Annotated in this window: 47 protein-coding genes (1 of these 47 running past the window's edge); 19 read left to right on the top strand and 28 right to left on the bottom strand. The window is 56.0% G+C overall.

All coding sequences use genetic code 11. The features are described from left to right. The 4 genes in view from AB1724_15000 to AB1724_14985 are tightly spaced (at most 49 nt apart) and all read right to left on the bottom strand, a layout consistent with a single transcriptional unit that may run on beyond the window. On the bottom strand, positions 1–569 hold the 5' portion of the coding sequence (locus AB1724_15000; protein ID MEW6079117.1) for an ABC transporter ATP-binding protein. 544 nt of this gene lie to the left of the window's left edge; 569 of the gene's 1113 nt are visible here — the first part of the coding sequence; its start codon is at positions 567–569; its stop codon lies beyond the left edge, outside the window. A 6-nt stretch (positions 570–575) separates the two neighbouring features. Next, the gene (locus AB1724_14995; GenBank protein ID MEW6079116.1) at positions 576–1337 is read right to left on the bottom strand and encodes an ABC transporter permease; all 762 of its coding nucleotides are present in this window, start codon (positions 1335–1337) and stop codon (positions 576–578) included. Beyond that, a complete protein-coding gene (locus AB1724_14990) occupies positions 1321–2367 on the bottom strand; it encodes an ABC transporter substrate-binding protein (protein MEW6079115.1) in 1047 nt (348 codons plus the stop codon). The genes AB1724_14995 and AB1724_14990 overlap by 17 nt, the downstream gene beginning before the upstream one ends. A gap of 49 nt (positions 2368–2416) precedes the next feature. Further along, positions 2417–3715, bottom strand: a complete 1299-nt coding sequence (locus AB1724_14985; protein MEW6079114.1) for an alginate export family protein — start codon at positions 3713–3715, stop codon at positions 2417–2419. A 383-nt stretch (positions 3716–4098) separates the two neighbouring features. Between AB1724_14985 and AB1724_14980 the strand changes: the two genes are divergently transcribed. The 4 genes from AB1724_14980 (at position 4099) to AB1724_14965 (ending at position 8318) form a co-directional block, all read left to right on the top strand. Next, positions 4099–5481 carry an MFS transporter gene (locus tag AB1724_14980; GenBank protein ID MEW6079113.1) on the top strand — a complete coding sequence of 461 codons (1383 nt, stop codon included), beginning with the start codon at positions 4099–4101 and terminating at the stop codon, positions 5479–5481. Positions 5482–5483: 2 nt separating this feature from the next. After that, positions 5484–6791 carry a glycosyltransferase family 87 protein gene (locus AB1724_14975; protein MEW6079112.1) on the top strand — a complete coding sequence of 436 codons (1308 nt, stop codon included), beginning with the start codon at positions 5484–5486 and terminating at the stop codon, positions 6789–6791. Positions 6792–6972: 181 nt separating this feature from the next. Next, a complete protein-coding gene (locus AB1724_14970) occupies positions 6973–7392 on the top strand; it encodes a universal stress protein (GenBank protein MEW6079111.1) in 420 nt (139 codons plus the stop codon). Between the two features lie 38 nt (positions 7393–7430). Further along, a complete protein-coding gene (locus AB1724_14965) occupies positions 7431–8318 on the top strand; it encodes an amidohydrolase family protein (protein MEW6079110.1) in 888 nt (295 codons plus the stop codon). Here AB1724_14965 and AB1724_14960 read toward each other — a convergent pair. From AB1724_14960 to AB1724_14945, 4 genes are all read right to left on the bottom strand, one after another. After that, entirely contained in the window at positions 8308–9552 is a 1245-nt protein-coding gene (locus AB1724_14960; GenBank protein ID MEW6079109.1) for a hypothetical protein, read from the bottom strand. The two genes, AB1724_14965 and AB1724_14960, sit on opposite strands and share 11 nt — an antisense overlap. A gap of 18 nt (positions 9553–9570) precedes the next feature. Continuing rightward, positions 9571–10191, bottom strand: coding sequence for a penicillin-binding protein activator LpoB (locus AB1724_14955; protein ID MEW6079108.1), 621 nt, complete (start codon positions 10189–10191; stop codon positions 9571–9573). Positions 10192–10233: 42 nt separating this feature from the next. After that, on the bottom strand, positions 10234–10737 hold the full coding sequence (locus tag AB1724_14950; protein MEW6079107.1) for a hypothetical protein: 504 nt from the start codon (positions 10735–10737) through the stop codon (positions 10234–10236). 110 nt (positions 10738–10847) lie between these two features. Then, positions 10848–12323: a class I adenylate-forming enzyme family protein gene (locus AB1724_14945; GenBank protein MEW6079106.1), complete on the bottom strand. Its 1476-nt coding sequence runs from the start codon at positions 12321–12323 to the stop codon at positions 10848–10850. Positions 12324–12618: 295 nt separating this feature from the next. Between AB1724_14945 and AB1724_14940 the strand changes: the two genes are divergently transcribed. The 3 genes from AB1724_14940 (at position 12619) to AB1724_14930 (ending at position 16106) form a co-directional block, all read left to right on the top strand. Beyond that, entirely contained in the window at positions 12619–13215 is a 597-nt protein-coding gene (locus AB1724_14940) for a TetR/AcrR family transcriptional regulator (protein MEW6079105.1), read from the top strand. After that, positions 13212–14528 (top strand): FAD-binding oxidoreductase, encoded by a 1317-nt coding sequence (locus AB1724_14935; protein MEW6079104.1) that lies wholly within the window; start codon positions 13212–13214, stop codon positions 14526–14528. Before AB1724_14940 ends, AB1724_14935 begins: the two co-directional genes overlap by 4 nt. Before the next feature lie 249 nt (positions 14529–14777). Next, the gene (locus AB1724_14930) at positions 14778–16106 is read left to right on the top strand and encodes a DUF362 domain-containing protein (GenBank protein MEW6079103.1); all 1329 of its coding nucleotides are present in this window, start codon (positions 14778–14780) and stop codon (positions 16104–16106) included. A 15-nt stretch (positions 16107–16121) separates the two neighbouring features. On the opposite strand, the gene AB1724_14925 is transcribed toward AB1724_14930, so the two are convergent. Next, the gene (locus AB1724_14925) at positions 16122–17210 is read right to left on the bottom strand and encodes a Coenzyme F420 hydrogenase/dehydrogenase, beta subunit C-terminal domain (GenBank protein ID MEW6079102.1); all 1089 of its coding nucleotides are present in this window, start codon (positions 17208–17210) and stop codon (positions 16122–16124) included. 463 nt (positions 17211–17673) lie between these two features. Between AB1724_14925 and AB1724_14920 the strand changes: the two genes are divergently transcribed. The 3 genes from AB1724_14920 to AB1724_14910 all read left to right on the top strand — a co-directional run bounded on the left by AB1724_14920 (position 17674) and on the right by AB1724_14910 (position 21609). After that, the gene (locus AB1724_14920; GenBank protein ID MEW6079101.1) at positions 17674–20202 is read left to right on the top strand and encodes a mechanosensitive ion channel domain-containing protein; all 2529 of its coding nucleotides are present in this window, start codon (positions 17674–17676) and stop codon (positions 20200–20202) included. Between the two features lie 25 nt (positions 20203–20227). Continuing rightward, the gene (gene corA / locus AB1724_14915; protein ID MEW6079100.1) at positions 20228–21289 is read left to right on the top strand and encodes a magnesium/cobalt transporter CorA; all 1062 of its coding nucleotides are present in this window, start codon (positions 20228–20230) and stop codon (positions 21287–21289) included. Between the two features lie 134 nt (positions 21290–21423). After that, positions 21424–21609, top strand: coding sequence for a hypothetical protein (locus AB1724_14910; GenBank protein ID MEW6079099.1), 186 nt, complete (start codon positions 21424–21426; stop codon positions 21607–21609). Positions 21610–21691: 82 nt separating this feature from the next. Here the strand turns inward: AB1724_14910 and AB1724_14905 are convergent, their stop codons facing one another. Beyond that, positions 21692–23425, bottom strand: coding sequence for a helix-turn-helix domain-containing protein (locus AB1724_14905; protein ID MEW6079098.1), 1734 nt, complete (start codon positions 23423–23425; stop codon positions 21692–21694). A gap of 409 nt (positions 23426–23834) precedes the next feature. On the opposite strand from AB1724_14905, the gene AB1724_14900 reads away from it, so the two are divergent. Both AB1724_14900 and AB1724_14895 read left to right on the top strand, forming a co-directional pair. Further along, positions 23835–24977 carry an acetyltransferase gene (locus tag AB1724_14900; GenBank protein MEW6079097.1) on the top strand — a complete coding sequence of 381 codons (1143 nt, stop codon included), beginning with the start codon at positions 23835–23837 and terminating at the stop codon, positions 24975–24977. A 193-nt stretch (positions 24978–25170) separates the two neighbouring features. After that, the gene (locus AB1724_14895) at positions 25171–26124 is read left to right on the top strand and encodes a hypothetical protein (GenBank protein ID MEW6079096.1); all 954 of its coding nucleotides are present in this window, start codon (positions 25171–25173) and stop codon (positions 26122–26124) included. Positions 26125–26196: 72 nt separating this feature from the next. On the opposite strand, the gene AB1724_14890 is transcribed toward AB1724_14895, so the two are convergent. The 3 genes from AB1724_14890 to AB1724_14880 form a co-directional block, all read right to left on the bottom strand. Continuing rightward, positions 26197–26397: a YgiT-type zinc finger protein gene (locus tag AB1724_14890; protein ID MEW6079095.1), complete on the bottom strand. Its 201-nt coding sequence runs from the start codon at positions 26395–26397 to the stop codon at positions 26197–26199. A 5-nt stretch (positions 26398–26402) separates the two neighbouring features. Next, positions 26403–26717, bottom strand: a complete 315-nt coding sequence (locus AB1724_14885) for a DUF4258 domain-containing protein (GenBank protein ID MEW6079094.1) — start codon at positions 26715–26717, stop codon at positions 26403–26405. A gap of 403 nt (positions 26718–27120) precedes the next feature. After that, positions 27121–27603 carry a hypothetical protein gene (locus AB1724_14880; protein ID MEW6079093.1) on the bottom strand — a complete coding sequence of 161 codons (483 nt, stop codon included), beginning with the start codon at positions 27601–27603 and terminating at the stop codon, positions 27121–27123. Between the two features lie 480 nt (positions 27604–28083). Between AB1724_14880 and AB1724_14875 the strand changes: the two genes are divergently transcribed. Both AB1724_14875 and pbpC read left to right on the top strand, forming a co-directional pair. Then, entirely contained in the window at positions 28084–33837 is a 5754-nt protein-coding gene (locus AB1724_14875; GenBank protein ID MEW6079092.1) for an alpha-2-macroglobulin family protein, read from the top strand. 220 nt (positions 33838–34057) lie between these two features. Then, on the top strand, positions 34058–36175 hold the full coding sequence (gene pbpC, locus AB1724_14870; protein MEW6079091.1) for a penicillin-binding protein 1C: 2118 nt from the start codon (positions 34058–34060) through the stop codon (positions 36173–36175). A gap of 30 nt (positions 36176–36205) precedes the next feature. Here the strand turns inward: pbpC and AB1724_14865 are convergent, their stop codons facing one another. The 4 genes from AB1724_14865 to AB1724_14850 form a co-directional block, all read right to left on the bottom strand. Then, complete coding sequence (locus AB1724_14865; protein MEW6079090.1) at positions 36206–37003, bottom strand: transposase; 798 nt, start codon at positions 37001–37003, stop codon at positions 36206–36208. A 123-nt stretch (positions 37004–37126) separates the two neighbouring features. Further along, a complete protein-coding gene (locus AB1724_14860) occupies positions 37127–38212 on the bottom strand; it encodes a 4Fe-4S binding protein (GenBank protein MEW6079089.1) in 1086 nt (361 codons plus the stop codon). An 18-nt stretch (positions 38213–38230) separates the two neighbouring features. Continuing rightward, positions 38231–38752: a DUF6125 family protein gene (locus AB1724_14855; GenBank protein MEW6079088.1), complete on the bottom strand. Its 522-nt coding sequence runs from the start codon at positions 38750–38752 to the stop codon at positions 38231–38233. A 17-nt stretch (positions 38753–38769) separates the two neighbouring features. Next, complete coding sequence (locus tag AB1724_14850; protein ID MEW6079087.1) at positions 38770–39378, bottom strand: TetR/AcrR family transcriptional regulator; 609 nt, start codon at positions 39376–39378, stop codon at positions 38770–38772. Between the two features lie 176 nt (positions 39379–39554). Between AB1724_14850 and AB1724_14845 the strand changes: the two genes are divergently transcribed. Beyond that, positions 39555–40550, top strand: a complete 996-nt coding sequence (locus tag AB1724_14845) for a DUF6569 family protein (GenBank protein MEW6079086.1) — start codon at positions 39555–39557, stop codon at positions 40548–40550. A gap of 68 nt (positions 40551–40618) precedes the next feature. Here the strand turns inward: AB1724_14845 and AB1724_14840 are convergent, their stop codons facing one another. The 9 genes from AB1724_14840 to lepB all read right to left on the bottom strand — a co-directional run bounded on the left by AB1724_14840 (position 40619) and on the right by lepB (position 48254). Continuing rightward, the gene (locus tag AB1724_14840) at positions 40619–41440 is read right to left on the bottom strand and encodes a class I SAM-dependent methyltransferase (protein MEW6079085.1); all 822 of its coding nucleotides are present in this window, start codon (positions 41438–41440) and stop codon (positions 40619–40621) included. Further along, positions 41437–42402, bottom strand: coding sequence for an adenosylcobinamide-phosphate synthase CbiB (cbiB, locus tag AB1724_14835; GenBank protein ID MEW6079084.1), 966 nt, complete (start codon positions 42400–42402; stop codon positions 41437–41439). Before cbiB ends, AB1724_14840 begins: the two co-directional genes overlap by 4 nt. After that, positions 42402–43055: a lactate utilization protein gene (locus AB1724_14830; protein ID MEW6079083.1), complete on the bottom strand. Its 654-nt coding sequence runs from the start codon at positions 43053–43055 to the stop codon at positions 42402–42404. The genes cbiB and AB1724_14830 overlap by 1 nt, the downstream gene beginning before the upstream one ends. A gap of 10 nt (positions 43056–43065) precedes the next feature. After that, the gene (locus tag AB1724_14825; protein ID MEW6079082.1) at positions 43066–44154 is read right to left on the bottom strand and encodes a threonine-phosphate decarboxylase; all 1089 of its coding nucleotides are present in this window, start codon (positions 44152–44154) and stop codon (positions 43066–43068) included. Further along, positions 44151–44882: an adenosylcobinamide-GDP ribazoletransferase gene (cobS, locus tag AB1724_14820; protein ID MEW6079081.1), complete on the bottom strand. Its 732-nt coding sequence runs from the start codon at positions 44880–44882 to the stop codon at positions 44151–44153. The genes AB1724_14825 and cobS overlap by 4 nt, the downstream gene beginning before the upstream one ends. A gap of 16 nt (positions 44883–44898) precedes the next feature. Next, positions 44899–45426, bottom strand: coding sequence for a bifunctional adenosylcobinamide kinase/adenosylcobinamide-phosphate guanylyltransferase (gene cobU / locus AB1724_14815; GenBank protein MEW6079080.1), 528 nt, complete (start codon positions 45424–45426; stop codon positions 44899–44901). Further along, positions 45423–46472 carry an NAD-dependent epimerase/dehydratase family protein gene (locus AB1724_14810; protein ID MEW6079079.1) on the bottom strand — a complete coding sequence of 350 codons (1050 nt, stop codon included), beginning with the start codon at positions 46470–46472 and terminating at the stop codon, positions 45423–45425. The genes cobU and AB1724_14810 overlap by 4 nt, the downstream gene beginning before the upstream one ends. 787 nt (positions 46473–47259) lie before the next feature. Further along, positions 47260–47760 carry a hypothetical protein gene (locus AB1724_14805; GenBank protein MEW6079078.1) on the bottom strand — a complete coding sequence of 167 codons (501 nt, stop codon included), beginning with the start codon at positions 47758–47760 and terminating at the stop codon, positions 47260–47262. Then, positions 47754–48254 (bottom strand): signal peptidase I, encoded by a 501-nt coding sequence (gene lepB / locus AB1724_14800; protein ID MEW6079077.1) that lies wholly within the window; start codon positions 48252–48254, stop codon positions 47754–47756. Before lepB ends, AB1724_14805 begins: the two co-directional genes overlap by 7 nt. Positions 48255–48349: 95 nt before the next feature. Here lepB and AB1724_14795 point away from each other — a divergent pair, with 95 nt between their 5' ends. Continuing rightward, entirely contained in the window at positions 48350–49846 is a 1497-nt protein-coding gene (locus AB1724_14795) for a SagB/ThcOx family dehydrogenase (protein MEW6079076.1), read from the top strand. Between the two features lie 37 nt (positions 49847–49883). On the opposite strand, the gene purN is transcribed toward AB1724_14795, so the two are convergent. Then, on the bottom strand, positions 49884–50666 hold the full coding sequence (purN, locus tag AB1724_14790; GenBank protein ID MEW6079075.1) for a phosphoribosylglycinamide formyltransferase: 783 nt from the start codon (positions 50664–50666) through the stop codon (positions 49884–49886). Between the two features lie 130 nt (positions 50667–50796). Between purN and AB1724_14785 the strand changes: the two genes are divergently transcribed. Continuing rightward, on the top strand, positions 50797–51948 hold the full coding sequence (locus AB1724_14785) for an NAD(P)/FAD-dependent oxidoreductase (protein MEW6079074.1): 1152 nt from the start codon (positions 50797–50799) through the stop codon (positions 51946–51948). Positions 51949–51965: 17 nt separating this feature from the next. Further along, entirely contained in the window at positions 51966–54455 is a 2490-nt protein-coding gene (locus AB1724_14780) for a glycogen/starch/alpha-glucan phosphorylase (GenBank protein ID MEW6079073.1), read from the top strand. A 153-nt stretch (positions 54456–54608) separates the two neighbouring features. Here AB1724_14780 and AB1724_14775 read toward each other — a convergent pair whose 3' ends face one another. Further along, on the bottom strand, positions 54609–55778 hold the full coding sequence (locus AB1724_14775; protein MEW6079072.1) for an IS4 family transposase: 1170 nt from the start codon (positions 55776–55778) through the stop codon (positions 54609–54611). A gap of 193 nt (positions 55779–55971) precedes the next feature. Between AB1724_14775 and AB1724_14770 the strand changes: the two genes are divergently transcribed. Beyond that, complete coding sequence (locus tag AB1724_14770; GenBank protein MEW6079071.1) at positions 55972–57597, top strand: right-handed parallel beta-helix repeat-containing protein; 1626 nt, start codon at positions 55972–55974, stop codon at positions 57595–57597. Positions 57598–57671: the final 74 nt, after the last annotated feature.

The following is a 57671-nucleotide window of genomic DNA, read 5'->3' as shown; positions in this document are numbered from 1 at the left end:
TGAAAAGCGGTCATTCCGATTTCATTAATGATCTTTTTTAACTCCACCCACAAATCCCGACGGGACCCCTCGTCAATGGAGGAAAACGGTTCATCCAGAAAGACCAGGTCGGGTTGTATGGCCAGCGCCCGGGCCAGGGCGACTTTCTGCTTCTCTCCACCGGACAGATGGCGGATGCCTCTGCCGCGGAGATGACCGATATGAAACGTATCGCACAACCGGTCGACAATAACGTTGGCCGTTCCGGGATCCTGTTTTCTGGAAAACAATCCGAAACGGATGTTCTCTTCCACGGTCAAATGAGGAAAAAGAGAATAGTGCTGAGGCACATAGCCCATGCGCCGATCTTCGGGCCGACAGCGGCTGATATCCCGGCCGTTCAGGAAAACAGCGCCGCGATAAATACGAAATAATCCGAGCATGCACTTAATCAAGGTGGATTTACCGCTGCCGGTAGGCCCCAGAAGAACGTGATACTCGCCTTTCCCGCATGAAAGCTGAATGTTCCGCAGGGAAAAATTGCCCACGGAAAGGGTCAGCGATTCAACCTGAAGAAAGGCACGCGTCATATTAACCTATCGCCATCCGGACGTCAGACGTCGTTCCACCAGAGCGAAAAAATTTTCAAAGGCCAGACACATAACAGCCAAAATGGTCAGACAGACGATAATTATATCAATCCGCATCAGGCTTTCCGCTTTCATCATCAGGGCGCCAATACCGGTGGGGATAGCCACCATTTCAGCGGCGATGACCGTACGCCAGGCCATACCGGCCTCCAGCCGGAGCCCGGTAAAAATATTGGGCAGGGCCAGGGGAAAAATAACGGTAAACAGAATGCGTCTTTCCGAGGCGCCCAGGGTCCGGGCCACCCGAATATAATCCCGGTCTACGCTCTTGATCCCGGTGATGGTGTTGTAAAGGACCGGGAAAAAGGAACAAATAAAAATAAGTGCAATGGGCAGCATCTCATTGATCCCGATCCAGAGCATCAGCAGCGGTATCCATCCCAGGGCGGGAATGGGATAAAACAGGCTGATGATGGGATTCAGGGATTTGTCGATGACCGTTCTCCAGCCCATCAAGGCGCCCAGCATTATCCCGGCGACCGAGCCGGCCAGGAATCCCGCCAGCACACGAATCAGGCTGCTGAAAAAGTTTTTCCCCAGCACGCCGTTGATCGTCAGCACATAAAACTGGTACAGCACCTCAGAAAACGGGGGGAGAATCAGATGGCCGGGCAGGATTTCCATTCGGGCCGAAAACTCCCATATTCCCAGAAACAGGGCAATGGGCAACAATCCCCATCCGCTATTCCACTTACGGCGTGTGTTCATGCTGAATAAATCTTAAATCAAGGATATCTTCGGCTGGAACCTTCTTCTTTAAATAGCCCAGCCTGGCCATATAGTCTATGGTATTCTGTACCTCTTCCGGTGAGATATCTGCGGTGAATTCCATTCGTTTCATGGACCTCTCCAGGATTTCCGGCGAAACAGCGGTTTGATCACTTCCGATGATCTTCTCATCCTGAGACATCCCGTCTTTCGATAACCGCATCTGCCTGGCAACGATTTCCGCCGCCTGCCCGGGTTCGTTCCGAATAAGCGTGTTGCCCCGGGCTAACAAATCGAACAGAATTTTTACCGTCTCCGGATGATCACGGATCAACTCATCCTTCACCGCCAGAACGCTGCCCTGCATTTGAGGCCAGACATCCTGGGCGGTCACCAGAACCTCATAGCCGGATGACTCGGCCATGGTCAGCCACTGTTCCGGCAGCATGACGGCGTCAAGCTGACCGGTCTTAATGGCCAGCAACTGTTTTGCCGGCGGCATGCGTTTTACGTTTTTAAGCACCCTGTCCGGGTCTAGTCGGTGGATATCGATGATTTTCCGCATCAGGACATCAACGGCGCCGCCCTCCTGCACGCATCCGATACGAACACCTGATTTTTCCATGTCTTTGACGGTCTTGATCCGGCGGCGGTCAACCGCCAGCCCGTATCCATATTGATGAGTTCCAGCCACGATTTTCATCGACACCCCGGCGTTGACACAGGCATTAATGGCCGGCACCAGACACAGATAGGCCACCTGGACATCATCCCTGGCAAGCGCCGCCGCCAAAGCCATGCCGCTCTCAAAGCTCTCAAACGTCTTTATGTTCAGGCCGGCGGCCGTGAACCAGTCCTGATCCCGGGCGATGAAAGCAACGGCGGCATGATCCATGAACTCCACCGCCATGTTGATGGAAATGTTCAATGATTCAGGGGGGGAAATACCTTCCGCGCTTGCCTCCATCCAGCTGCTGGATACAATAAATATACCGGCCATCACCACATAAATCATTTGCCGCGAATCCATGCCACTCTCCTCCGCTTTTCTACAAATAATGGATACGTACTTTATGCGATTATAATATTGCCCGGGAAAACTTATACGACCACTGACAGAAGAACCAGTTGCTTTCCTTGTCCGAAGCTACTTTCCCGGCAAATTCATCCGGCCGGAAATGTCCGAAACCAACCTGAAACTGCTGCTTCTTGGACAGGTCAAAGGTCGTCACGATATCCAACTCTCTTCCCACTTCATCTCCGGATCGGCCGCTTTTATCCCGATAGGCCTGGGCGTTGAGATACCAGGCGTCTTCCCTTTCCGCCAGGCGGAATTTATGGAACTCGGTTTTAATAAAAAGTTTTTCATGCGGCCGGACCTCCAGGTTGACCTGGGCGTCTTTTATATTCTGCCAGTGGAAAAAATTCATCCGGCCGTACATCATGTCCCGGGCGCCGAAGGCCCCGTCAAATGTTTCCTTCTTCCCGTCAACCGGATTGGAATCGCCGGAGGCGAAACTGTATTCCATGCTGAGACCGGGCTTCATGCCGATCTCCGAAAAGGTATAACCCGCCAGCAGATGATAACCGTAAGCTTCGATATCATCATGAGCGAACGCGCCTGCCTGTGAGATATAGGTGAGATCATAGTCAAATTCCTTTTTGTCTGCTTCACCGGCCCGGATACCCCCATACCAGGAATCGAAATCGCCGGTCCGCTGATCCTCTCCTCTGTAACGGTCATGATCATCCTGTTTTGTCATCAAAAAAGGCTCCAGCGCCACCGGAAACCGTTTCACGGGCAGATCGAAATGACCATAAAAACCGCCGCTTTCAAACCCGTGGCGATGATTGAGGCTGAACTCATTGGGTTCGTGGAGTTGCGTCTTTCCATAGTATATATCCGCGAACCCGCCCTCAAAGCCATAGGACCATTTTACCGCATCCCATACCCAGCGGCCGCTGTTGCCCCATTCACCGGGACCGAAAACGCGGTTATCCCCATAACATATCCGTTGTCGGCCGCCTTTAACGGAAACCGGCAGATTAAACACTTTTTTGATTTCAAGATAAGTATCCCACATTTCCCAGCGATCTTTGTTGGGGTTATCCTCCATGCCGAACCGGCTGCTGTAAAAATCACTATCTGTAAGGGCGCTGTCCCAGACTTCGGCATTCTGCATCCAGAGGGAAAGATGGATGTCCGGGTCCGGGTTATAATCAAGCCCCGTTCTCAACCGACCGAGAACAAACCCGTCTCTGGCGTTCCCTTTAGCCGGGTCGTCTCCGTAATATAATTGATTAAAATTATCCTGATACTCATACCGGAACCGGATATTGGCGCCGAAGGTGAGTTTCCCCTGAACACCTTGAGCCATTGTGACTGGACTAAATATTCCGCATAACGAAAAAATACATGGGATCGCCAGCAACATGATTTTTTTTCCATTTGGAGTCATTCTCATTTCACGCCCTGTTAATGGATTGGCGCTCTCCGCTGTTTTCCAGCAGGCGCAGAGGTCCGCGGCCGATGGCCTGGTAAGCCCTGATCGTTGCGGATGGATATCTTCAGTTGATTTGCATAGCCGTTATATATGTATATAAAGAACGGCAAAGTCAAGAATATTTTCAGGCTCCCGTTCTATTTTTTAATCCAATGACCGTATGGGTATTTCGTTAGCAGTCGTCTTTGACTTCAGCGGGATCTTTCTATAATGTTTTTCTGCACAATGGAATTGGACATGGCAAGAACGGATTTGTAATGGAACAGCCGATCAGAACATCCAAGTCGGCGCTGCTGCTGGTGGTTACGGTGACCACATTCATGGGACCGTTCATGGTTTCCGGGGTCAACATTATTCTGCCGGCCATCAGCCGGGAGTTTGCCGCCGGGGCCGTGCTCATGAGCTGGGTAGCCAACGCCTATCTGCTGGCCACCGCGGTCATGCTGGTGCCCATGGCCAAAATCGCGGACATGAATGGACGAAAGAAAATATTTGTGGCGGGCATCACCCTGTTCTCCCTGGCCACCATTCTCATCGCCCTGGCCCCGACCCTGTGGCTGCTCATCGGTCTGCGAGCCCTGCAGGGCGTGGGCGCCGCCATGATATCCGTCACCGGCATCGCCATCATCGCCGCGGTTTTCCCGCCGGCCCAGCGCGGCCGGGCCATCGGTATTACCGTCGCGGCCGTATATACCGGACTTTCTTCCGGTCCTTTTGCCGCCGGATATCTTTCGGCGGTCTGGGGCTGGCGGAGTGTCTTCACCGTCACCTTTCCGGTGGGGCTTCTGTCGATTTACCTGGCGATGGCCATGATCAAAGATGAGTGGACCCCCGCCCGGGGGCAGCCGCTGGACGTGGCCGGAATCTGCCTGTACGGTCTTTCGCTGATCCTGTTCATGCCCGGTCTTTCGAACATGCCGTCACCTAACGGCTTTCTTCTGCTATTTGCCAGTCTGGCGGTATTCTGTCTCTTTATCCGGCAGGAGATGAAATTTGATTGTCCGGTAGTGGAGATCAGCCTTTTCCGCAACAATCGCGGATTTTCCTTCTCCAGTCTGGCGGCGCTGATTAATTATGCCGCCACTTTTGCCGTCGCTTTTTACTTGAGCCTGTATCTTCAGTTCATTAAAGGCATGACCCCTCAAACCGCCGGTCTGGTCCTGATATGTCAACCGGTCATGATGGCTATTTTTTCCCCGCTGGCCGGACGGCTCTCCGACCGCTTTGAACCGGCCCTGATCGCTTCTGCGGGCATGGCCCTGTGCGCCACCGGGCTGTTCCTGCTGGGCCGGATCACAGCCGCCACGGCCATTGGCGATATTGTCGGGACCCTGCTGCTGCTCGGCCTGGGTTTTGCCCTCTTTTCCTCGCCCAACATGAACGCCATCATGAGCAGCGTCCAACCGGCCCATTACGGCCTGGCCTCCGGCACCGTGGCCACAATGAGACTTATCGGCCAGATGCTCAGCATGGCCGTGGCCACCATGTTCCTGGCCATCCTGATCGGACCGGAGCAGATCACACCGGCCAATCACCACTGTTTCATGTTATCCCTCCACCTGGGGTTCGCCACCTTCTGCTCTCTCTGCCTGATCGGCATCTGGTTCTCTTCCGCCCGGGGCAATATCCAGCGGTCTTAACCATGGAAAAAAATAAAACTATTAAAAAATGGCTCTACCTGCTGCTGACCATCGGCTGGCTGGCGCTGTTCATCAAGCCCGCCCTTCTGCTGGACCGCTATTTCTTCCCGCCGCATATTTATTTAAAAGATTTTATGCAGGAATGGCTGATGGCCCGGGCGGTAACAGAAGGGATGAATCCGTATGCTCCCCTGGCGGAACTGGCCGGATACTTTTTCTCACCGACGCCGGAACGGACCGGCCTGGTCCTCCCCTCTCCCCATCCGCCACCGGCCATTCTGCTGGCGCTGCCCTTCGGACTGGTCGCTTATTCCAAAGCAGTCGTGCTCTGGTTTTTAATGGAACTGGCCTGTATATTCACATCCGTTTATCTGGTCGCCCAATGGTGGCAGGACAGGCGTCCCGGCCTCCGCCATATCGTGTTTCCATCATTGATGCTGCTGGTCCTTGCCCCTTTCTGGCAGGGACTTCTATACGGCCAGCTCTCCTCGCTGCTCCTGATGCTGCTTCTCCTGACATGGCGTGTAAAGCGGCAGATTCCAGCCGGTCTTTTTCTCGGAATGGCCCTGTCCGTCAAATTCATGGGCTGGCCGATCCTCCTGTTTTTTTTAATTCGAAAAAAATGGCGGGCCGCGGGGATTGCTGTCGTGATCCCGGTACTGGCCAACATCATGGCCGCCCTGGTTATAGGGGGGGGGCCCGTCTCACACTATTACCGGTTTGTGGCGGTATTTATGGCTTCGGTTTACCGCTGCATGGAATGGAATTTTTCCCTGTGGACCCTGGGGTGGCGGCTCTTTTCAGGCATGTGCCGCCCCTTTGAGCAGAGCATCGGCATTCTCCCGCTTGTCGCCTGCGATGCCATGGCGCCCTATGCCTCTATCTTTATTCTGCTGGCCGTCCTTGCGACGGGACTGGCCATGGCCTCGCGTTCTTCCGACCGGGACGTATCATATGCCGTGCTGTTCTGTGTCAGCGCCATGGTCACGCCCCTGGCCTGGATTCACACACTGGTATTACTGCTGCTTCCGCTGGCCGTGGCCTTGCGGCGGCTTCAACAATCCGGCTGCCCATCTTTCCCGACCGCCCTGTGGGGATTGCTGACGGCCCTCCTGCTGATTCCCGACTTCACCCTTATAAACTTTCTCTCCAGGTTCAATATCAGCCCGAACTTCTCCGGGCCGACAGTTGTTTCCTTCTGGCCGGGCCTGATCACCCTGCTCCCCCTGGCCGTGACCCTTTGCCTGATGGTCCTGGTATACCGGTCCGCCAGTTCCGGCCGGGACGCCTCGTCTGTCGCCAATGCCTGATATTCCTGCCCTGGAACCATGGCGGGGCTCAAACGTGATATCCGACACCCCTCTTAAAACCGGAAAAATATTGACACCCGGGCCGTAACAGGTATAGATAAACGTTTATAATTCCTGTTATTAATCGTCTCCGGCCGGTCGCGAGAAGAGCCGGCCTTATGACCGTGTGGAGGTAACCGGCATGTTTAAGCATATTCTTGTCCCGACCGATCTTTCCATGAAAAGCAACCGGGCGCTGGAAATCGCCATAGATATGGCAACCGCCGCCAACGGAAGGATCACCCTCATTCATGTTATCGAAAAGATCGAAGATTCCGACGGCGATGAATTTCAGTCTTTCTATGACAAACTGGCGTCAAACGCCCGCCTGAAGATGGAGAAAATGACGCGGCCACATAAGTCCAGCGAAGCCAGGATAGAGACGGAAATCATTATCGGCAGCCGGGTAAAGGAAATTATTGAATTTTCCATTACCCATGATGTGGACCTGATCATTTTAAGCTCCCACAAACTCACGAATGTTGATGCCGTCGAAGGATGGGCGACCATCAGCTACAAGGTCGGCATCCTGGCCCCCTGCCCGGTCATGATGGTGAAGTAGCGGTCTTTCCCCGCTAGGCCGCCATGCTAAAACCGTGCATGACATATATCGATGACCCGGAAGGCGCCATGGTCCCGGCCGGTCTGCCGCCGGTCATTGACGCCCACGTCCACATTTTTCCGGATACTGTTTTTGCGGCCATCCGGAAATGGTTTGACGCCCATGCTTGGCATATCCGGTACCAGATGACATCACCCCTGGCAATCGATTTTCTCCTGTCCCGGGGCGTCCGCCACATCATCGCCCTCCAATACGCCCACAAGCCCGGAATCGCCGGTCAGCTGAATCAATACATGGCGGAAACCTGCCGGAGGTTCGAAGGCCGCGTGACCGGCATGGCCACCGTGTTCCCCGGGGAGGATCATGACGAGGAAATCCTGCAGGAAGCCTTTGACGCCGGCCTGGACGGATTGAAGCTGCACGCCCACGTCCAGTGTTTCGACATAAACGGCAACGCCATGAACCGTCTGTACGACTGCTGCCGGCGCAACAAAAAACCGATTGTCATGCATGCCGGCCGGGAGCCCAAGAGCGATGCCTACCCCTGCGACCCCTATCAGGTCTGCGCCGTTGAAAGAATCGAACTGGTCCTGAAGGATTTCCCGGACCTGAAAATCTGCGTGCCGCACCTGGGGTTTGATGAAACAGCGGCCTACGCGGAACTGATCGAGAAGTATGACAACCTGTGGCTGGACACGACCATGGTCCTGGCCGATTATTTCCCCATGGACAAACAGGTCCGGCTCGACCGCTACCGGCCGGACCGGATCATGTACGGATCCGATTTTCCGAATATCCCCTACGCCTGGGACCGGGAACTGAAAGCGTTACAGGCGGCGGGCCTTTCGCCGGATACAATGGGAAATATATCCTCGCGCAACGCCGCCGGGTTTTTCGGAATCGATCAGGCCGGTCTCAATTTCTGATGGAATAATACCGGTAAAACGGGTGATGGTTCGAAGGGGCCGCGGCATCGGGCGGAGGGGGGGGGTGGATCCCCGTGCCTGAAAACTGAACGGGGCTGTCGCCGGGATAAAGCGGCACCCGGACCATGATCAGGGACCCGGGCAGGGTTTCCCAGCAGCGGGTGTCGGGCGCCTCCATGAGCAGAAAAGCGATGCGCACGATGGCTTCCACATCAGAGTCACCGATGCTGTTGGCGATGGCCTGCTTGGCGATAACCCGGGCGGTTTCCTTGGCCATGATCTGAAGCAGGCGCTGATTCAAAGACGCTCGCAGCACCGAGCCGACATCCGTCACTATCCATTCCGCCCCCCGCATACCGTACAGGGTGCCGATGTCCGGGCCCGGGAAAGATCCGCCACGATCCTCGTAGGCGAAAAAAGAGAACCGGATTGCTTCCGGCAAAATGATATCCTGAGGAATTTTTACCGGCGCCCGGCCCTGACTGACGAAAAACAACATCTCTCCGACCGGATTGCCTTTTACGCCGGTATCGGGTTGGGAGAGGTATTTCCGAAAATGTTCCACTTCATCAAAAAAACCCAGCCGTGCTCCCAGGTCGCAGAGCCTGCCGGCCACCGGTCCGGGGTCACCCATCAGCTCGGCCAGTTTTTTATATTCGATATAGGCACCGTTAATTTCACCTACCGATTCAAAGCAGTGGGCAACAAGCGCCCGGGTAAAATAATCACCGTTGCAGGCCTCGGGATAGGCGTCATACACTTTCAGGGCCTGCTTGGCTTCCACCAGGGCGCTGTCATTTCTTCCCAGAATAAGAAAATTCATCATCTGGAAAGTATGAACCAGAAGCCGCTCGGCATATTCTCCCTTGTAATCCATCAGCCATTCGGATGTCACCAGGGAAACGGTCTGCTGGCTGGCGCTGATGATTTCCTGCTCCTCGATCAACGAAGAAGCCTTGAGCAGAAGGTTGACGCTCTCCTCATAATTGCCGCTGTAATGGAGGATCGCCCCCTTTTCCATGTAATAGAGAAGCAGGTCGCGGGAACTGATCTTGTCCGCATCAATCAGGGCCTGGGAAGCCCCGGCGATGTCACCCCGGTAAAAGGCGTCCCGGGCCAGGTTCAGGTTGCCGTAAGCGCAGCCGGAAAGCATGAGGCCCGCCGCCAGAAGCGCGAAGCGGGCCCATCTGCCGTATGTCCGGACCAGGCCGGGCCATCGCGTCAATTCAGACATGGATCATCCCGGCCGGGATTACCAGCCGATAAACGGTTTTGAGGATTCCCGGACGATTTCCGCCTGGTCCGTCCATTCGATCAGACCGCTCTGCAGATCGGTCAGCTCCAGGGTCAGGCTGTAATACATCAGGGTCTTCTTTTTCAGCCGCACCTGTTTGGGTTGTTTTTTCTCGATGGAGCGCAGGGTGCCGCTGACGATGTATTCGGCACCCACCTGCCGGGCCCGCTGCAGGCGGGTTTCGGGGCTGACGCTGCCGCCGTACTGGTAGTCGGTTTCTGCGGCGACGTTGTCCCGCTGGGTCAGGTTGACGAACCGGGCCTTTCCGGACTGAAGGATTTCCTGGCGGATATCATCGGTAATGCCGCTGGTTTCGATGTGTTCCGAGGTGCGGTTGGCCACGCCGTAAACGATCAGCACCGGACGGTCGCTCCGGGCCGCCAGGGGTGACTTGGTCACCAGGGAGGTGACCAGGTAATCGACGATGGCGTTCTTATCCGAAAAGTCATACCCCTCATCATAATGAACAACATCATCCGGAGAGACATCCCGGGTAGTTGCCCGGCATCCGGCAAACAGGGTCAAAACGACGGCCGCCGACATCAGCAAAACGGTTTTCGCAATACGGTTCCGGTACATATTCCGCCTCCTGAGGTAAAAAGAAGAACAAATAATGAAGCGCTATTGACTGGCTTCGATTTCGTTGAGCTTGATCCGGGCCGCCTCATTGTCCGGGTTCTGCCGGAGTTCGGTGACCAGTTCATCAATGGCTTTCTGTTTCATCCCCTTGCGGTAATATTCCATGGCCTGGTAATAATGGGGACTTACCTGGGACTGCTGTGCCCGACGGGCGGCGATATACTTCTCATGAGCCGCCTTATTGGCCGGATCGATTTTAATGGCGATCTGGTAAAAGAAAATCGCGTCGTCCATTTCACCATTGCCGTAATAAGTATCTCCCACGCTTAGCGCCTCGGTGGAATCTTCGATGTTCCACTGCTTCATGCGGTCCCGCTCCCGCTGCTGCAGTTCAAAGTCAAAATCTTTCATGGCATTGACTTCATCGGCGGTGCCTTCCACGGTATGCTTGATGATCACATTGGTGTCTTCGCCGAATCCCGCCGCGGGAACCAGGCAGACGGCCAGCAATGCTAAAAACAATCTGATTAATGGTATTTTTTTCATAGGACCTCCTGAAAAAAGAAATGCTTCCATGATGGGTTTGAAGGGCTTACATCAGCGGAGGTATAAATCCTACCTCATAGTTAATATAATAAACCATAGTGTCTTGACTGTCAATTTAACCAGGATACCTGGCTCCCGCGGGCGTATAGTGTCGCACTGAAATCTTCGCTCAATTTCGCGCGCAATACCTTGCCCATGGGATTGCGCGGAATCTGATCGACCTTGACAAAAAAATCCGGCGTTCTCGCCTTCCCATGCTTTTTAAGCATCTCGCCCTGAAGGGCTTTGATTTCGAAATCCTTGGCCACTACAATTGCCGCGGCGATATCCTGTACCCCGTCTGAATTTTCAAAGCTGAACGTAGCGGCGTCCTGAACGCCATGATAATCGTTCAAAAACAGGTCCAGGGAATCAAGATTGATCTTGATTCCGCCACGATTAATCAGTTCATCGCCCCTCCCGGAAAGCGCCAGAAAACCGTTTTTCGTCAGCCGCCCCGTGTCCCCCGGGTAAAACCAGCCATCCCTGAAGAAGCTGCTCGTGGCCACGGGGTCTTTGTAATATTCATGGACCATTCCAGGGGTTCTAACCCTGATTGTTCCCTCCTGCCCCTGGGGCAGGATCTCGTGAGACTGATTAACGATCTGGATCCGGACATTCGGAAGAGGGAATCCGGCAATGGATGCCGCCGCGTGATCATTGCTTTCAGATATCGCGCCGATGGGTCCTGCTTCAGTGCTGCCGTAAACATTCATGACTTTTTCACACAAGTTTTCTTTTATGTTTTTTAACAGAAGCGGAGCAATGGCTCCGCCGGCACTTCGCAGAATTCGGACTGACCCTTCGTATGGTTTGCCATTTTGTATGTCCTGCACCATCGATCTTATTTGCATGGGTGATCCGATCAGACTGTTGATCTTGAAAAAATTTACGGCGTCCAAGACAGACCGGTTCCTCGGAACGGCAAAAAAAACGTTTCCGGCCGCCAGGATATTCAAGGCAGTCGCAAAGCCACCGGTCGTTCCGATCGGCATCATATTCATCTCCCTGCCCGGAGTCGCCCAGTAAAACCAGCTTAAGGAAAGCCGGATTTCCAGGGTCCTGACGGTAAGAGCAACGGCTTTGCTTGCTCCGGTTGTACCGCTGGTCAAAATCAATCGGCAGACACTATCCTCGTCGGGGTAATCCAAAGGATCGGTTAATGGTTCGCCGGAGAGCGCTTTCTGAACCCAGGCGGAATCGATAAACAAATGCCTTCCCGCCGGACCACCGTCGAACTCGGCACGATCCGAGAGTACCCAGTCTATTCCGAGGTTTTCATTGGTGAGGGTGTATTTTGAACTGGAGCATGGTACGGCTGCTTCATGAAACAGCGCCAGGGTCAAAATCCAATGCCAACTGGGGTCCGCTATCATCAGCGCCACGATTTGACCGGGTTTTACTCCGGAACGTCTGAATGTGGCCGCGAACTTTTGGATGATAATCAGTAATTGACCGTAAGTCAGATTCAGATTGAAGCTCTGGATGGCGAAGGCATCCGGCTTCATCCGGGCATGAAAATAAAGATATTTAACAGGATTCAGCATGAACTGGCGATTTCCTTTAATCCACTGGAACTGTATTGCTTTTAAAAACCGTCGGCTTTTTTCCCGTCAAGTCATCAACGGCGTTCGGGCTTACGGTCACTGGTGTTTTTACAGCACCATCCCTATAACAAGGCACAAAACATGTGTCAATGATCTATTCCGACGGTGACACCTGTCGGTAAAGCAATTATTGCCGGTGAAAGAAATCTTTTTTATAAAAAATACAAATTGACAGGTATTGCTGAAGCGTATATTGTTAGGTTGGTTGACCAAACAAAAATCCGGATAAAACGCCATGGGTCGCAAATCAAACGCTACACAGAGACGGGAAGAGATCGTCTGGTCCCTGTTTGAGTGTCTGGCGACCAGCGGTCACGAAAAAATAACCATTAAGGAAATCGCCTCCCGGGCCGGTCTCCCCCCCGGCGTCATCCATTATTATTTTAAAAAAAAAGATGACATCGTCGCCGCGCTGGTGGCATCTCTGACCGGAACTTATCAGTCGCTGCTGGATGAAGCGCTGAAATCCGTGACGGTTCCGACGAAGCGACTTGACCGGATGCTCGATTATCTGGTGGAGGCGTTCGTGTTCGACCGTGAACTTAACCGGGCCTTCTACAACCTGGTGCAATTAGGCTTTGAACGTGAGGAAGTAAGCACCCCCCTGCGCCGGATGCTCGCGGTTTATCGCGGAACCATGGAAAAAATATTTAGAGAGGCCGGCGCGGGGGGGAAAAGCGCCTCACTCTCCTGCCTGCTGGTGGCCTTGATCGAGGGACTGGCCCTGCAGTGGATGATCGATCCGGATGCCCTGGAAAAAGGCCGCGTCCGGCAAACCGTCAAACAGACCATAAAAAACAGCTTGACCGACAAAAAGGGAGAAACGGAATGAAATTGTTTGAGGAAAAAAGCTTCTGGATGACTACCCGGGACTATATTCCCGGCCCCGGGTTGCAGGAAGATCTGAACGTCGACGTGGCCATCGTGGGCGGCGGGTTTACCGGCCTTTCCACGGCCTATCATCTCAAGAAAGATTCCCCGGGCGCGCGGGTGGCCCTGCTGGAGGCCCAGATCATCGGGTACGGCGCCAGCGGCCGGAACGGCGGGTTCAACATGACCCTGTTCGGCCTGACCATGGACATCACCCGGCTCCGGTTCGGACGGGCCGGTGCCCGGGAAGCCCACCATTATATGGAAAGAGCCGTGGATACCACCCGGGACCTGATCGACGAATTGAAGATCGATTGCGACTATGAACACAACGGCTTTCTGAGGGTAGCCACCTCCCCCCGCTATAGAAAACGGATCATGCATGAGGTCGAACTGGCCCATTCCCTGGGCCTGACCGGCATCGAGTGGCTGGAACAGGACGCTACCCGGCAGGAGGTGAACAGCCCCACTTACCTGGGTGCCTGGTGGGAACCCCGCTGCGGCATCCTCAACCCGGCCAAGCTGTCCTGGGGATGGAAAACGGTCATCACCGGCCAGGGCGTGTCGGTATATGAAAATACCCCGGTCGAGTCCATGAGTCGCCAGGGCGATAAAATAATCCTGAAAACTCCTGGCGGCACCATCACCGCGGACAAGGTGGTTCTGGCCGCCAATGCCTGGTCTCATTTTATTCCCGCCATCCGCCGCAAACAGGTGCCGCTCTGGACTTACATTGTTCTGACGGAGCCCCTGTCAAACCGCCTGATGGAACAGGTCGGCTGGAAAAACCGGCAGGGTATCGAAGATGCCAGGAACCTGGTTCATTATTACCGGCTGACCGCCGACAACCGTCTGCTCATGGGCGGCCGGGACGCCGGCCTGGCCTGGGGAAACGATATGGACAAGGACCAGAGCCCGACTGTATTCGCCGGCCTGGAGCAGGATGTCAGGGATATCTTTCCCCCGCTTAAAGAGGTTAAGTTCACCCACCGCTGGGGCGGGCCGGTTTCCATTACCCTGGATCTGGCCCCGGCCATGGGGTATGTGGGCGATAAAAACGTGGTCTACAGTGTCGGCTGCATGGGCCATGGCGTCAGCCTGACCCATTTGAACGGCCGGACCCTGGCGGACCTGGTGCTGGGAAAAAAGACCGACCTGACCGATGTGTTCTTCGTCAACCGGACCACCCTGCCCTGGCCGCCGGAGCCCATCCGCACGTTAAGTTCCAAGGCGATCCTGGCTGCCATGAACTTCCAGGACCGGTTCACGGATTGAACCCGCTGATGTTGGAAAGCAAGCTTTCAGTTTCCGTCATCAGTATGCGGCACCGGCTTCTGCCCTGGCAGGCCGGGCAATCTTAATCTATCCATAAACATATTGACATTCAAGCTGCTATTCAGGGATTAATAGTTCGTTTAATGTATATGGTTTTTGAGGGAAGGGATAAACATCTCAAGGAACAATAGGGTAAAAGCATTACCGGTTCGAATCATTTAACATAGAATAACAATATGGGAGCGTTTCATGACTAAACATACCGTCTCCATCGTCAGATATGAGGAACCGGGCGTTTCCGTACGCCGGGCCGTGGAACTGGCCGGCGGACTGGATCACCTGCCGGCTGACGCCAGGGTGTTCATCAAGCCCAACATCGTTTTCTGGACCAAGGCCGTCCAGTTTCCCAAGTGGGGGGTCATCACCACGTCACGGGTGATCGAAGACGTGGTCCTGCTGCTCAAGGAGCGCGGTGTCAAAAGCATTACCATCGGCGAAGGCATCGTCGTCTCGGATCCCCGGGACACGGAAACACCGGTCCACGCCTTCAAAACCCTGGGCTATGAAATTTTAAAGAAAAAATACGGGGTAGAATCCGTCAATGTGCTGGAGCGGCCGTTCAAGGCTGTCGACCTGGGAGAAGGCATCGAGCTGAATTTCAACGCCGACGCCCTGGAGAGCGATTTTCTGGTGGATATCCCGGCCATGAAAACCCATAACCAGACGGTGGTCAGCCTGGGCATCAAGAACCTGAAGGGCCTGATCGATTTTAACTCCCGGAAAAAATGCCATAACGCCGATCCCGTCAAGGACCTGCATTTCATGGTCGCCCGGCTGGCGGACGTCATGCCGCCCATGCTGACCGTGCTGGACGGAATCTATACCGTCGAACGCGGGCCGGGCTTTGATGGGAAAATGCGGCGCAGCAACCTGCTGGTGGCCTCCCGGGACATCCTTTCCGCCGACCTGGCGGGCGCCCGGCTCCTGGGCCATGACCCGGCACACGTTCCGTATCTTGTCCACGCCGCGGCCAACCGGAATCGGCCGACCGACCTGTCCGACATCGACGTTGTCGGCGAAAGCATCGACAGCGTGTCTTCATTTCACGAATTCGATTTCCAGTACCAGGACAACGCCGATACCTGCATCCCGGCCCCCATGGCCAAAGGCGGGCTCAAGGGCATCTACTACCGGAAATTCGATACCACCATGTGCACCTACTGTTCCGGCGTCAACGGCCTCATTCTCCAGGCCATCCGCTACGCCTGGAAAGGCCAGCCCTGGGATCATATCGAAGTGCTGACGGGAAAGAAGATGGCGCCTGCCCCGGGCATGAAGAAGACCATACTGGTGGGCAAATGCATGTACGAGGCGCACCGGAACAACCCGGACATCCAGGAAATGATCGCCATCAAGGGCTGCCCTCCCAAGCCGGACAATATTTACAAGGCCCTGTGCCAGGCCGGATTTGACGTCAATCCCGACCTGTTCGCCAATATCGAACAATTGCCGGGATTCTTTATGAGCCGGTATGCCGGCAACCCGGAATTTGACGAATCCTTTTTCCAGGTGACATAGCCAAAAACGGATTCGTCAGGGTCGACCCATTGTTTGAGCCGACTGCTTTTTCATTTCCGACCATTTGACGGCCTTGGCCAGAACATCCGTGGCCAGAAGCGGATTGCGCTTGTGGCTGTAAATTTCAATGGATCGTCCCAGGGCCTCGGACACCAGGTCCCGCCCCAGGGGTGACCGGGTGATCACCGTCGTCCAGCCATCCGGCGCCCCCAGTCCACCGAAAGAAATATCGGCGAACTCGGCCGCGTAATCGTTGCAGTATCGACAGGCATAGCGCTTCATGAAGTCGATATCGGCCAGGGGGATGTGCCGGACTTCCTTGTTGCGCAGGTGAATCATGAGGTCTTCCTTGACATTGATCTTGCTGACTTCCGACCATCTGAAGCGGCCGATCTCTTCCAGCCGGCGCTGCTGCTCGGGGCCGAAGATAAAATTTCCCGTGCAGAACAGACCGAGCAGAATGGTAAACGATCCGGCGGGCTCGATGCCCAGAGACTGAAGCCGGCGAATGGCGTTGACCTGGCAGGGAGACCCCACAAAGGCGACCCGGTCCATCCGTTTGGCGCCCATGAAACCGACTTTAAAGACATTGGGCGAATAGGTGGAATAAAGTTCGGAAAACAGCTTCAAACCGTGCGACGCGTCAAAGTGAAATCCGGCCGACGCGATGATTTCCTCGCGGCTGGTAGCAAACCACGGTTCCCTCTGGAATAACCCTGACGGCTTGGTGACAATAGCGCCGTCAATATGGCCTTTTTCAAGTAAATGAAGCAGAAGCGCCGTTACTGCCCCGCCGTCGGTAGCCCGGGCCTGAATATCCGGATTGATCGCCTGGGCCACGGAGGAGTCGAGAACCCGACCAATAGGCAGTTCCCACCCCACCAGTTTTTTTATGTCTTCATCCAGCTCCCGGGTCACCGGGCATATGGAGTAACACAGTCCTCCCTCCATGCAATTTTCCAGAGTCTTGAGCCGGGGGCGTCCTTCTTCATCCTGTTCCAAAGCGCCATAATGAACGGAGGTGCAGAAAGCAACGCAGGCGCCACAACGATGACAGAGTCCCGGTTTCTGAACTTCCTCGACCAGATCGGCAAATGTTTTCATGGCCTGTCCTCAATTTATATTGAATGTGGAAAACTTTTAATCTCTGGTTGTCGTCCTGGGAAACCACGGGAATTAGCCGCTTTTCCCCAGAATCTCTCCCCTTTATGTAAAATTATTTTATCAAATATTTTTTGTCGTAGCAAATGTAATGCCACCATTTCCGGGAAAACCCATATGCCAGAGAGAACTCGCGCACAATACTCAATTCGATGAGATTAGAAACCGTTACGGTACACCATAATATGCCCGGTCTTTCGGGTGCCGGTAATCAGTGTCGGAAATTTTAAAATAAGCCATGCCGGACATCCCCACAGCCGCACTTCATGTTGAAATTTTTTACAAAATGATTTTTCTGGTGTCAGTTAAAACCGCACGCTGACAGCCGGGACTTGTTGAACTTAAAAGTTTCTGTTACAAATTACAGAATAATTATGCAAGGGGACAAGGATCAGGAGCAGCGGACATGACTGGCTTTACGACCCGCTTCAAACCGGGAAAAACAACGATTACGGCCTGGATACTGGCGATTACCGTCCTGCTGTGTGCCGGATGGTCCGGCGCCACGGAGACGGAGCAGGAAATCGATGATCAGTCAGCGTTTTTAAAACAATCGATTGAGGAATCCCTGCGACTTGAAAAAGATCTTCTGGCGGGCCTGGAACAGGAGAGAGAAAAACTTCGTGAACTTGAGCCTGGCCTGTTGGTCGAGCTGGAAGATTACCGGACCCTGCACACGACCCATACCAATATGCTGGCCCAGCCCATGCCGGATCCCGGCGCCCTGGAACAGGCCGATGCGCATATCAAGGCGGCACTGATCCGGATCCAGGGACGACTGGACGCCTTTAATAAGCAATTCAATGCCATCCGGCCGTTACGGACCGGACTGAATGAACAGCTGGCCATCAATAACGCCTATCTGAAGGAAATCCGGAAATCACGCAAAAAGGCCCCTCAGGACGCGGAGTTTATCCAGAATCTGGAAACCCTGGTCGACACGATCAAGAAGAAACAGCAGCTTCTCGATAAGCTCGCTGACTTCTATCAGTCTTACATCGACAAGCTAAACGATTTTCAGAGTACGCTTCAAGCCCTCTCACCCAAACTAACTGCCCGTCTCAGCGAGAGCAGAACCAGTTCCCTCTTGATCCGACGGGTGACCCTGTTTGCCGCCGGTAGCCGCGACACCCTGGTCAAAGAAGCGGACAGCCTGTTCCAGCAACTCAAGCATCTGGTATCCGCCGCGTTTATCGGGGAAGAATTCGGCCTGATGTGGAAATCCGCCAGCTCGTTTCTGGCCGTACCCATGCTGCTGTTTCTCCTGACCCTGATGATCGCCTTCCGGATGCGCAGCGTTCATCTGAAAATATGGGAAAAATCTGAGCTCCAAAACTGTCCGGCTTTCCGGCTGGCCTGGCGGGCCCTGAACCGTTCAATTTTTCTTCTGGTCATCACCGTATTTCTGTTTGCATATACGCATAGCGGGAAGACTTACGTTCCCGCCCATATGGTGATCCTGCTCTCTCTGTGCCAGCTTTTCCTGTACATCAAATGGGGAATGGACATTTTGTCCGGAGCCGGCCAGTCAGGGCTGATTAACATTCAACCGGCTTTCCTCAAACGATTGCGCGTCCTGTCCTCCCTGATCCTTTTCTATATGGCGGCCTACATTTTCATCAGCCATGGGGCCCAGCCCGGCAATATCCTGCTGACCTGGGCCCGGCTGGGCTTTGAAATCCTGTTCATCGCCTGGTGCCTGGAGTTCTGGAAAACAGACCGGCGCCTGCAACCACCGGCGATGTTTGCGCGGAAAGGATTCATCAAGAAGGAAGCGGTTAGGATTCTGACATACAGCATCAGTTTCGGCGGCCTGGCCTTTGAAATCGCCGGTTACGGCGGCATATCGTTGTTCTGGTACGCTTCCTGGGGGCAGACCCTGGTGATCGGCATGTGGGCAGGACTGTGTTACAACGCGCTCCAGGAATTATCCGGTATTTTTCAGGCGGATCCGGATAAAATCAAGGACGGATACCAGTCCTCGGGCGCGCCGGTCACCTGGCTTTTCTTAAAACTCGGGCAGCCGGTGGTGCTGGTTATCTTTCTGATGGCCGTCATCCTCTCCTGGGGGGGAAAACGGACCTTTCTGATCACCCTGATCGCAACCATCCGCAAAACTTACCATATCGGAAGCATTGAATTCAGCATTCTGGGATTCATATACGCACTGGCCGCGCTGCTGATCACCCATATCATCGCCCAGAGCTGGCGGCATTTCTTTCAGCAGAAGCTGCTGGCCCGCAGCGGTATGGTGATAGGCCTGCAGGAGTCCCTGACCACCATCAGCGTCTATCTGTTGTGGGTGCTGGGCGTGCTGGTCTCCCTGAGCTTTCTCGGCCTCAACACCACCAGCCTGGCGGTAGCCTTCGGTGCCCTGGGCATCGGGGTGGGGTTCGGGCTGCAGAATATCGTCAACAATTTCATCAGCGGCATCATCCTCCTGCTGGAACGTCCCATCCAGGTAGGTGACGATATTCAGGTCAATGACATGTGGGCCACGGTCAAAAAAATCAACATCCGTTCCACCATCGTGCAGACCTATGATAACGCTTCCGTCATCATTCCCAACTCCGACCTGATCAGCAACCAGGTGATCAACTGGAGCTTCAACGATAACCGGCTCCGCCGGAGCATCGTCGTCGGCGTCGCCTATGGATCGGACATCGAACTGGTCCGGCAGACCCTGCTGGAAGCCGCCGCCAGTGTTCCCCGTGTCTTCAGACAGCCCCGGCCCGACGTGATCTTCCGGGACTTCGGGGACAGCGCCCTGATCTTCCACCTGCGCATCTGGACCCATGTGACGTATTATCTGTCCGTGGAAACCGACGTGCGATTCGCCATCGACCGGCTGTTCCGGGAAAGGGACATCAGCATTCCCTTCCCTCAACGGGATATCCATATTATCAACCAGAATCCGCCGGCGGTGACGGAGTAAGCGGAGATAAGGACGGAAAAACGCCATGCGCTTTATTTCGCGAACATCCAAAAAAGCCGGCATATCGCCGGGGACCCTGGTCCATATCGGCGAAAAGCGGACCGATGAAGTCCGCATCACCCTCATTGAATACAATCAGGTCGACCTGTCGGAGAAAACGATTAAGGACGTTTCAGAGCTCTCACCGGACCTGAAAAACGACCAGACCGTCACCTGGCTCAACATCGACGGTCTTCATGACGTGTCGTTGATGGAAGCCGTCGGCAGAACGTTCGGCATTCACCCGCTGGTGCTGGAAGATATCATGAACACCAGCCAGCGGCCCAAGGTGGATGATTTTGAAGGATACGTCTTCATTACCCTGAAAATGTTCTATCTCAATGAAGACAATACCGTGGAAACCGAGCAGGCCAGCATCATCCTCGGCCGGAACTATGTCCTCTCCTTCTCCGAAAACATCCGGGATTCCCTTACCATCATCAAGGAACGCCTCCGCAGCGGCAAGGGCAAGATCCGCAGCGGCGGCGCGGACTACCTTGCCTACGCCCTGCTGGACACCATCGTGGATCATTATTTTATCGTCCTTGATTATTACAATGAAACCATAGAATCCCTGGAAGAGGAAACCATCGAAAGACCCCGGCCGGATACCCTGCAGGCCATTCACACCGCCAAGCGGGAAATGATTTTCTTCCATCGCCATATCTGGCCTCTGCGGGAGATCCTGGGCCAGATGAAACGGGGCGACCTGCCGAACATCCAGTCCGCTACCCAGATCTATCTGGCGGATGTCTACGATCACCTGACCCAGGTCATCGAAACCACTGAAGCCTTCCGGGATATCCTGAGCGGACTGCAGGAGCTTTACCTCTCCGCGATCAGCCACAAGATGAATGAAATCATGAAGGTGCTGACCATCATCGCCACCATCTTCATCCCGCTGACATTCATCGCCGGGGTATACGGTATGAACTTCGACTACATGCCCGAGTTGCGCTGGCGGTGGGGATATGCCGCGGTCTGGGGAATAATGATCACCGTGGCCGGAGGGTTGCTGATCTATTTTAAAAGGAAAAGATGGATGTAGACCATGGTCGCGAATTGCGGCTGTGCCTCCGCCGGATGAACGGTGTTGACAGCAAAAGTCCGGCTGATTATATATTAAAGAAACGGATTCGTAATCTTCAGGTGGCTTTCGATCATCAGCAAAAAGGAGGAGCTATGAGTACCCCCAAACACTGCCCGGGCTTTGAACAGTTCAAGAATCTGAAGTCGTTTGTCTGTAAATGTCCTAAATGCGGCGCCGGCAACGAGATTTTCTCCGATGAATTCAACCGGCCACACAAGTGCGATAAATGCGGCAAGGAAATCGACTTTACCCAGTGCACCCTGGACGCCGGCAACTGACCCCGGCCCATTTTCCGGAATGTGGGAAGAGCCCTGCCCTTGCCGGCCGATGACAGTCGTGGACAGGCGGGGACAGGGCTTTTTATGTGCCGTCTTTTACCGCCGCCGGCAAGTCTCCTCTGCGGTGTTCCTGGCGGTACTGCGCCGGCGTGACCTTCATGAATTTGGGGAATATCCGGTTGAACGTCCGCAGGCTCTCGAACCCCACGTCAAAGGCGATGTGAATCACCTTGTCGTCGGTATCCCGGAGCCGGCGGGCCGCCTCCCTTATCCTCAGTTCATAAATATAATCGCCCAGCTTCCTGCCCGTGTACTGTTTGAACTGCTTGCCCAGGCTGTCGGGGTTCAGGCCCACGCTTCTGGCCAGTTCGGACCGGGACAGCTCCGTCTGGTAGTTCTCCCTGATGATCTCAACGGCCGCCAGCATCTTTTCTTCGGCCTTCGTGGAAATCCGGGCCTGGGCTTTGGGCGGCCGGTTCTGATCCAGTGCACGGCTCTGTTCCAGGGTGCGGGTCAGCAATGAATTTTCAATGATAAAGTTTTCCAGGTTTACGTTCAGGTCGTCGATCTCATCGACCATGTCATTGTACTTGGACTCGAGCACAATAAACGTCCCCATGTACAGAAAGATGGCGCCGATCTGAATGGTCATGGTCGTGGGGCTCCAGCCGAACAGCATGGCATCAGAATCAACGTACTTGTTGAAATAGGCCCAGCCGTCGTTCATGGCGGCCAGGATGGCGACCAGGCCGAACAAGCTGAAGACGCCGGCATGATCCCGCCTTCTGGCCAGGGCTTCGAAGTGGCAGGACATGTTGTAAAATCCAATGCACCAGGTGGCGGCGATCAGGAGCGTGGCCATGAAGCGGATGTTGTCGGCGTCGGTAAAAAAGACCGCCCCCAGCAGGCAGACCGCCAGATACGTCCACAGAATTCTCTCCGGCCACTTCCTTTCCAACCGGTAAAACCGGTGCAGGAAGGCGGGATGGAACACGTTGATGGCCACCCAGGCCAGACCCAGCACTTTCAGGCGGGTGACATGATCCGGATAGACTTCCCAGGTCAGGCAGAGATCCAGAACAATGGGCAGGCCGGCAAAAAACTGGAGAAAGTAGAGATAATTTTCATTGAAGGTCAACCGCCGGAACCGGGAGAAAAGAAAGGCCAGGGTCAGGACAAAGCCGATGCTGATGGTGGCGTACCCGATGGTGACATAGATAAACCGCGAAAACGGCGCGTACCGTTTGATGTAATCGGCGTCGGCGATCATCAGTTTGCCGATGACTTCGCCGATGACGTTGTAGGAAACCCTGACGGCAATGGTATTTTCCTCTCCCCGGCGCAGGTGCCGATCGGGCAGCAGATAGGTCCGGGGGTGATTCCACATGGAGAATTCATGGGGCGGGAACTGGCCGGTCTCACCGATTTTTTCTCCATTCAGATAAGTTTGGTCGGCATTGGCGATGCGACCGAGGCTAACCCCGTATTCACCGCCGGCCTCATCCAGATAAAATTTTTTCCGAAGCCAGCACACACCCCGGATCCGGCCGCTTTTCTCTTTGGAATAAGGAACGATTTTACCCGGCAGCGCAATGGTGTCCCAGGAGGCGTCATCATAGCCTGGAAGAGAAAACGCATTGGAATCATTTAACGAAATCTTCCATTCACCGGCAAGAGGGATCATCCGTTCCGGTAAACCGATTTTAAACAACGGGAAAAACATGAAGATGGAAATCAGTGACAAAAAGAAAAAAACAGAAGCGGAAACAAGATAGTTGTTTTGAATGTTGCTGAAAAATCGAATCCGTTCAGTCATATAGCCTGCCTGGGCGGAAATTGCCGCCGATCGGAAACTTTCAAAACAATCACTGGATTGAGCATTTTCTTCTCATTTCCCGCTGATTTTGTAAACAGAAAATCAAAAAAAAGATGGCCAGAAGCAGTCAGTTCCCGGATTGGCTATCGCAAACTACCGGCAGGGACTTCTTCCTTTCCCGCAAGCAGCAGACAATTCTTTGTCATTATTAAAAATTTACTGTTATCTCGCAATGTCTGCTCCCCTGCGTGCCGGATAAAATATTGCCTGATGAAACGGCGGTCATGCCCAGACATCCCGCCAAATGGCCAGACAGGCCATAAGCCCATGGCGTATACCCTGTCATGAAACGGGAATTTCCTGTTTCAAGTACCACCAACCATTAATTTAAGGGGAAAGGAGTAGGGGTATGGCAAAGAGAGCATTCGTTATTTTTCTGATGTGTTGTGCCGTGATGGCGATTCCGGCGGGCGGATTCGCGGCCGCGGCCAAAACGACCTACCCGGTAGTCTTTGCCCACGGCATGCTGGGCTTTGACGAACTGGTGGGCATTGACTATTTCGGCAATGATTACGGCGTATTCGTCGGCGATCCCTGCGACGGTTTTCTGGAGACGTCCTGCAACAGCGAAATCGATAAGCGGCAGCAGGCTTTCGCGGCCTCGGTCAATCCCTTTCAGTCATCCGAAAAACGCGGCCTGGAACTGACTGACGAGATCGAAAGCTACATGGCCACCGTGGGCGCCACCAGCGTGAACATCATCGGCCATTCCCAGGGCGGCATGGACGCTCGCAAGGCGGCCAAACTGCTTTATAACCGTAAAGGCCGGCAGGTGGTCAAGGTCCTGGTGTCGGTTTCCTCGCCCCATCGCGGATCACCGGTGGGCAAAGGGGTTCTGGACCGGGGACCGGACGGCATCAACGCCTTCTTAAACTTTGTCGTCGACTATTTTGTCGGGCCCTTGCTGGTGCTGGATGTGAGCGATTTTGAAGCCAGCATGAAATCATTTGTGTATGATGATTACGATCCGGCCGACGGCGAAGTCACCGGCGCCAAAGCCTTCAACAATGCCTACGGCATCAACAACACCTACGTCAAGCATTACGCCTCGGTTATCACCGCCGACCAGGATGACATCAATCCCATCCTCGGCGCCCTGGGCCTGGTCGCGCCAACGGACATCGACGGCGACGGCTGGTGCGCTAACTTTGAGGACTGCGACAATGACGGCGCCGCCGGGGCCGGTGACGGCAACTTCGATGACGGCGACGATGACGGCCTGGTGGGCATCAATTCCCAGCAGATGGGCTATCGTTTGAAATACAACAATAACTGGCTGCTGGGCACCTACTTCACCCGGGACACCACCACCGGTTATGTGAGCGACATCAACCGGCCCAGCCAGATTCAGGCCACTTCTTACAGCAGCGTTATCGATGAAGACCACCTGGACGTTCTCGGACTGGGCGTGATTCCTTACATGATTCCGGACGCGTTTGACGAGGAAGAGTTTTACGGGAATTTGATCGACTATATCGCCGGCATCGACTAGTTCTTTTAACACCGGGGAAGGCCGAGGGGCCTTCCCCTCTCTCCTTTATGGTTCGTACCACATGGGGATTAAAAAAATGACACGCTATTTTAAAACAGGCTCGGTTCTCTGCGCGGCAGTTGTCGGACTCGTTTCAGCCGTCTGGATTTTTTCGGGAACAGAGGCTGATCCGTCTCCGTCGGCGGTTATCAACATGAAACCGGACGGCGCCGCTATAAACAGCCAGACGGTAGACGACTCCCTTTCTGCACCGGCCAGCGTCTTCGAAGAAACCGGGGTCGACAACGAAGCCTTTGATCCGGAACTGAACCGGCAGATGGTCGTGGCCCGGTTGAGAGAAATGTTCGATGGAAAGCTGGACCACCCCCGGATCCAGCTTCAGGTTATCGAAAAGCTGATCCGGTACCTGAAAGAGGTTTATCCGGAGGCCTGGCAGAACCACCTCATGGAGTACCTGACAGCCGCTTTTCCCGATCAGGCCAAAGCACTGTACGACCAGTACCTGAAATATTCCCAATTTACCGAATGGGTCAGCGCAAACTATTCGACGCTGATCAGCCTGAACGCGGAAGAACGGAAACAGTTGCTCTGGGCCAAGCGGCGCCAGTATTTCAGCGACCAGGCCGATGTCGTCTGGGAAATGGAACTCAAAGCCGAGCAGATGGCCCTGTCGCTCCAGGAGATCGAGCGGCGGCAGGAAGCGCCTTTTCAAGACAAGGTCAATTTTTATCTGGCGGAAATAAACGGTATCTATGACGTTCAGGCCGACACCTATCGGCGATCTTACCAGCAGAAAGTCATGGACCAGTTTCTGGAAGTGGAGAGCGTTCAGGCCGATCTGCGCCGGATGACCCCCGAGGCGCGCCGGGAAAACCTGACCCGCTTCCGCGCGGCCGTCGGGCTGGATGATGAGGCCATCACCCGCTGGTCGCAACTGGACAGCCTCAGGGACGAACGCTGGGAAAAGGGCCGGGATTACATGCGGGCCAGGCAGGAGCTCGCCTCCGTTTCCGCGGATCCGGACGCCGATTCCCGGCTCGATGATCTGCGGCAGAGTTATTTCGGGGCCGAAGCCGAAATCATCAAAAACGAGGAGCACTCCGGCCTGTTCCGCTTCAGCCAGAAGCGGGTTTATGGGAAGAATTAAGGACCGGGGAGAAAATAAAGTATCGACACAGAAAAGGGATAACGCAATAACGGAGCAGGAACGAATAGAAAATTAAGCGGCAAAAAGCTTATTAGTACCAGTTTCCAGTTTTTGGATGATGCCCTGAATAGAATCGATTTCATGCTCCCCAAAATGGACTTCCCCGCATTGCCGGCAAATCCAGGCCGGTACCCTGTCTAATGTCAGATGATATCCTTTCCGGTCAATATGGAAAGGAGCCGTCCCCTTTTCCATTTCTCCCTGGCAAAGCATGCATTTCATGGCTTATTCCTCTTTTGATAATTGTCATCCCATTCATTATCATCAGGGATGTAGGCGGTGATAACCGCCAAATAATCTTCTTTTGGCGAACAAACAACATGAATCGGACGATCACCCGTATAGCAGAGAAGACAGCTATGACCGCGCGGGTCTTCCGGATACTCTTCGATTACCTTGCCGTTATCGATAACATTCCGGATATCTTTTGTGCTGATCATTCGTTCAGCATTGGTCATCTGTCGCACGGCATGCGGCAGGAACAACACATTCTTTGCCGCACTCTCCCTGATACGCGTAACAATATCCGCCATGATATTAGTCAATATCCGTATTTTTCCGTGCGTTTATATCATTTTTATTATCAGCAATAATGGTGGATATGTCAAATTGTTCTTCGAACCCTGGCAAACCCGCATGGCGTGGCTAGGGCCATCTTGCGGTTTAAGGTTCCTGGCAAAAGTGTTGGGTTCGCGCCCTGACCCTTTTGGGGCCGGTTGGCGTCATTCGCGTCAATTTCTCGAACTCGGGCTTCGCCCTCAGACAACGAGAAATTCTTAACGCGGATGACGCCAACCGGCTTTTTCCCAAAAGGCTCAATAGTCGCTCACCCGAACACTTTTCCCAGGGGCCTTTTCAAAACGGGTCGTTCAGATTATGACTTGTTGCACGTTGTTTGCAGTAGCTGATATAAGATTTTTCCTGCGATGAATCAATTCAACAATAGCATGCAAGCATCCACCCTCTCTCTCCAATCCAAGCATTGAGTGACAGCCAGAAAATGAATACTTGAACAATGTTAGGCATATCTATTTTGAAATCAACAAGATATTTTAGGGAGGCTGTATCGCGAACAAGTGTTCCTATCAACTCATTATCTTTATACAATTCATAATGCATATATAATCGATCATAAAAAAGTTCACCTGGCTTAAGGTCATATTTATGTTGTTTAAACTCAACTATATATTTCAACCCTGCCCCATTGGGCTTGTGAGCGCTAGCCAAGAATGAATATGCCTGTGATGAAAGAAAATATTTTCCTTCAAAATGTTTTTCACGAAAAAAGCCAAAATCCCCCTCCCTTCCGGAAAAGCTGGCTGACGGCTTAAACAAAGATACTTTTAGACTTCCGAGATATTTGTTTTCAGTAAAGAATTTATAGGTTTGTAAAAAAGGTTTTTTCTTAACGCTTATCATTTTTTACTTTCATAATATTGGTTTTAATTATGGTTCATAGTACATCACACTCTGTTTCGGGAAAGACTATCGTAAAAACGACAAAACTACCCGACTACCGCTCTCATTATTCAAAATGAGTTTTGGGGAAAGTCTTTTGTGAGCGACTGGTGGTGATTTCGGAAAAAGAGCGCGAAGCAGTCCCGGCGTAAAGAATTTCTCGCTGTTTGAGGGCGCCAGCCCGAGTTCGAGAAATTCAGCCGGGACGCGACGCGCTCCCGAAATCATCACGGAGCGAACAAAGACTTTTCTCAAAAACTTCCTTCAAAAGGTTTTCTGCTTCCGCACCCCACCGATATAGTCAAAATATATCAGCAGGCCTGATAATTCCACGGAAAAATTGACTCCAGGGACCGGGCTTGTTATAGATAGGGCCATCCATTTTATTTAAGAATGCACAAAACCGTTTTCAACCTGTCTTTTGCCACTCCGGGAGGCCCTATGCGCAAATCGCTTCTTTTAGCCGTCGTTATTGCCGCTGTTCTTATTCTGCTGCCCCTGCTGACGTTTGCCGCCGAACCCCGGGTCGAGCAGTTCGCTCCCCAGGGTGAGGTCAAACAAGTCCGCCAGGCCCAGGCCCGTTTTTCCGCGGCCATGGTATCGTTCGGTGATCCCGGCCTGGCCGATCCGTTCGAGGTCAAATGTTCAGTCCCGGGCAAGGGTCGCTGGGTGGACAGCCGCAACTGGGTCTATGATTTTGACCGGGACCTGCCCGGCGGAGTGGCGGGCACGTTCATTCTCAGGCCGGACCTTAAAACCCTGGCCGGAGAAGCCCTGGCCGGCCAGCGCGAATTTGCCTTCACCACCGGCGGGCCGGCCATCATGGAATCCGAACCCTACGAGGGCGAATACTCCCGGATCAGCGAAGACGCGATGTTCTTTCTTACCCTGGATGCCGCGCCCCGGCCGGAATCCGTTCTGGAGCGGGTCTTTTTTTCCGTGGAAGGCATCCAGGAACGGATCAACGTCATTATCCCCGGCGAAGAGGAGCGACCGGAACTGCTGGCGTATTTCCGCAAGGCCTACCGTTACCTGTATGACGAAATTCCGGACAGCGGCGCCCTGCCCGACGGCCGGCACCTGTTCTTTGTCAGGGCGGCCCGGGCTTTCCCCAACAAGGCCGTGGTCAAGCTGGTCTGGGGAAAGGGCGTACAGTCGGCGGACGGCGTGGCCACCACCCAGGACCAGGTGTTGACCTTCAAGGTCCGGCCGGAATTTCTCGTCACCTTCTCCTGCCCCCGGGAAAACACCGGCGGCGACTGCATTCCCTGCCTGGACATGGCCGTGGAATTTTCCGCGCCGGTGAAGGTCGAATTCGCCTCCCAGATCCGCCTGAAGGGAACCGACCGCGTCTATGAACCCAAGATCAGCGACCGTTCCGACTCGGTTCAGCAGATTAAATTCATCGGGCCGTTTCCGGAGAATGAACGCTTCACCCTTGACCTTCCCCCGGGCCTGACGGACGACGCCGGCCGGGTGCCGGCTAACCGGGAGAAGTATCCCCTGGCCGTGGCCACCGGGTATTATCCGCCCCTGGCCAAGTTTTCATCCCGCTTCGGTATTCTGGAAAAAGCCGATCCGGTGCTGCCCGTCACCCTGCGCCATCTGGAACCGGAGATCAAGGCCCGGCTGGCAACGGTCCATCCACAGGCAACCGAACCCCAGGCAAAGGGGTTGATCAAGCGGTTTGATGACGAACGGGAGATCATCGACCGGCTCCGCCGGGTGCGGTCCGTCGGCCGGAGCCGTTCCCTGCTGGCCGGCGACAAAAGCGCCCGTTCCCTGGAAATTCCCAGAAGCCTGGGCAAAGAGGCCTTCGAGGTCGCGGGCATCCCCTTAGGTAAACCCGGCCTCTACCTGGTTGAGCTGGAAAGCCCGGTCCTGGGCGCTGCCCTGCTGGGCACGCCGCGGACCCTGTTCGTGCCCACGGCCGCCCTGGTCACCAATCTTTCAGTTCACCTGAAAAAAGGCCGCCAGTCTTCCCTGGTCTGGGTCACCACCCTGGATAAGGCTGAGCCGGTGCCGGAAGCGGCTGTATCCATCCGTAACGCCAAAGGGGAAATCCTCTGGCAGGGCCGGACCGACGCCAACGGCCTGGCCGTGGTCAACCTGAACCTGGACGCCAAAGCCGGCAATCCTTATCTTGAAGCTGACCGCGCCGGTTCCGGCCATGGCCCGGCCATCGGCAAACATGAAATCCAGGATGACGCCTGGATGGATTACCCTCAGTTAAACGCTCTTGATTCCATCGATTACGGGCTGTTCGTTTTCGCCCGCACGGCCGATGATCTCAGCTTCGTGCACTCCTCCTGGGACAAGGGGATTGAGAACTGGCGTTTCGGCCTCGGCTACGGCGGGAATGACAATCCCCTGCTGGCACACACCGTGTTCGACCGGCCCCTGTTCCGGGCGGGTGAAACGGTTTCCATGAAACATTATATCCGGCGGCATGACATGAACGGTTTCCTGCTGCCGGATAAGGGACAGCTCCCGGCCCACGCGATTATCCGGCATCAAGGCGGCACTGTTTCGGAAGAAGGTGATGAAGGCTATGACGCCAAAATCCCTCTGGAGTGGGATAAAGCCGCCGGCGTGGCCGAAAGCGTCTGGACCATTCCCGGGGACGCCCGGCTGGGCACCTACACCGTCACCTTCGAACACAAGGATATTTATTATAATGAAGGGGGCTCATTCCGCGTCGAGGAGTTCCGCATCCCTCTGTTGAAGGGATCGATCCAGCCCGTTCTTCCGGAACTGGCAGCAGTGTCAGCGGCTGATCTGGACCTGCAAGTCTCCTACCTGTCCGGCGGCGGCGCCTCCGGTCTTCCGATAAAGCTGCGGGCCATGGTTGAACCCCGCCACGTAAGCTTTGACGACTTTGAGGGCTACTCGTTCGGTACCGGCGGGGTGAAGGAAGGACGCGAAGGCCGGGCGGACGAGTCCGATGAAAGCGCCCGGTCTTTGAAAAAGACCCTGCCGGCCAGAGACCTCACCCTCGGAGCGGGCGGCGCCCTGCGGACGACCATCGACGGCATCCCGTCATCCCCGATGCCACGGACCCTGCTGGCCGAGGTTGAATTCAGGGACCCCAACGGCGAGATCCAGACCATCTCCCGTTCCCTGTCCCTGTGGCCCGCCGGGCTGGTGCTGGGCCTGAAGCCCGACAACTGGACATCGGTAAAGGACAGCCTGACCTTTTCCGTGGCCGCGGTCGACCCCTCGGGCCGGCCCCTGCCCAACGTGAAAATTGACGTGAACGGGTTCCAGCGCAAGCGCTATTCCCACCGCCGCCGCCATATCGGCGGGTTCTATTCCTATGAACATGACAGCGAGGTCATCCGGGTGGGCCGCCTGGCGACGGGCACCACTGACGAAAAAGGCATCCTGCACTGTCATGTAGAAGCACCGGTTTCCGGCGAACTGATCCTTCAGGCCGAAGCGGTCGACGCCGGGGGCAGGCAGGCCGTGACCCAGCAGGCCGTGTGGGTGGCCGGCGGGGATGATTGGTGGTTTGAAGCCGAAGACAGCGACCGTATCGACCTGCTGCCGGAAAAAAAGAGTTACGAACCCGGCGAGACCGCCGTCTTCCAGGCGCGCATGCCCTTCCGTGAAGCCACGGCCCTGGTCACCGTGGAACGTGAGGGCGTGATTGACGCTTATGTTCAAAAAGTGTCCGGAACGGACGCCGTCGTCCGGGTTCCGGTCAAGGGCACCTATGCCCCTAACGTGTTTGTTTCCGCCCTGTGCGTGCGCGGCCGGGCAACGGAATTCGCGCCCACGGCCTTGGTGGACCTGGGCCGGCCGGCCTTCAAGATGGGTCTGGCCGAAATCCGGGTGGACTGGCAACGCCATGCTTTGAACGTCGACGTCGCTTCTTCCCACAACACCTATGCCGTCCGCGATAAGGCGCCGGTAACCATCAGGGTTCGGACGGCCGACGGCACGCCCCTGACCGGACGGTCGGAAGCGGCCGTAGCCGTGGTGGACGAGGGTCTGCTGGAACTCATGCCCAACGACAGCTGGGACCTGCTGACGGCCATGATGGGCCGGCGTTCCAATGAAGTGGAGACCGCCACGGCCCAGGGCCAGGTCATCGGCCGGCGCCATTACGGGTTGAAAGCCCTGCCCCAGGGCGGCGGCGGCGGCGCCATGGCCACCCGCGAAATGTTTGATACCCTGGTGCTGTGGCAAGGCCGGGTTCCCCTGGACGCCGACGGCCGGGCCTCGCTGGAAGTGCCCTTAAACGACAGCCTTACCTCCTTCCGCATCGTGGCCGTGGCCGATAACGGCGTCGACCGCTTCGGGACGGGATATACCACCGTCCGCACGACCAAGGACCTGATGGTGTTCTCCGGTCTGCCGCCGGTGGTGCGCGAAGGCGACCGTTTCCGGGCCGGTTTCACCGTGAGAAACGCTTCCGACCGGAAAATGAAAATCGGCCTTACGGCCCGCCTGCGTTCCGGCGATTCTATGCGCGAGCTGGAAGAGATCACCTGCCGCATCAAACCGGGCGAAGCCGACGACATCGGCTGGACCGTTGAAACGCCTGCCGGGGCGGATGGCCTGGAATGGGAGGTGACCGCCCGGGAAAAAGACGCGGAAGCCGGCGACGCCATCCGCGTGCGTCAGAAAGTGGTGCCCGCCGTTCCCGTGCGTGTGGTCCAGGCCACCCTGGAACGCCTGGACAAACCCCTGGCCCTGAATGTGGCCCGGCCGGCCGAAGCCCTGCCGGGCAAAGGCGGAATGGCCGTGCGGCTGTCGCCGACCCTGGCCGGCGCCATGCCCGGCGTGGAGCGCTATATGCGGGAATATCCCTTCGGCTGCATGGAGCAGCGGGTGTCCCGGGCTATCGCCTTAAATGACGAGACGCTGTGGAAGGGCATCCTGGCTGACCTGCCCCGGTATCTGGATGACGACGGCCTGGTGAAATATTTTCCCGTCTGCGCTAAGGGCAGCGATGTTCTCACCGCCTATCTGGTGGCCATCGCCGATGAAGCCGGCCGCGAGATTCCCGCTGACCTGAAAAAGCGCCTGGAAAAGGCCCTGGCCGGATTCGTGGAGGGCCGGGTCATACGGCATTCGGCTCTGCCCACGGCCGATGTTTCCATTCGCAAGCTGGCGGCCCTGGAGGCCCTGTCCCGAAGCGGTCAGACCGAGCCCGACATGCTCGGCTCCATCACCATCGAGCCGGACCTCTGGCCCACTTCGGCCGTACTCGACTGGATCAGCCTCCTTGCCCGCGTGCCGCAAATCACCGACAGCGTCCGGCTCCGGGAGGAAGCCATGCAGACCCTGCGGACGCGGCTGAACCTGCGGGGCACGTCCCTGGGTTTTTCCACCGAAGCCGGCGACAACCTATGGTGGCTCATGGTCTCCGGTGACGTGAACGCCGTCCGGACCATCCTGGTGCTGTTTGATCTTCCGGAATGGCAGGCCGACCTGCCCCGGCTGGTCCGGGGAGCCATGGCCCGACAGCGGCAGGGCCGGTGGAACACCACCACGGCCAACGCCTGGGGCGTGCTGGCCATGGCCAGATTCTCCCGGGCGTTTGAAAAAGACCCGGTGGCCGGCTTGACCACGGCCCTGCTGGACGGAAAAGAAGCAATCTGCAACTGGACCGCCCCCGCGCCGGCGATCGATCTGATGCTGGACTGGCCGGATACGGCAAGCGACATGACCGTCCGCCATGACGGCGGCGGCGCGCCCTGGGCAACCATCCGCGGCCTGGCGGCTATCCCCATCACCCAGCCCCTGTCGTCCGGCTACCGGATCGTCAAGAGCATTACACCGGTTGAACAAAAGGAGAAAGGCCGCTGGCTGACCGGCGATGTGATCCGGGTGCGCCTGGAAGTGGAAGCCCAGGCGGACATGACCTGGGTGGCGGTGGCCGATCCGATTCCGGCCGGGGCCGTCATCCTGGGAACCGGCCTGGGGCGGGATTCGCGGGTGATGACCGGAGACGAAAAGTTCTCCGGCGGTCCGGCCTGGCCGACGTTTGAGGAGCGTTCCTTTGAAGCCTTCCGGGCCTATTATGAATGGATGCCCAAGGGCAATTATTCCATCGAGTATACCCTGCGTCTGAATCAGGCCGGGGAGTTCCAGATGCCGCCGACCCGGGCCGAAGCCCTGTACGCGCCGGAGATGTTCGGCGAAATACCCAACGTGCCGTTTACGGTGGCGGGAGATGAAGAGTAATTTTGACATCCTCGTAAAAATTTATTTTGTTCGCTCCGCGATCCTTTTGGGCGGTCTCAAGTCCCTTGGCTGAATTTCTCGAACTCGGGCTAACGCCCTCAGACAACGAGAAATTCTTTACGCCAAGGGGCTTGAGGCCTTTATTCCCAAAAGGATCGCACGTCGCTCACAGAATAACTTTTTACGATTGTATCAGATTGGGAGAAACACCAAAAATACGGTGAAAAAAACACGCCTGATCCATTTTCTGCCGGGGGTTCTGATCGCCTTTGCCCTGGTCCTGCTCAACCTCCATGGCGGTTCGGCCCCGCCCGGGTTCGACCATGTCCGGGAAACGTTTGCCGGCTCCTATGCCGTGCTGCTCGACCGCCATGGTCAGCCCGTCCATGAACTGAGGACTGATCTATCCCGCCGGGCACTGGACTGGACCGGCCTGGCCGACATCTCCCCGGCCCTTGTCAAGGCGGTGGTGGCTTGCGAGGATCGCCGTTTCTTCGGTCACCGCGGGGTCGACTGGCGGTCACTGGGGGGGTCGATTGTTCGGGGCCTGACCGGACGGGGTTTCCGTGGGGCCAGCACCATTACCATGCAGCTGGCCGGTCAACTCTATCCGGAGCTGGCAGTAAAGAAAGGCCGCCGCTCCCCGGGCCAGAAGATCCGGCAGCTCCGCGCGGCCCTGGCCATAGAAAAAAGCTGGACCAAGGATCAGATCCTGGAGACTTACCTGAATCTGATCTTCTTCCGCGGCGAACTCCAGGGCATCGCGGCCGCGGCCTGGGGCCTGTTCCGCAAATCCCCCGGCGGCCTGAACCAGGCCGAAGCCCTCTTACTGGCCTGCCTGATCCGGTCGCCCAACGCCCCGGCCGGACAGGTCGTCGGCCGGGCCTCCCGCCTGGCCATGACCGCTTCCCTGCCGGTGAATGAGGACGAGTTGAACGCTGCCGGACGGAACCTGTCTCCCCCTTACGGCCGGCGACCATCGGTCCAGCTCGCCCCCCACCTGGCCCAAAAACGGTTAAAGGCCGGGGTCCGGTCCCGCCGTTCAACCCTGGAGGCGGGCCTGCAGCGATATGCCGCCGAAGAGCTGCGGCAGTCCGTGGCCGAATTGAGTACCCGCAATGTCCGCGACGGCGCCCTGCTGGCCGTTGATAACGCTTCCGGCGAGATCCTGGCCTACGTGGCCAATACCGGCGACACCGCTTCCGCGCCGTACGTGGACGGCGTCATGGCCCCGCGCCAGACCGGTTCGGCCTTAAAGCCGTTTCTGTACGCCCTGGCCATTGACCGCCGCATCCTGACAGCGGCCTCCCTGCTGGACGATTCCCCATTGGAAATTCCCACCGGACGCGGCATTTACCGGCCGGAAAACTATGACCGCCGCTTCCGGGGGCTGGTGACCGCGCGCGCGGCCCTGGCTTCTTCTCTGAACATCCCGGCGGTGAGGACCCTGATGCTGACCGGTGAAGAGGCCTTTGCCGAAGTGCTGGGCCGTCTCGGCATCCGTGACCTTCAGGAGGGCTCGCACTACGGCCTGTCCCTGGCTCTTGGTTCGGCCAGTGTTTCCCTGTACGAGCTGGTCAACGCCTATCGCGCCCTGGCCAACGGCGGCGTCTGGAGCCCCCTGACGGACGATCCCGACAGGAAGTCGGAGGAACGGAAAACGGTATTCTCCCCGGCCGCCGCCTTTATCGTTTCCGACATTCTCGCCGACCGGGAGGCGCGCAGCGGCACCTTCGGCCTGGAAAATCCCCTGGCCACCCGTTTCCGGTCGTCGGTCAAGACCGGGACCAGCAAAGACATGCGCGACAACTGGTGCGTGGGATATTCCGGCCGCTATACGGTGGGGGTGTGGGTGGGCAATTTCCCGGGCGAACCCATGTGGAACGTCAGCGGCATGAGCGGGGCCGCGCCCGTGTGGATGGCCGTCATGAACCAGCTGCACCGGAACGATCCCGGCCAGGCCGCCCCTGCCCTGCCGCCCGGCGTGGTGACAGCCGAGGTGATGGTGGAAACCGAGGGCCGCCGCCGGCAAGAGTATTTCCTCAACGGCACCCAGCAGGCCGCCATGGTCCGGCCGGCGGTGACTGCGGCGGTCCGCATCGCCTACCCGGCCCCGGACACAATCATCGCCCTGGACCCGGATATCCCGCCCGACCGGCAGAAGGTGTTTTTCAGGACCGCCCCGCCGGACGCGGCCCTGCGCTGGGCCCTGGACGGCAGGGACATCGGCCCGGCGGATTCAGCGCCGGCCTGGAGCCCGGTCAGGGGGAAACATGCCCTTGCCCTGGTGGACGCGGAGAACCGCGTGGTCGACCAGGTGCTGTTTTCCGTGCGGTAGCCCTCATGGGGTCGGACCTGGATAACCTGCTTAAATCTCAGTGAATACTTTCCAAAAGAAAGCGTTTTTATCGCTTAAACCGTCATTTTCAACCTTAAAATCGGCATTGTAAGAAGAGAGAGACTCTTTCAGCACCGATGTACCGTCAGGTATTATGGTTTCCAGTTCGCGGTGTCGTGCATTACTCCCGAGATCCTCCTTAACTTTTTTCACAAAATCCGATCGCCCGACGGCAATCGATCTGGTCCATATCTCTGTCCGTTCCGTCCCGCCCTGAATTGACTCGCGCACTCGGCACGGGTAGCTGTCCGTCAATTTTGCCTCATTTAAGCCGAGCAGTTGTTTCAACCGATCCCGTGATAATATCCGATAGCGCCGGGGCGAATTAATGATTTCATGATAGCCGCAATGCGGCCATTGGGCCGGATGATCCACTACCCTCGCTCTAACCATATTCAGATCGATATAGATCATACACCGCAAGAGATGATCGTCCGTGTCAACCGCCGTAGCGTGGTACCTGTCCTCCCAGAAAGCGCCATTGCGATTTTTTCGCCAATTGTATGCCTGGGCAGTCCTGCCGGCAATGAGTTGCAATGAGCGCGGAATAGTTTCCCTGTCATCGTTACCGCATACAAGCAGATGAATGTGATTGGAGGTCACCGCATAATTTAAAACTTCCAGCCCGTACCGCTTACGGGCCTCAAAAAGCCATTGAATCCAGGCCGAGCGGTCAATGGCAAATTTGAGCAGCATTTCTTTTTTATGGCACCTGTGGGTAACATGCCAGACATGGCCGGGTAAAAAATGTCTGTTGGCTCGAGGCATCCTTTCCTCTCTTTCTTAAATTGAAGTTTTGTAAATTAAAATGAGGGTTTTAAGACCCTTTATCACCTCTTTTTTAATTATTGTTTATTTTAAAATCAGTATATTGACGAGGTCCGACCCCATCTAAAGTTTTGGCGGCGGCACGAACACATGGCGCTGGCCGGTACGCTCCAGGGTCAGGGCTTCGGCCGGGCAGTGATAAGCGCACACGCCGCAGCCAATGCAGCGGGGGTCATCGATCCGGGCAACACCGTCCGCCATGGCAATGGCCTCCATGGGGCAGATCTCGACGCAGCTTTCACAGCCGGTGCAGGTGCCGGCATCCACCCGCGCGATATAAGCGGTGTAGGTAATGGTCGGAACGCCGCCGCGGTAAAACGAGTTGAAGGTTTCGCAGCAGCACTTGCAGCAGTTGCAGACCGCCATCTCATCCTTGCCGGTGTCGTATTTCTCATGAAAGGCTTTATGGACCAGGCCGTCCGCCTCGGCTTTCTCCATGATCGTCCGGGCCTGGTCCCGGGTGACCGGCACGGCGAATTGATGGGCGATGAAGAACTCGGCGGTCTTGCCGAAAAGCAGGCAGTTTTTCCTTTCGTCGGTCACGCGGCAGGAGCGGCCCAGCAGGTCTTTCTGGTGCCGGCAATAGCAGTAAGCCACGGCAATGGTGTCGAACCGGTCGATGAGTTTTTTCACGTCCTCGGCGGGCATGACCGTATCCAGGGACCGGTCCACCTGCTTTTCCACGGGAACGATGCGGGTCATGGGAGGAACCGCCTTGAGGGCCGGGACAACGGCGTCGTAGTTCTGCTGGACCATGGCGGACAGCTCCTCGAACAGCTTTTCAAACAGGCGGGCCAGGGTCTTCTGCTTTTCCCCGGTCTCGCCGCGCATCATGGTAGTCTCAAAGATTCCGGGGATGGGCGGCAGGGCCCGGTAGACCATCATACCGGCGCTTCTGCTGGCCGCTCCGGTAATCACGCCGTTGTCCATGAGGTCGTTGAGCATCCGGTCCAGGGCGTCGCCCGACAGGCCTGATTTTTTCTCCAATTCCCCGCGGTTTAACGGCCGGTCGAGCATCTGCACGAATTGCGCCTGCTCCGGGGTCATCAGGATCTTGAGGATATCCAGCAGGGTGTCGTTGACCGGAAATGGAACCGCGCCGGCCTTGTTGATGGCCGAGGCGGCGTCACGGTAAATCTGATCGCTCATGGGTAATTCCTCCCTCAATTATGACAGGTTTAATATAAAATCGCCCTTGCACTCACCGGTAGCGTGCATCAGGCAGTTGGTAACCGGCGGCCGCATCTCATAGGCGACCCCCAGTCCGCGAAGCCAGTTTTCGATGCGGTACAGCACGCCGCAATGATACTGATCGATGACACCCATGCCGGAAATCCCTTTGTAGGCGAAGCAGGCGTCTTTTTCCATTTCCCAGTGGATCACGTTCCTGGCCGGCGTGTCGACCTTAAACCGCATGAAGCGGGCCAGGACCAGGTCCATGGCCCGGCTCAAAAACTCGACCAGGTCGTCAAACGAGGTGACGGTTTCCTTTTCAAATCCCAGGGCTTTTTTCAGGCGGGCCACCTCGATGGCGGCCATGGATTCCACGGCCAGCCGGTTGATGCGGTTGGTCTTTTCCATGCCGACCTCTTTTAAGGAATGCAGAAACCACATGGCGTCGTGGGTGATCCAGCCCTTGCTGAGCAGTTCCTTAATGTCGTTCTTTTCAAGAGATTCGAGTCCGTTCATTTTTTCCCTCCTCTGCTTTACGATTCTGCACCCAGGGCGGCCCAGGCAGCCTCCGCCAGTTTCCGGGCCGCGACGGTCACATCGGATTTGGCATATCCACCCACAACCATCCTGGCAAACTCCTGGCACGGCCCCAGCAGCAGCGCGATAAACACATCCCGGGGCAGGGCCTTGATCGTTCCCGCCTCGATGTTTTTCTGAAACCAGCCGGACATGCCTTTGGCGAATTCGGCGTTGAGCCGCTTCATTTCATCTTCCGTGTCGTCCATATATTCGGCATGACGCTTCTGGAACAGGAACCGGGCCCATTCCGGGTGCTCCTTCACCCAGGTCAGATGGAAACGGACAATGGCAAAGATGCCTTCCCTGGCCGTCTGCTGCTTGGAGAGGATATCGATCATCCCGGTCTGGTAATCGCGGATCCCTTCCAGATAAATGGCGGCCGCCAGCCGGCCCTTGCTTTTAAAATGATGATAGACGCTGCCGGTGCTGGCGCCGGCTTTCCGGCAGATGTCGGCGATGCTGGTGGCCGGAAACCCTTTTTCGGTGAAACAGGCCAGGGCCGCCTCGATGATCTGTCGCTGCCGAACGGGAGAATTGACGTGGGTGGCGTTGAGTGTTTTCATGGTCAAAATCATATTTTAGAATTTAATTCTAGTCAAGCACTTTTCGCCTGGCCCGACTTTTTTCCCCTTTTACCGATTAAAAATTTTCGCATCTGTGACCGGATCTGTCACAACGCAGTGGTAGGTTTCTCATAACAATAGAAAATATCTCTAAACCCTGAAAAGGAGAAACCGCCATGGAAAAGACAATTGCGGCATTTCTGGACGACATGAACGTGGGCCCCGCCCAAGCCTGGAAGAACCTGACCCTGTTTCCGTTGCTCTCGGACCGGACCAGCGGGCTGGATTACCTGCTGCTGGATGAAGCCCTGGAAAAACAATGTGTTACCATATCGGAAATCAGCGAGGGCGGATCGGTTCCGGAACTGATAGTGGACAACCGCGGCGGGCACATGCTGCTGATGCTTGACGGCGAAGAACTGGTCGGGGCCAGGCAGAACCGGGTCATCAACACCACCATCCTGGTCGCCGCCGGGACCGCCGTCACCATCCCGGTCAGCTGCTGCGAGCAGGGCCGCTGGTCTTACAACAGCCCGCACTTTTCCAGTGAAAACCGGGTCATGTCCCCCCGCATGCGGGCCTTTAAATCCGACCAGGTCAGGAGCAGTCTCAAATCCGGGCTGAAATTCCAGTCGGATCAGAGCGCCATCTGGGAGGACATCGCGGAACGGGCCGACCGTCGTGGCGCCCGGTCGCACAGCATGGCCATGGCGGCCATCTATGAAAAGGAAAAAACCAGGCTGGAAGACTTCCGGCGCCAATTTCACGCCCTCGACAACCAGGTCGGCGCGATCCTGGCCATCAACGGGGCCATCGTCGGTGCGGACATGTTCAGCCGGCCGGAAACGTTTGCCATGGTGTTCGGCAAACTGATCGACAGCTATGCCCTGGACGCCATCGACTGGCTGGACACGGAACAGGCGCCCACCGCCGGCGGCCCCGACCCGGCGGCCTTTATCGCCGCCGTGAAGTCGGCTTCGGCCGAAAGCCACCCGTCGGTGGCCCTGGGCCGGGATATCCGCTTTGAATCCGACCGGGTCAACGGGTTTGCCCTGATCCACGAGGATACCCTGCTCCACCTGTCCTCATTTGCCCGGTTCAAAGAAGCCGGAAGAATCAGGAACGGCCGGATGCAGCGATTCTCCAGCCGCAGAGCCCGCGGCCGATCGTAAGGCCACGGACCGACACCAAAAGCGGTAGACATATTCCAGGGGCGACCGGCGGGTCGCCCCCTACCCGATTAAGCTTGCCAGACGTCGCCGGGAATGTCCTGTTGAACTGCAAACGTTCCTGGTTTCTTAAGCAGCCAGATGTACCCGGGCATGGCCCAGTATAAACGGTCAGCGACCAATCGGGCCAGCCGCGTTTTGGTTGAGCCGGGAGGGAATAAATAGCTGGTCTTAAATTGATCAGGGTTCACGATGATTTTTCGTGTATAGTCAACTATCTTGAAACGGCTGACGAGTTGTTTCAGTTCCCAGGAGAAAAGATGCAGCTCGTGATAACAATCAGCCTTTCCCGCCATTCGAATATACCAGTGAGCAATGCGCCTCGGCACGACGGATAGAAGAGGTAAACTGTAATGAGGTTCGTTCCACATCAGGCGGGTCGACGCCGCGAAGTAACAGACGCTGCCCGGCCTGAGAACCCGGTAAATTTCGTCAATCATTTTCCGGGCGTCCGGGACGTGTTCATAAACTTGTGAACAAATCACCACATCAACAGTTTCGTCGCGAACCGCTAATTTCATCGCGTCACCAGGATGAAAATAAAGATTCCCCCTGTCAAAGGTTTCGGACGCGAACCGGACGGCTTTCGTATCGATATCTATTCCGGTAACGGAACCGAAATAGCGGGACAAATACTCATCGATGATTCCGGTGGATCCGCCGATGTCGAGAACCCGCAGGCGCTGTAGCGGGACAACCGGACTTAAGCAATATTCGAAGTAGTCGCTTAAAACGGAAACCATTGTGGCGGCTTTTCTTCTCCGCCCTTCGAAATCAAGCATGGCCGGGCGGAAGTCTGAAAAATTAAGTTGATACGTCCGCTCGGGTTTCATGGCAACACCGGAGGGCTGATGATCATTGCCAGGCAGGCCAGCATAATAAACAAAATCGACGACAGCATCATCAGGCGGCAGGCTTTTTCGATGTGCAGGGGCCGCGCCCGGCCCAGGCCTTCGCCGATATAAGGTTTGTCCACCAGTTCGCCCTGGTAGTAATTCGGCCCGCCTAATTGAACCGAAAGGGCTCCGGAAAAGGCCGCCTCCGGGTAACCGGCGTTGGGACTGCTGTGCCTGCGTCTGTCTTTTTTTGCTACGGACAGGGCGTCGCTGCCGCTGCGGAACAGCAGGAAGGCGGCCAGGGAGATAATGAAAACCGAGATCCGGGCCGGGATGAAGTTGGCGATGTCGTCGATCCGGGCCGCGGCCTTTCCGAAATAAAAGTAATCCTCGTCCTTGTAGCCCACCATGGAATCCAGGGTGCTGACCATTTTAAAGGCCACGGCCATGGGAGCGCCGCCCACGGCGGCGTAAAAAATCGGGGAGATCACCCCGTCCACCAGGTTTTCGGCCACGGTCTCCACGGCGGCCCGGGAGACGCCGGACTCGTCCAGGGGATCCACGTCCCGGCCGACGATCATGGCCAGAGTGTTTTTGGCGTCTTCCAGCCGGCCGGCCACCAGGCTTTTACGGATGGCGGCGGCCTCATTTTCCAGGCTGCGGGCGGAAACGCAGAAATAGATCATCAGGATGTTAACCGCACCGGCCAGCACCGGCGAAACCGCCGCGGCGACCACAAGGATCAACGCCGCCGCCACCCAGGCGCCCAGGATCAGGCTGAGGGCGAACAACAGGCCGGCCGAAAACGGCGACAGGGACAAGCCACGGAAGACCCTCTCGGCCCGGGTGACGGCCCGGCCCATAATCCGGATGGGATGAAGCGGGTACTGGGGGTCAGCCAGCAGGTAGTCCAGGACAAAGGCGGCCGGCAGCATGAACCAGGAAAAGGCGAACATCATCAGAACCCGAGGTCATCGTTGATCAGGATGATCTTGACCCGTCCCTTGGGATAGCATTTTTCCGTGATGGTCCAGACGTTGCAGATCCGGTCCGGGCTGTTGCAGTCCTGGCAATAGGAGGTGGCCGCGCAGGGGGTCTTCTTGTCCAGCCGACGGGTGTTCACCGGCGCGGCGTAATTCTTGATCCGGGCCACGGCCGCGTCCACGTTTTCCACGATCTTGTTCCGGCCGGCCAGGACGATGACATGTTTCGGCCCGAAGGTCAGGGCCGCCACCCGGTTGCCGATCATATCCAGGTTGACCAGCTTGCCGCTGTCGGTGATGGCGTTGGTGCCGCAGATGAACAGGTCGGTCAGCAGGGCCTGGCGTCGCCGTTCCAGCCCCTCTTCCCGGGAAATGTTCTTGTCATAGGTATCCAGCACCTTCATGTCCGGTCGGGTTTTGAGCAGGTCATACAGGCCCGAGGCCATGAAGGTCAGGGATCCGCCCCAGGCGACGCTGGCCGGCGATAGCGCCGGAATGATGGTCCCCAGGACCAAAAGCCCGGCTTCATCGGCCGTCTGCACCAGGTGAGCTTCAAAATGATTGGTAACCAGGTTCTTTTTTACCGCCTCCAGACGGGTCTGCCAGTAAGCGCGAATCGGATTTTCCATGATTGTTCTCCTACCCCTTAAAATAATCATTTAATTTATCCGCCAATATACTGTTCTCCGCGCGGGTTTTCAAAGAGAACCGCACATGGCGGGAGGACAGTCCATAAAAATTGGCGCAGTTCCGGATCAGGATGCCGTGACCGGCCAGAAAGCGGCAGAGCCCGTCGGCCTGGCCCTGTTTTATCAGGGCTGCCAGGACAAACGACGTCACGGAAGCGAACAAACGGATGCCGGAAATGGCCTTGACTCGGTCGGCCAGGAACTGCTTTTCTTCTTCGAGCAGGGCCACGGTCTGGTCCACAAACCGGCTGACTGCATCGTTGTTTTGCATGAGCCAGGCTACGGCGGCCTGGGAAAGGCTGTTGACGCTCCAGGGAAGAAGAAAATCCGCGACGGCGTCCGTCACCGGTCGCGACGCAAAAACGAACCCGATCCGCAGGCCGGGAACCCGGAAGATCTTGGACATGGAGTTGAGCACGATGGCGTTGTCCGGAACATTTTCGTACATCATGCTCGCATTTTTTCCGTCGGGCACGAAACCGAGATAGGACTCGTCGATAATAAAACGGGCCCGGGTATGGGTCCGGCACAGATCAGCGATGGCCCGGGCGGACAGCAATGTCCCGGTGGGATTGTTGGGATTGCAGATAAAGACCGTATCCGCCCCGGAATCGACCACGGCCCGGGAAATATCTTCCGGGTTATGGACAAAGCCCGCGCATTCATCGGCCGTCAGATAATCAAAAGGCACGCCGTTCATCCGGCAGGCGTCGGCGTAATCGGCATAGGTGGGCGCCAGGATCAGGGCACGATGGCTTTTAAGCGACCGGGGCAGGATGTAAATCAATTGGGTGGTGCCGTTTCCCGCCAGCACCCGCGCAGGATCAAGGCCGTGCCGGCCGGCAAAGGCGCGACGGATCTCTCCGGCGTCCACCTCCGGCAGGGCCGTGACCTGCTCCAGTTTCCCCGCCAGAAAATCAAGCAGGCCCGGTGGTGGCCCGAAGGGGTTGACGTTGCTGCTCATGTCGATGATGTCCGCCGGCGGGCAGCCCAGTTCCCGGGCCAGGTCGTATATGTTGCCGCCATGTCCCTTGATCATGACAGCCTCGTTGCCACGGCCAGAAACAGGAGTGTTTCCGTGACCTCGATCATGGCCCCGAGCATGTCGCCGGTAATGCCGTTGATTCTTTTTTTGTAAAACATCAGGACGACCGCGACCACCGCGGCAAAACCGGCATTGAGTACCAGGCACCGCCATCCGGCCAGCAGGGACAGGGCCGCGGGCAGAATCAGCCAGCGGAAATCGGCCACGGACAGGGGTTCGTCAAAAAAGGCCCGTCCCGTCCCGTCCCCCTGCCGGCCATAGGAAAGAAAAGCGAAACCGAAAAGGGCGCTGCCCCGGGCATAGGCCGGGACGAGCGTTAAAAACAAAAACCGGGACGGCGCGTCCAGGCTGAAAATACCGGCCCACTTGGCCAGCAGGCAGCAGGCCACCGCCGCCACGCCCATGGCGCCGGTGCGGCTGTCTTTCATGATCTCCAGGGCCCGCTCCCGGGTCTTGCCGCCGTAAAGGCCGTCGGCCGTGTCGGCCAGACCGTCCAGGTGCAGGGCGCCGCTGACAACGGCCAGGAAAACCACATCCAGGGCCGCCGCTGCCGGACCGGGCCACAGGCGCGAGGCCAGCAGATCAAAAGCGGCCGTCAGCAGACCGACGATCAGCCCGGCTGCCGGCAGACTGGCCGCCAGGCGCCGGGGAGCGAATTGGCCGTCTCCCGCCCCCAGGGGAAGAATCGTGAAAAAACGCAGGGCCGAGAGGATATTCTTCATTTACATCCCGTTCCTTTTAGGCCACCTTAATTATTACCGGCACGCCGGAAACCATCCAGACCACCTTGTCCGCGGCGGCGGCCACGCGCTGATTGGCCAGTCCGGTCATGTCCCGGAACAGACGGGTCAGCCGGTCGGCCGGAACAATGCCGCAGCCGACCTCGTTGGTCACCAGGATGACACTTCCGGCCGCCCTGGTCAGAGCCTGCGTCAGCGCATCGATATGCTGTTCCAGAAAGACCTGGTCTTCAGTTTCCGCCAGGAGGTTGTTCATCCACAGGGTCAGGCAGTCCACCAGAACGACATTGTTTTTTTCGGATACGCGCAGGATGGCCTCACCGATGGCGACCGGGCATTCGATGGTCTGCCACTCTTTTCCCCGGTCCTGCTGATGCCGGGCCACCCGGTCCTGCATTTCCCGGTCACCGGGCACGCAGGTGGCCAGGAAATATCGCGGCCCGGCCGCCATGGACGCGGCCAGGGCCAGGGCGTGAGCGCTTTTTCCGCTGCGGCAGCCGCCGGTAACCAGAGCGATCTCCTTCATCGCCGACCTTCCTCTTTACAAAAAAATCGCACATACCAATCCATGGCTTCAACCAGCCCCTGCCCCACATCATGAGTGGGAACGTAACCCAGCAGGGTTTTCGCCCGGGTGATGTCCGCCTGGGAGTGACGCACGTCGCCCGTCCGGAAATCCCGGTAGATCGGGTCGACTTTCAGGATCTCTGGAAATCGCTGGCCCAGGTTGTCGCGCAGGTGTGAAAAAAGGGTGTTCAGGCTGATGCGTTCGCCCACGGCGACATTATAAACCCGGTTGACGGCCTCCGGATTTTCGGTCAGGGCCGCCAGCAGGTTGGCCTGGACCGCGTTGGCAATATAGCAGAAGTCGCGGCTGGTCTCGCCGTCGCCGTTGATGTAGACCGGCCGGCCCCTTAACAGGGCGCCGATCCACAGGGGGATGACCGCGGCATAGGCACCGTCCGGGTCCTGGCGGGGGCCGAACACATTAAAGTAACGCAGTCCCACGGCCTCGGTGCCGTAAGCCGAGGCGAACACGTCCGCGTACAGTTCATTGACCAGCTTGGTCACCGCATAGGGCGACAGGGGCTTGCCGATGATATCCTCTTTTTTGGGCAGATCCGGCTGGTCACCGTAGGTGGAACTGGAAGCGGCATAGACAAACCGCTTGGCCTTCGCGTCCCGGGCCGCCACCAGCATGTTCACAAAACCGCTGATGTTGCAGGCGTTGGTCAGGATCGGATCCTCGATGGACCGGGGGACCGATCCCAGGGCCGCCTGGTGCAGGACATAGTCCACGCCCTGGCAGACCATGCGGCAGGTTTCCGGGTCCCGGATATCGCCTTCGATAAACCGGAAACGCTCCCACTGGCTGTCGGCCACCGAATGACGCACCTCGTCGAGATTATGACGGTGGCCGGTAAAAAAATTGTCCAGCCCGACCACTTTCTGGTCAAGCTGAAGCAGCGTTTCCAGCAGATTGGAGCCGATGAAACCGGCCACGCCGGTGACCAGCCAGGTACGGGGATCGGAAGCGAGTTGTTGCGTTAATTTTTCGTATGAGGTGGGCATAGAATTAAAAGTGATTAAGTTTTAAGTGTTAAGTGTTAAGTGATTAAGTTTTAAGTGTTAAGTGATTAAGTTTTAAGTGTTAAGTTTTTTGTTGAATAACAGGAAGAATTTAAGCCATTAGGCACGGGATTACAAGAGGCAGTTGCCGAATCAGGGTGATTGTGAGATTTTTTTGGGGTTATTTACCGTGACTGGTCGACAGGCTGCCTTCCGGGGGAACGCAGGGGCGTTTTTCAGACCGCCTTTCGGGAAAACGGCGTAGGGGCGACCGGCGGTCGCCCCTGTGATTATTGGGAGGATGCGCCAGCGTTATTGCCAAAAGCATGTTGGTTCGCGCCCTGACCCTTTTGGGGCCGGCTGTCCTCATCCGCGGCGTTTCTCGAACTCGGGCTGCGCAGGATATTCTAAAATTTCTGCCGGCGCCCTCGGACAGCGAGAAACGCTTTTCGCGGATGACGCCACCCGGCTATTTCCCAAAAGGCTCAACGGCGCTCACCAACACACTTTTTGCAACGTCCATGGTATATGTGGAACGGTTTCCACCTGCTCAAATATTTGAATAGAGCGCATTCGGAAAAGGGGTTTTTTGTAAGCGACCTGCGGGCATTTTGGGAAACAAGGGCTCAAGGATTCTGGCGTAAAGAATTTCTCGTTGTATGAGGGTGGATTTCGGACATTTCATGACCTGTTGAACAGCCCGAGTTCGAGAAATTCAGCCAGAATACTTGAGCCCGCCCAAAATGGCCGGGGAGCGAACAAGATCCCCTTCCGCATGCTTCCTAAGTTTTTATTTCTCTAATACCTCCACGCTCTCAATATCCGTAAACAGCCACTCCTCCTCCCCTTTTTCCAGGGAAAACACCATTTCGTGGATTTCCTGGACCGGCTCCCCGGCCACGGGGGTGGCCCGGACAAAGACGCTGACATTGACCGCGGCCCGGCCCTGTCCAGGGAAAGAGATGAAAAAGTCAAAAAAATTAATGGCTATATCCTTGTACCGGGACCGTGCCATCATCACATAGGGCTGAACATCGTCCCGGGAAAAGGTCCGGGCCACGTCATAGTCGGGGATAACCACCCGGCAGGTTTTCGCGAACATGTTGGCGATTCGCTTGGATTTGGCCGCGTTCAGCAGATCGTTTTCCGGAGACTCCCGGGAAAAATCCGCGGCCAGGGACTTGAACCGCTTTTTAATGACGGTCTCATCGCTGCTGTAAAACAGCAGAAAACCGGTGATGCCGGCCGCCACCAGCACGGCGGCGATCAGCAGATGCTTTGATTTTACCATAGGGGCTCTCCGACAATCCTTTCAACAGGGGTCTGCCCGAAGTGGTGCCGATCCATGGGCACGCTGCGGTTGTCACCGACCACGTAAACATGACCGGGTTTGACCGTGCGCGGGGGCAGGTTCCAGTCGCACGGTCCGGACACATAAGGTTCCGGCACCACCTGCTGATTGACCAGCAACCGGCCATCCCGGAACTCGACCGTGTCATTCTCCAGGGCCACGATCCGTTTAAGCAGCATGGCCCGGTTCCCGGCCAGCCGGATGGTGACCACATCCGCTCGGACGGGATCGGAAAAAAGAAAGGCCAGGGTAAAACAGAAGTTCATGCCTCCGTTCCGGTAGGTCGGCCACATGCTGTCCCCGCTGATACGAAAGGGGATCAAAACAAATTTGAAAATGACAAAAGCGGTGAGGGCGACTATCAGGACACGGACAAGATAGCGCCGGTCCGGTCGCGGAAACAGAAAGCGGCGGATGGTGCCTGCGGTCATCATCACCTTCGGGAATCAATGGACTTTTTTTCTCTTTTCATGGTATTATTGAATATAGTTACCTGCCCCGTCAATCTTTATCAAGCCCGAGGTGCGCCATGACAAAAACGTCCCGGCACTATCATCGCCTCACCGCCTATGACCGTCACCGGATGACGCCCCACCCCATGAACTGGGCCGCCCAGCCACGGCAATTCAAGTCCTATAGCGATCTTCCCGCCGTGACACTCCCGGAAATCTCCAGCCTTTTCCCCGGGGAATGGGACGTCGTTTCTTCCGGGAGCGTAACCGATGACCGGCCCGCTCCTCCGGATATGGAAGACCTGTCCAGAATCTTCTATCTGGCCAATGGACTGACCGGCCGGTCCCGTCATCAGGGCGGTTATTTTTATTACCGCAGCCCCCCGTCGGCCGGGGCGCTTTACCCCAACGAGCTTTATCTGGCCTGGTTCGGCAGTGACGACCTGACGGCGGGGCTTTATCATTATGAACCGCACCAGCGGCAACTGACCCGTCTTCGTGACGGCGATTTCCGGGCGTTCATGCCGGAAGCCGAGGACAGCCACGGTGTTTTCCTCATCTCCGGCATCTTCTTTCGAAGCGCCTGGAAATACCGCAACCGCGCTTACCGCTATGTTCTGCTGGACGGCGGTCATCTGGTTGAAAGCGCCCGCCTGGCCCTGGTCGCCGCCGGCCAACCGGGCGCGTTGTTCTATGATTTTGACGATCATCAGATCAATCGCCTGCTGGGGGTTGATCCGGACCGTGAAGTCGGTCTGGCCGGCATCCGCATCGGCAGGGGCAGCGCCCCATCACCGCTTTCGATAAGCGCCCTGGATGAACTGCCGCTCCGAATCGCCGCCGCCAGCCGGGTTTCGGAAACGGAAACCGCTTACGAGGAAATTGCCGTGGCCCATCGGTCCGGGGAAACCGTCCTGCCCGTTCCCGTCGATGTCCCGGATATCCAGGCGCCCGACCTGGGCCTTGCCATCGATCAATGGCGGCCTTTTCTGTTTTCTTTTGATCCCGGCAATGACCCCATACGGTTCGGTTATGCCCAGGCCGTGATACGACGGCGGTCGCGGCGCAACTTTATCCCCGAGCCGGTTTCAACCGGGCAATTCGCCTGCCTGCTGGAAATGATCTGCCGGGCATGCCTGACCGGCGAGCAGGAGGTTCCGGCCGTTTCAAAGACCGTTCAGACCGGTTTTCTCTGCTGGAATGTGGATGACATCAGACCGGGGTTTTACCTGCTGAATCCGGCCTCGCGGCAGTTCGGCTCCGTGGCCGCCATGGATCTGATTCCGTCCATGACCGCCGCCTGCCTGAACCAGGAATGGCTGAAGAACGCCGCCGTCCATTTTCTGTTCATGACCAATCTGGACACCATCGATCGCCGTCTGGGCCCCAGGGGATACCGTTACGCCATGATGACCGCCGGACGGCTGGGGCATGCCGTTTACCTGGCGGCCACGGCCATGGGCCTGGGGTGCTGCGGGATCGGCGCCTTTTACGACAATGAGGCGGAACAACTGCTGGGGCTGAACGGATCGTCGGCCCTGCTGTACCTGGCGGCTGTGGGGCAGATTAAATAGGATTCAAGGATTCAAGGAGGGTCGAGGGGTCAAGGGTTTATTGGACGACAACGATCGTCCGTTCCGTCTTTATTCCCTCCTGCTCATGGGCCAGCTTTTTCAGCCGCAGACGGTTTTCCGCAAAAAGCTGGATGCAGTATGGATACAATTCCCATTCCAGGCTCAAGCCTTTCTGCCTGACGGTGTCAATGGTGTCTTCCGGAAGGATTTCAAAGGACCGCTGGCCGATAATCGGTCCCGTGTCCTCGCCGTAATCGATAAAATGAACCGTACAGCCGCCGACCTTGCAGCCGTAACGGAAGGTATCGCCATACCCGTCCACACCGGGAAATGCCGGCAGCAGGGCCGGATGAATGTTCATGATCCGGGGTCGCGCCGGGTCGGTGTTGAACCGGTCGATAAAATAAGGCGTCAGGTTGCGCATGAATCCGGCCAGGATCAAAAGGTCACAGGGATAGGCCGTCATCTCTTTCAGCAGCCGGGCTTCGGCCGCGGCCCGGATGGTTAGAAATGCCCGCATCACTTCATCCAGTGGGCGGCCCTCAAATAAGGCTGTTTTCCTGTAGACCGACTCGGCATCAAAATCATCCGGAGCGGAAAAAGATTCCGGGGATTGCCGGTATTGACGGATCATGTCCCGGTAATCCACGACGAACGCGGGAATTTCCGCTGCCCTGGCTTTTTCCAGACCGGCCGCGCCGGGATTGTCCGCCCCGGCAAAGACCACCCTGCCGTCTATTTTGCCCGACCGGCAGGCGGCCATCACCGCCGACAGGTTGGAACCGGTTCCCGAAATCAGCGCGCCGATGCGGATCGTCATGGATTACTCCTTGCCAGGATAAGAAAAGTATGGGAAAAATATCCGTCAATATACCCATGATGCGGGCGGTTTTTCAATATAAACTTAAACGCCGCCCCCCCTCTTCAGCAAGGAACCCGGAATGTCCGGCATGCGAACTTTCGACGTTATCATCATCGGCGCGGGACCGGCCGGCGCCACCTGCGCCAGGACGCTGGCCCGCCGGGGAACGCGCGTGCTGCTCCTGGACAGGGAGCGGTTTCCCAGGTCGAAACCGTGCGGCGGCGGTTTTTCCCGGAAGGCAAAGGACCTGTTTGATTTTGACCTGACGCCCGCTATCGAAGCCGACATCACCCGCACCGAAATTTCTTTAAGGTCCCTAAAGCCGACCGTGATCAGCAGCCCGGAGGGGGCCGGTTTCATGGTCACCCGGGGCCGATTTGACGCCCTGCTGGTTAAAAAAGCGGTGGAAGACGGCGCCGAACTGCATGAGCAGGAGTCGTTCGTTGCACTGCATCCGGAAAAAAACGGCTGGGTTGTCCGTACCGATCGGGACCGCTATTATGCCGATTTTCTGGTTGGTGCCGACGGCGCGGTCTCACGGACGGCCCGCTGCCTGGGCCTGATGCAGTCCTTTGACCGCTATGCCCCGGCCCTGACCGCCGAAGTGGAAGTTTCCCCCGGGCAGCTGGAGCCGGTCAACGACCTGGCCCGCTTTGACTTTCACGTAGTCAAGAAGGGGTATGCCTGGATATTCCCCAAATCGGATCACCTCTCCGTGGGCGTTTTCTCCACCAGCCTTCGGCCCAGGGGCCTGAACGCCGTCCTGCTCCGCTATATCAATGATCACGACCTGCTGCGGGGGAAAAAAATCCGCTACTGGAAAGGCGGCCTCATCCCCCGGGGAGGAACCCGCCGGATCCTGGTGAACAAAACCGCCCTGCTGGCCGGGGACGCCGCCGCCATGCCCGACCCCTTCTTCGGGGAAGGAATTTATTACGCCGCCCGATCCGGGATGATGGCAGCCGAGGCAATCGCAAAAGCCGCGGCCGGCGGGACCGGCTCCCTTGAGCATTATCAGACCGCGGTCAACCGGGAGATTACCCGTGACCTGTGGTGGGCCCGGGTGTTCAATTTCGGGTTTTACCGTTTTCCTTTTGCCTTTTACCCGGCTATCCGCAAGTCAGCCCATCTGCAACAGCTGATCATCTCTATCAACAACGGCCGCATCACCTGGAAGCAGGGTGTGGCGGAAATGGTCCGTACCCTGCCCCTGTGGATGTCTCAAACGCTGCTGCCGTGAAAGGAAGAACAATGAACATGAAAAACAGTGAACTCTTCAACTCCTGGGGCCTGTTCAAAAAGGGCATGGATGTCAAGGGCATTCAGCTTTCCTTTGCCAACCATCTGGAATACTCCCTGTCCAAGGATCAGTACACGGCCACCTTCCGCGATCTTTACCAGGCCCTGGCCCTGACCGCTCGGGACCGGATGATCGAGCGATGGCTTCAGACCCAGCAGATGTATTACGCCAATGACGTCAAAAGGGTATATTACCTGTCGGCGGAGTATCTCATGGGCCGGGTGCTGGTCAACAATCTCATCAACCTGGGCATCTATGATGAAACCCGGCAGGCCATGAAAGAAGTCCATATCGATCTGGACGAACTGGTGGAAATGGAGCCGGACATGGGGCTGGGCAATGGCGGTCTGGGCAGACTGGCCGCCTGTTTCCTGGATTCCATCGCCGCCCTGGAACTGCCGTCCTACGGTTACGGCATCCGTTATGAATTCGGCATTTTCGAGCAGCAGATCCGTAACATGTGTCAGATCGAACTGCCGGAGAACTGGCTGAAACACGGCAATCCCTGGGAAATCCCCCGGCCCGAATACACCTTTCCCGTTCAGTTTTATGGCAGCGTCCGGCAGATTCCCCGGCCGGACGGTACCATGAAAAACGAATGGATCGACACCAGTAATATACTCGGCATCGCCTATGACACGCCCATCGGCGGATACGGCAACCAGACGGTCAACACCCTGCGGCTCTGGTATGCCCAGGCCTCCAATGAGTTCGACCTGGGGTATTTCCAGCATGGCGACTATCTCAAGGCGGTGGAAGAGAAAAATATCTCCGAAAATATTTCCAAGGTGCTCTACCCCAACGATAACGTCTATCAGGGCAAGGAGCTCCGGCTCAAGCAGCAGTATTTTTTCGTATCCTGTTCCATCCAGGATATTATTCGCCGTTACCGGATCAGCCACACCTCGTTTAATGAGTTTCCCGATAAAGTCGCCATTCAGATGAACGATACCCACCCCTCCCTGGCGGTGGTCGAACTCATGCGCCTGCTGGTGGACAAATACGACCTGGAATGGGACAAGGCCTGGGACATCACCCGGCGGACCTGCGCCTTCACCAATCACACCCTCCTGTCGGAGGCCCTGGAAAAATGGCCGGTGGACATGTTCGGGCATCTTCTCCCCCGCCACCTGCAGATCATTTATGAAATCAACCATGCCTTTCTCACGGACGTGTCCATCCGGTACCTGAATGACGAGGACCGGCTCCGGCGCATGTCCCTCATCGATGAGTCGGACGGGAAAAAAATCCGCATGGCCCACCTGGCCATGGTGGGCTCCCACTCCGTCAACGGCGTGGCCGAACTGCACAGCCGTCTGCTCCAGGAAAGAGCGTTCAAGGACTTCTTCGATCTGTTCCCGGAAAAATTCAACAACAAGACCAACGGCATCACCCCCCGCCGCTGGCTGCTGGCCTCCAACCCCGAATTGTCAGATCTGATAACCCGCCATATCGGCAGGGAATGGATTAAAGACCTGGACCGGCTGCGGGACCTTGAACCGTTGAGCGGCGATCCGGAATTCCAGGCGTCCTGGCAGGCGGCCAAACTGAAAAACAAGGAGCATCTGGCCGACATCATCCACGAGTTGACGGACATGTTCATCGAACCCCACTCCATTTTCGACATCCAGGTCAAGCGGATTCACGAATACAAACGGCAGCTCCTGAATATCCTTCATGTGATTTACTGCTGGATCAAACTGAAGTCGGACCATGGCTTTGCCATGCATCCCCGAACCTTCATTTTCGGGGGCAAGGCCGCTCCCGGTTATCATACGGCCAAACAGATCATTCAATTTATCTGCCATGTGGCCGATATGCTCAACCGCGACAAGCAGACCAACCAGACGATCAAGGTCGTATTCATTCCCAATTACCGGGTTTCCCTGGCGGAACGGATTTTCCCGGCCGCCGATGTCTCCGAGCAGATTTCAACCGCCGGTTTTGAGGCTTCCGGCACCTCCAACATGAAATTCGCCTTAAACGGCGCGCTGACCATCGGCACCCTGGACGGCGCCAACATAGAGATGAAGGACGAAGTCGGCCAGGACAATATTTTCATTTTCGGTCTTACCGCGGAGGAGGTGGAGAACATGCACGGGTCCTATTCGCCGCGGGAATATTACCAGAAGGATCCCGTATTAAAACAGGCCATCGACCTGATTCAGCACGATTTCTTCAACCTGGAACAGCCCGGCCTCTTCCAGCCGCTGGTGAATCTTCTGCTCACGGAAGACCGGTACAAAATTATGGCGGATTTTGAATCCTACCATCTCGCCCAGATGCGGATTGACGGGCTTTACCGGGACCAGAAGGAATGGACGCGAAAAGCCGTCCTCAACGTCGCCCGGATGGGGAGATTCTCCTCCGACCGGACCATCATGGAATACAACCGTGACATCTGGCAGGCCAGGCCCCTGACCATCACCCAGAACGGGAAGAAGTAAGCGGCGCAGCCCACTTTGCTGCCCATGTACCTGAAAAATATCGACAATGTTCTATCGCCAGTAGTCGCCGCGCCTGGCATGAATAGAAACGACATTTACAAACAAGACGGCCGTTGTTAAAATTAAAAAATATATTGGGACAGTAGTGTCCGGTTAATTTTCGAATAAATTTAGCTGGATAGGTCCGTTAGTAATTGGTTTTTGGTATTCAGTCGTTGTGAACACCTGTAAAATGGGCTTTCTCTCAAAAAGAGTAATACTTAAAATCTGTAAAATTGTGTAGAGGCTGAGGTCAATCTTCATTCGCTTCTTCATGATCGCAACCAGGACATAAACGGATATGGCGATCCAGATTTGTGTTTTGACCGCGTTGTCAGTGGTTCCGTAAAAAGCTTTGATCCTCAGGTGCTGTTTGATCCATTTAAAGAATATTTCGATTCGCCAACGACACCTGTAAAGCCCGGCTATTGTCAAGGCTGGCAGGGTAAGTTGGTTTGTCATAAAATTTAAGAGCATCCCGGTATCCGCGTCGAAATACTTTACGCGACGAAGCTTTTCAGGATAAGCTTTATGAGAATAAAGGCCGGATAATAGGATAACCTGATCGCATTTAACGCCCTTAGCGCTATCAACCTTGTTGGAATACAATCTGCGGAAGTCAGTGTTGGATTTTTTTCGAATTACAAAAAACGACGCCCCTTGATGGAAACGATAAAGGCGTGCAAAATCCAAGTAAGCACGATCCATAACATATATTGCCCCTGGCTCTGGAATAATTTTATCAAGGATGTTGACGTCATGAACCTTGGCCTCGGTTATATCAACGAATGAGGGGATGTTGCCACGTAAGTCAAGTAGCGCATGGAGTTTGATCCCTGCTTTGGTTGCCCGGAAACGAGCCCATGGAAAAACCGAAAGGCATAAATCGATTGTTGACGCATCAAGCGCATATGCGGTCTCTTTCAGTTCGAGGCCGAAGTCTTCGCCTATATACAGCTGACGAGCCTGGTCAATCAAATGCATGGCAAAATCACCGTATATTCGCCAATCTCTTTTCTCGTTGGCATCGCCAATCGTGCTTCGGGAGACGTTCCCCTTTATGCCCATGTGATAAAGCTTTTCTTGCATTGACCGAAGGCAGCACTCGATATCACGTAAACTTTCACGGTAGGTGAGTTGGGCAAACGCCATACACATAAATTGATCCAGGCAGGTAAAGGTTCGTACGCCTTTGTTGCCATTATATCGATTAACGCATTGACGGAATTTGTGCATTGGTAAAAAATCTAAAATTTGTGAAAATACTGTACGGCCATGGTTCATGGGAATATCCTTTCGTTTTAAGGTTCGAAAGGATTATGTCCCATGGCCGCCAAATTTCAAATCGATAACAGTCTTTGTTGTCGTTATTCTCTAATATTATAATTAGTTACAGGCTTTTTTTAAAAATAAACCGGACACTACTGATATTGGGATAATAATCTGCCCTATCACGCCTGTTGGTCTGAACAATGATTTGGAAGGAGAAAAAATGAAAGCGTCAAAATCTTTAATCTTTTTTTGTGGATTTCTTTTAGCCGGCTGGACAGCTTATGGAGCCACCATCAATGTTCCGGGTGATTATCCTACCATCCAGGCAGGTTTAAATGCAGCCTCCGCCGGCGATACCGTGCTGGTCGCCGACGGAACCTACACGGAGAATATCGTCTGGCCGCAAACGGATAACATTACCCTTATCAGCGCAAATGGGTCCGATACGACTGTCATCGATGGCAGCGGCGCCCAGGAAAGCTGCATCTTTATCGGCAATGGACAGCAAGGGGTAAAATTAGATGGTTTTACCCTACAAAACGGTTACGGTTCCATTCCGACATTTCATTCAGAAATCAAATTCGGCGGCGGAATACTGGTTGATGAAGACGTTACGGCCATTATTGCCAATAGTCACATTATCAATAATGGACGCGATGAAGGAGAATACAGCGGCGGCGTTTTTGTCAGCATCAATTCCGACGTGACGATTGAATCCTGTATTGTGGCTGATAATGATGCGGCGGGAATTTATTACCGGAGTTTTTCATCCAATGGCGCTGTTCGGAACTGTTTAATAATAAATAACGGCGTTGCAGCCACGGACTACCTCTGGCAAGGATCAGGAATATATACTCAAAGCAGCCCGATTCAGATCTATAATAATTCGATAGCCAACAACGCCGGACACGGCCTCTTATTTTACACCCCATTGCCGACAGTAAAGAACAATATTATTTCGGGAAACAACGGGTATGCCATGTTTTCAGGCCAACCATCATCTAATGAAATGCTTACCTATAACAATTTGTGGATGAATAGCCAGGGCGATTACTTTGTAATATATAATCCCGAAGATGACGTTTTCATTGTCGGCACGAACGGAAATATTTCCTCCGACCCGCTCTTTGTGGGCGGCGCTCCGTTCGATTATCACCTGACGCAAGGCTCCCCCTGCCGGAACACCGGGACTTCAGCAGGCGCGCCGAATGTTGATTTTGAGGGAGACGCAAGGCCCTCCGGAGCGGGATTTGATATGGGGGCTGATGAATTTTTAGAGCCTGACCAGGATACGGACAACGATGGGACGATGGACAGCAACGACGGTTGCCCCCTTGACCCTAACAAAATAACGCCGGGAATCTGCGGCTGCGGCATACCGGATACGGATTCGGACGGGGACGGGACACCGGACTGCGTTGACACTTGCCCGGATGACCCGGATAAAATCGTACCCGGTGACTGCGGCTGCGGCATACCGGATAAGGATTCGGATGGCGACGGTACGCCGGACTGTAATGACGGCTGCCCCGCCGACCCCGGTAAAATCGAACCCGGTGTCTGTGGCTGTGGTGTTGTAGATTCAGGCGCCGACAGGGACGGTGACGGAACACCGGACTGCGTTGACGGCTGTCCGGACGACCCGGACAAGCTCACGCCCGGCGCCTGCGGTTGCGGCATAAGTGATGTGGATACGGACGGGGACGGGACGCCTGACTGTTCCGATGATACCCCGAACGGCGTATGGAACGACTATAATGATGACAACGCTGCTTTTTGTATAACGAACAAGGATAGATCGTGCGTAGCCACGATCTTATCCGGTGGTTGAACAAGCCCGGAGCGCCCGGCTAGTCCTTATTATATGCAGATATCTTTTTTCAGGTAGAGAGCAACCGGAGTCGA

The sequence above is a fragment of the Thermodesulfobacteriota bacterium genome, from assembly GCA_040753795.1.
GTDB lineage: Bacteria > Desulfobacterota > Desulfobacteria > Desulfobacterales > Desulfosudaceae > JBFMDX01.
Note: the sequence above shows the minus strand (reverse complement) of the source record. Positions and strands in the feature narration are given on the sequence as shown.

Coding starts and splice junctions, on each gene's coding strand:
- AB1724_14995 (MEW6079116.1), bottom strand. CDS start 1,337: ATGAACACACGCCGTAAGTGGAATAGCGGATGGGGATTGTTGCCCATT.
- AB1724_14990 (MEW6079115.1), bottom strand. CDS start 2,367: ATGGATTCGCGGCAAATGATTTATGTGGTGATGGCCGGTATATTTATT.
- AB1724_14985 (MEW6079114.1), bottom strand. CDS start 3,715: ATGGCTCAAGGTGTTCAGGGGAAACTCACCTTCGGCGCCAATATCCGG.
- AB1724_14980 (MEW6079113.1), top strand. CDS start 4,099: ATGGAACAGCCGATCAGAACATCCAAGTCGGCGCTGCTGCTGGTGGTT.
- AB1724_14975 (MEW6079112.1), top strand. CDS start 5,484: ATGGAAAAAAATAAAACTATTAAAAAATGGCTCTACCTGCTGCTGACC.
- AB1724_14970 (MEW6079111.1), top strand. CDS start 6,973: ATGTTTAAGCATATTCTTGTCCCGACCGATCTTTCCATGAAAAGCAAC.
- AB1724_14965 (MEW6079110.1), top strand. CDS start 7,431: ATGACATATATCGATGACCCGGAAGGCGCCATGGTCCCGGCCGGTCTG.
- AB1724_14960 (MEW6079109.1), bottom strand. CDS start 9,552: ATGTCTGAATTGACGCGATGGCCCGGCCTGGTCCGGACATACGGCAGA.
- AB1724_14955 (MEW6079108.1), bottom strand. CDS start 10,191: ATGTACCGGAACCGTATTGCGAAAACCGTTTTGCTGATGTCGGCGGCC.
- AB1724_14950 (MEW6079107.1), bottom strand. CDS start 10,737: ATGAAAAAAATACCATTAATCAGATTGTTTTTAGCATTGCTGGCCGTC.
- AB1724_14945 (MEW6079106.1), bottom strand. CDS start 12,323: ATGCTGAATCCTGTTAAATATCTTTATTTTCATGCCCGGATGAAGCCG.
- AB1724_14940 (MEW6079105.1), top strand. CDS start 12,619: ATGGGTCGCAAATCAAACGCTACACAGAGACGGGAAGAGATCGTCTGG.
- AB1724_14935 (MEW6079104.1), top strand. CDS start 13,212: ATGAAATTGTTTGAGGAAAAAAGCTTCTGGATGACTACCCGGGACTAT.
- AB1724_14930 (MEW6079103.1), top strand. CDS start 14,778: ATGACTAAACATACCGTCTCCATCGTCAGATATGAGGAACCGGGCGTT.
- AB1724_14925 (MEW6079102.1), bottom strand. CDS start 17,210: ATGAAAACATTTGCCGATCTGGTCGAGGAAGTTCAGAAACCGGGACTC.
- AB1724_14920 (MEW6079101.1), top strand. CDS start 17,674: ATGACTGGCTTTACGACCCGCTTCAAACCGGGAAAAACAACGATTACG.
- corA (MEW6079100.1), top strand. CDS start 20,228: ATGCGCTTTATTTCGCGAACATCCAAAAAAGCCGGCATATCGCCGGGG.
- AB1724_14910 (MEW6079099.1), top strand. CDS start 21,424: ATGAGTACCCCCAAACACTGCCCGGGCTTTGAACAGTTCAAGAATCTG.
- AB1724_14905 (MEW6079098.1), bottom strand. CDS start 23,425: ATGACTGAACGGATTCGATTTTTCAGCAACATTCAAAACAACTATCTT.
- AB1724_14900 (MEW6079097.1), top strand. CDS start 23,835: ATGGCAAAGAGAGCATTCGTTATTTTTCTGATGTGTTGTGCCGTGATG.
- AB1724_14895 (MEW6079096.1), top strand. CDS start 25,171: ATGAAACCGGACGGCGCCGCTATAAACAGCCAGACGGTAGACGACTCC.
- AB1724_14890 (MEW6079095.1), bottom strand. CDS start 26,397: ATGCTTTGCCAGGGAGAAATGGAAAAGGGGACGGCTCCTTTCCATATT.
- AB1724_14885 (MEW6079094.1), bottom strand. CDS start 26,717: ATGGCGGATATTGTTACGCGTATCAGGGAGAGTGCGGCAAAGAATGTG.
- AB1724_14880 (MEW6079093.1), bottom strand. CDS start 27,603: ATGATAAGCGTTAAGAAAAAACCTTTTTTACAAACCTATAAATTCTTT.
- AB1724_14875 (MEW6079092.1), top strand. CDS start 28,084: ATGCGCAAATCGCTTCTTTTAGCCGTCGTTATTGCCGCTGTTCTTATT.
- AB1724_14865 (MEW6079090.1), bottom strand. CDS start 37,003: ATGCCTCGAGCCAACAGACATTTTTTACCCGGCCATGTCTGGCATGTT.
- AB1724_14860 (MEW6079089.1), bottom strand. CDS start 38,212: ATGAGCGATCAGATTTACCGTGACGCCGCCTCGGCCATCAACAAGGCC.
- AB1724_14855 (MEW6079088.1), bottom strand. CDS start 38,752: ATGAACGGACTCGAATCTCTTGAAAAGAACGACATTAAGGAACTGCTC.
- AB1724_14850 (MEW6079087.1), bottom strand. CDS start 39,378: ATGAAAACACTCAACGCCACCCACGTCAATTCTCCCGTTCGGCAGCGA.
- AB1724_14845 (MEW6079086.1), top strand. CDS start 39,555: ATGGAAAAGACAATTGCGGCATTTCTGGACGACATGAACGTGGGCCCC.
- AB1724_14840 (MEW6079085.1), bottom strand. CDS start 41,440: ATGAAACCCGAGCGGACGTATCAACTTAATTTTTCAGACTTCCGCCCG.
- cbiB (MEW6079084.1), bottom strand. CDS start 42,402: ATGATGTTCGCCTTTTCCTGGTTCATGCTGCCGGCCGCCTTTGTCCTG.
- AB1724_14830 (MEW6079083.1), bottom strand. CDS start 43,055: ATGGAAAATCCGATTCGCGCTTACTGGCAGACCCGTCTGGAGGCGGTA.
- AB1724_14825 (MEW6079082.1), bottom strand. CDS start 44,154: ATGATCAAGGGACATGGCGGCAACATATACGACCTGGCCCGGGAACTG.
- cobS (MEW6079081.1), bottom strand. CDS start 44,882: ATGAAGAATATCCTCTCGGCCCTGCGTTTTTTCACGATTCTTCCCCTG.
- cobU (MEW6079080.1), bottom strand. CDS start 45,426: ATGAAGGAGATCGCTCTGGTTACCGGCGGCTGCCGCAGCGGAAAAAGC.
- AB1724_14810 (MEW6079079.1), bottom strand. CDS start 46,472: ATGCCCACCTCATACGAAAAATTAACGCAACAACTCGCTTCCGATCCC.
- AB1724_14805 (MEW6079078.1), bottom strand. CDS start 47,760: ATGGTAAAATCAAAGCATCTGCTGATCGCCGCCGTGCTGGTGGCGGCC.
- lepB (MEW6079077.1), bottom strand. CDS start 48,254: ATGATGACCGCAGGCACCATCCGCCGCTTTCTGTTTCCGCGACCGGAC.
- AB1724_14795 (MEW6079076.1), top strand. CDS start 48,350: ATGACAAAAACGTCCCGGCACTATCATCGCCTCACCGCCTATGACCGT.
- purN (MEW6079075.1), bottom strand. CDS start 50,666: ATGACGATCCGCATCGGCGCGCTGATTTCGGGAACCGGTTCCAACCTG.
- AB1724_14785 (MEW6079074.1), top strand. CDS start 50,797: ATGCGAACTTTCGACGTTATCATCATCGGCGCGGGACCGGCCGGCGCC.
- AB1724_14780 (MEW6079073.1), top strand. CDS start 51,966: ATGAAAAACAGTGAACTCTTCAACTCCTGGGGCCTGTTCAAAAAGGGC.
- AB1724_14775 (MEW6079072.1), bottom strand. CDS start 55,778: ATGAACCATGGCCGTACAGTATTTTCACAAATTTTAGATTTTTTACCA.